We start from the raw sequence: 52,097 nt of genomic DNA, 5'->3' as shown, positions 1-52,097 counted from the left end.
GCATTGGCCACGTCCACCGCACCGGGCAGCTCCACGCCCTGCGCCTGCAGTTCGTCGCGGATGCCGGCGTAGTCCATGCGCAGATCGTGCAGCAGCGGCAGCTTCAGTTCGATGGCGGTGATCAGGTAGCGGTCCATCTGCTGCTTGAACACGCTGTCGCGGTAGGCGAAGCCACACTGTTCGTTGTCCAGCCGCACCCAGGCCTGCTCCTGGCAGTCCCAGGCTTCGACCGCCTGGATGAACTCACCGACCTGCGCGCCATAGGCGCCGATGTTCTGGATCGGCGCGGCACCGGCCGTACCGGGAATAAGGGCCAGGTTTTCCAGGCCGGACAGGCCTTCCTGCAGCGACCACATCACCAGGCCGTGCCACGGCACACCGGCACCGGCGCGGACCACCGCGTGGTCGGCGCGGTGTTCAAGGAAACTGATGTCACGGTTGCCGAACACCAGCACAGTGCCCGGCAGGTCCTCGGCGATCAGCACGTTGCTGCCGGCACCCAGCACCAGCAGCGAGCCGTTGGCCACCTCGGGCAGTGCCAGCACCTCCGGCAGCAGCGCGGCATCGTGCAGTTCCAGCAGCTGCGCGGCGCTGGCCTGCACGTGGAAGGTATTCAGTGCCTGCAGCGGCGCGTTACGGGTGAGCGTCCAGCGCAGGGGGGCGTTGCCGTCGACGGTGTCCATGGGCGCGCTCACAGCGGCGCCACCGCGCCGCGGCTGGGCGCTTCGCGGCGGCGACGGATCGCCTCCACGCATTCGGAAACCAGTGCCGGGCCACGGAAGATCAGGCCGCTGTAGCACTGCACCAGTGCCGCGCCTGCGGCCATCTTGGCCACGGCATCGGCGCCGGACAGGATGCCGCCGACGCCGATCAGCGGCACCGATTCGGGCAGGCGCGAACGCAGGCGGCGCAGCACCAGCGTGGACTGCTCCAGCACCGGCGCACCGGACAGGCCACCGGCCTCGTTGGCCAACGGGTCGCCGGCCACCTTGCTGTGGTCGATGGTGGTGTTGGTGGCGATCACGCCGTCCACCTGCAGTTCGCCCAGCACGCGGGCGGCGGCATCGATGTCGCGTTCGCTGAGGTCCGGCGCCACCTTCACCAGCATCGGCACGCGGCGGCCATGCTGGGCCGCGAGGTCTTCCTGGCGGTCGCGCAGCTGGCTGACCAGCTGGCGCAGCGCGGTTTCTTCCTGCAGTTCACGCAGGCCTGCGGTGTTGGGCGAGGAAATGTTGACAGTGATGTAGTCGGCCAGCGGGTACACCTTGTCCAGGCAGGCGATGTAATCGTCCACGGCCTGTTCGTTCGGGGTGTCCTTGTTCTTGCCGATGTTGATGCCGAGCAGGCCGCGGCGATTGCGCGCGCGCTCCACGTTGCGCACCAGTGCGTCCACGCCCGCATTGTTGAAGCCCATGCGGTTGATGATCGCGTTGTGTTCCGGCAGGCGGAACAGGCGCGGCTGCGGATTGCCGGCCTGCGGGCGCGGGGTGATGGTGCCGATTTCGACGAAGCCGAAGCCGAGCGCGAACAATGCATCGATGTGCTCGCCGTTCTTGTCCAGGCCGGCGGCCAGGCCGACCGGGTTGGGGAACGTCAGCCCGAACACCGTGCTGGGCATCGGCGCGATGCGTGCGGCCAGCAGCGGCGTGGTGCCGGTGCGATAGGCCAGGTCCAGTGCGGACAGGCCGAGGCCGTGGGCGCGCTCGGCGTCGAGCGAGAACAGGAAGGGGCGGGCAAGCGAATACATGCGTCGGTTCAGTCCAGCGTGCCGAGGAAGGCTCGGGTTCGATATTCAAAAGCAACCTGGTCGTCGACCGCGTGGGCGGCGAACAGGTGCTGCAGAGCGTCGATCATCGGCGCGTGGCGCGGATGACCGGATTGGGGCGCGTAGGAGGAGGACAGCAGGCGCCCGCGCAGGGCATCGAAGTCCAGGTGCTGCACGTTGGGCAACTCCACCATGCCGCGCAGGCCTGCGCCGAACCAGGCCTGCATGGTGGCGTCGTCCTGGTAGCGCTCGGCCACGGCGGAATAGTCGGTGCCGTAGTCCAGCAGCAGCTGTTCGTAGCCGATCAGGAACGGACTGGCATCGAGCAGGCGCGAGTTCCAGTAGATCAGGGCCTGGCCGCCGGGACGCAGGATGCGCTCCCACTCGGCGCGCACCGCCACGGTGTCGAACCAGTGGAAGGCCTGCGCGACGCTGACCAGATCGACGCTGGCATCGTCCAGTGTGGTGGCCTCGGCGCGGCCGTCCACCGCACGGAACTGCGGGTACTGCGGTGCCAGCCATTCTTCGGCCGCGCCCCGCATGGCCGCATTGGGCTCAACCGCGACGACGGGATGGCCGCTGGCCAGGAACAGGCGGCTGGAAATACCGGTACCGGCGCCGATGTCGGCGACAGGCGCCTGCTGGCTGACACCCATCGGGCCATGCAGCCACTCCAGCAGCGCGGGTGGGTAGTCGGGCCGGTAGCGGACGTAGTCGGCGACGCGGCTGCTGAAGCGTTCGGTGCTGTCGGAAGTGGTCATGGCGTCAGTTCGACACCGCCGCCAGCCAGGCCAGGCCGCCGAAGAACAGGATGAAGACCAGGATGGCGGCGATCACGGCGCCGACCATCACCCAGCCGAGTACCAGGCCGGTAACGGCCAGGCCATCGCCTTCCAGTTCGTGCGGGCGGCGGCGGATTTCGGCGCGGGCCATGTGGCCGGTGATGATGGCGACGATGCTGGCCACGAAGGGCAGGACGGTCCAGCTGGCGATGCCCATGACCAGGCTGACCACGGCCAGGGCGCTTGTCTGTCGGGGTGCCACGCTCATCGGGGTCCTCCTTGGCAGTGTGCACATGATAGTGTGTCTGCCCCGGCAATCCCATGCCCGGCGGACATGATGGCAGGCGTCGACCTGGGTCGACGAAAGGCATGCCAACCAAGGTTGGCAGCTACCGGGTGCCGGTGTCAGCCCATCAACACCTGGCCGCCATCCACGTTGAGCACGCTGCCGGTGACCCAGCGCGCCAGCGGCGAGCACAGGAACAGGGCGGCGTCGGCGATCTCGCGCGGGTGGCCGAAGCGGCCGAACGGAATCTTCGCCAGGGTGCCGTGGTACAGCGCGGGGTCATCGGTGCGGCGGCGGTCCCAGAGGCCGTCATCGAACTCGATCGAGCCCGGCGCGATCGCATTCACCCGGATCCGGTCCTTGGCCAGCGCCAGCGCCTGCGAGGTGGTGTAGTGCGAAAGCGCGGCCTTGGCGGCGGCATAGGGCGCGCCACCGGGACGCGGCTGCTGCGCGGCAATCGAAGACAGGTTGAGGATGCAGGCGTCGCTGGAGGCACGCAGCCACGGCAGTGCCAGGCGCGAGGCGCGCACGGCGGCCATCAGGTCGATCTGCAGGCTGGCGGCCCAGCCGTCCTCGTCGTCGGCCATGCCATAGCCGGTGGCGTTGTTGACCAGCACGTCGATGCCACCGAGCGCGTCGGCAGCGGCATGCAGCCAGGCCTGGATCTGGCCGGGGTCGGCCAGATCGGCGGAGAACGCGTGCAGTTCGAAGCCCTGCGTCCGTGCATCGGCGCGCAGGGCATCCAGACCGGCCTGGCCGCGCGCGCAGACCGAGACCTGCGCACCGGCGCCGGCAAACGCCAGCGCCATTTCACGGCCAATGCCCTTGCTGCCGCCGGCGATCAGCACGCGGCGGCCGGTGAAATCGAGGGTCGGAGCCCCGGAGGGGCTCTGACCCATGGACGTGTCCGCGTCGTTTGCCATCACAGGTCGAACTTGATGCCCTGGGCCAGCGGCAGCGAATCCGAATAGTTGATGGTGTTGGTCTGGCGGCGCATGTAGACCTTCCATGCATCCGAGCCGGACTCGCGGCCACCGCCGGTGTCCTTCTCGCCACCGAAGGCACCACCGATCTCCGCACCGGACGTGCCGATGTTGATGTTGGCGATGCCGCAGTCGCTGCCGGCGGCCGACAGGAACTTCTCGGCAGTCTTGAGGTTCTGGGTGAAGATCGAGGACGACAGGCCCTGCGGCACGCCGTTCTGCATGTCGATGGCTTCGTCGATGCTGTCGTACGGCATCACGTACAGGATCGGCGCGAAGGTTTCGTGCTGGACCACGGCGTCGCTGTTCTTCAGGCCGGAGACGATCGCCGGCAGCACGAAGTTGCCGGCGCGGTCGATGCGGGTGCCGCCGGTTTCGATGGTGCCGCCGGCGGCCTTGGCCTGGGCGATCGCATCGAGGAACTGCTGCACGGCGCCGTCGCTGTTGAGCGGGCCCATCAGGTTGGCGGCATCGGTCGGGTCGCCGATCTTGCCTTCCACCTGCTTGTAGGCCTTGACCAGGGTGGCCAGCACGTCGGCGTAGATCGAGCGGTGCACGATCAGGCGGCGGGTGGTGGTGCAGCGCTGGCCGGCGGTGCCGACGGCGCCGAACACGATGCCCGGCACGGCCAGCTTCAGGTCGGCGGTTTCGTCCAGGATGATGGCGTTGTTGCCGCCCAGTTCCAGCAGGCAGCGGCCGAGGCGGCGCGCGACCTTCTCGTTGACGGTGCGGCCGACCTGGGTCGAGCCGGTGAAGCTGATCAGCGGCACGCGACGGTCATCGACCATCTTTTCCGACAGCGCGGTGCCGGCATCGTTGATCAGGAAGAAGATGTCCGGGAAGCCGGCTTCGCGCAGGGCGTCGTTGCAGATCTTCAGCGAGGCGATGGCGGTCAGCGGCGTCTTGTTGGAGGGCTTCCAGATGCACACGTCGCCGCAGATGGCGGCCAGGAACGAGTTCCAGCTCCACACCGCAACCGGGAAGTTGAAGGCCGAGATGATGCCGACCAGGCCCAGCGGGTGGTACTGCTCGTACATGCGGTGGCCGGGGCGCTCGGAATGCATGGTGTAGCCGTACAGCATGCGGCTCTGGCCGACGGCGAAATCGGCGATGTCGATCATCTCCTGCACTTCGCCATCGCCTTCCGGCTTGCTCTTGCCCATTTCCAGGGCAACCAGCGAACCCAGGGCGTCCTTGTGCCTGCGCAGCGCTTCGCCGCACAGGCGGACGGCTTCACCGCGGCGCGGGGCCGGCGTGGTGCGCCAGACCTTGAAGGCTTCCTGGGCGCGGGCGACGACGGTCTCGTACTCGGCCTCGGTGGTCGCGCGGACCTGCGCGATCGGCTCGCCGGTGGTCGGGTTGACCGGGGTGATCAGCTCACCGCTGGTCGCGCTCGACCACTCCCCGTTGCCCAGGTACGTGCCAGCGTTGATCGCGTCCAGGCCAAGGGACTTGAGCAGCTCGGAAGACATGCAGACTCCTGTGTTTCGTTACGTTGTTTGGCGCCATCGCGGGCAGGTGGGGGACGCGATGAACTGAATCGCCGATGGTAGCAGAGCGCCCTGTCCGGCCATGGTGCAACGCGCCAGCGGAGCCGGGCCGGACATGCCAGTGGAGCCGGGCCGGACATGAATGCTTGGAGGGCAGGGCACGTTGCCTGTAAACTTCCCGGCTGCATGGCCCCGTAGCTCAGCTGGATAGAGCGTCCCCCTCCTAAGGGGAAGGTCGCCCGTTCGAATCGGGCCGGGGTCACCATAAATCAATGACTTAGATTGATGGTGACTTGGTGTGGCTGCCATAACTCGCCGCACTTTGACGGTCTTTTGGCACAGTTGGCACACCCCCTCAACGGACTAAGGGATCCTTCAAAGTGCACAACATTGCCGCTTATGTCCCCACCGAAGGCGGGCTGCTGTATCACTACTGCTCGCCTGCGACTCTCCTTGCGGTTCTTAAGACTAGTTCACTTCGATTGGGCGATGTGAGTCAGATGAACGATTCCATGGAGCGCCATTGGGGTCACGAAGCACTGGCTCAGGAGTTGGAGCGGCAGCGGGAATACGCGCCAGAAGAGTTTATGGACTTCATGGACGCCGCTGTGTTGCGTTCCATGAACAGTGCTGTCTGCCTAGCCTCCTGCTTTTCGACGCAAAGCGATGTGCTCAGCCAGTGGCGCGCGTATGCTGAGAACGGTGCTGGATTCGCAATTGGCCTCGATCCGTACGTGCTACAGACGATGCCGGTAACCCTGTTAGAGGTTTGCTACGACCGACAGCTCCAGGCGGAACGCATCGCTGATGGCGTGGACTATCTCCGCGAATTGCATCAGCTGATTGGGGAGCCTGAGCCGGCTCTGGAAGAGTCATTGACCGAAGAGCAGCTTCAAGATGACGGGAGTGGCTGGGAGCCCCTTCTGCGTGCGCAGATCGATCGCTTTTCGTTAGCGGTTAGGTTCCTCACTCTTGATCTGGTGGCTTTCAAGAATCCGGCGTTTTCAGAGGAGTCAGAAGTCCGGTTGGTTCACTACGCAGTGGTGAATGACAACCATCGAGTTGAACTGGTTCCGGTCAAGGGGCCAAGTAGTTGGCCGGATGGGCGTGAACCCAAGCTGGATTTTACAATGCGAGGGTCTGTTCCGATCTGCTATTTGGATGTTCCGATTTCTCGGAATGCTGTTAAGGAAGTTGTTATTGGTCCTAGAGCAATCGTCGGGGAGGACGCGTTGACGCGCCTTCTCGCTACTCTTGGCTACTCTGGCGTGGAACTCAGTCGGTCTGTTGCGTCATACCGATAGCTTCAGAATTTTAGTTTTGATACAGCGCGATCATCGCCTTCCGGTGTGAGGTGGGCATAGTACTTCTCGGTAGTTGCGTAGTCTGCGTGTCCAGCTAGGACTTGGACACGTCGCAAAGGCACACCGCTCATCACCATGTGCGCGCAGAACGTGTGGCGCAACCTGTGCAGATGACCGCCCACACCAGCAGTTTCCGAATCTTTCTTGAACCAGTCCGACACGGTGTCCTTGTGCACCGTGACAATGGGGTCCGGCAGGTGGCGCAACGCCCACCTGGCATAGCGGTTGAGGGGGACCTCCCGCCATTTCCCTGACTTCGTCCGACCTTGACCGCTCTCGTCCGGGTCGCTCTCAACTAGGAGGCGGCCGGCCACGACTGAGCTTTTCTCCAGGCCGATGATCTCGCCCCGGCGCAGCCCAGTGTGGGCCATGAAGAGCCACAGGGGCGCCCGCCCAAGGTTCGCCCGATACAGCCGGCGCATCGCCGTCCGGTCATAGAACTTGACTGCCACGCTTCGCACGCCGCGAGGTGCTTTCACTGAGGCTAGCGGGTTCATGTCCAGCTCTTTCCATTCGACGCCGCGGTTGAACGCCGCCTTCAGCCGTCGAATCTCCTTCCCCACAGTTTCCTTCGCCGCCTTGTCGTCCAGCAGCCTAGCGCGCTTGTACTGCTCCACCTCGACCGCTCGGATGCTGTCGATCGGCCGGTGGCCGAAGCGCTCGATGAATCGCTTCACCTCGCTCCTAGCCTTCGAAATCGTGGTCGGGTGCTCGGCCTCGTACCAGTCCAGATACCACTCCAGGTAGTCGCGGACCTTGGGCAGGCGCGCCAAGATCCGGACCCCATGAGTCAGTTCTGTTTCTTTCGCGGCACGTATTCTCTCCGCCTCACGGGCGTCAGGTTGCCCAATGGACCTGCGAAAGCGCTCGCCGCCTTCCGCCCAGTCGAGGTAGGCCTTGCTGCCGCGCCAGTAGAGTCGAACCTTTGCCATTCCTCTGCACCTTCGATCGCGGCATAGAGAGCCGCCTTTTCATACAACTGCTTTCCCATGAAGCGGCGGGGCGTCAGCCCGTAGCCCATGGCGTTCTTCCTGAACTGGCTGTTTGAGACGCCGCAGTAATGGGCGGCCTCCTCAACGGTTAGCCAATCCTTCCCTGATAGATCGAGCCTTTCAGCGGCGCCCATTGGCCCCTCCCGCGGCTTTCCTCCTGGCCGGCGCCTGCTCGGCGAGGCTGAGGTTGAACTGCACGACGTTGTCGGCGACGGCCGGCAGGGCTGGCGCCCGCGCGATACGCGGCGGGCGGTTGAGCCGGCGCCATGCAGCAATGGCTGCATCGGGGTCGGCATGCTTGCTGGTCGACCTGCAGGCGCACTCGACCAGGTGGCCGCCGCCGGCGGACGCACAGCGCTTGTCGTGGATGTGCCGCGCGCGGTGGCCGGCGGCGCAGTTCGGCAACCCTTCCGGGTGGCTGATATGTTCCTGGGTCATGGCTTGTTGCACTCCTCGATGTGGGCGTCCAGCTTTCCCAGCAGGAAGGCGGCTTGTTCCGCCCTCCTGCGGCGTTCGTACGGGTTGAGGTTCGCGCGGGCATCCCTGAGCCATTCCAGCGGCTCGACCAACCATTTCGGATCGAACGGGAGCAGGGTGCGCGGGTCGACTTTCTTGACCAGCGGGGAGCAATCGGGACCGGCCCAGTCCTCACTGTCGCCGCAGCGAACGCAGACCCTGCCCTGGAAGTCGTGGACCTTCTCGGGCTGGATTACGCGCGGGGTCTCGAACAGGGCGCGGACGACAAGGCCGCGCTGGTGCCCGCCGTAGACGTGGCCGGCGTCTGCCTGCATCCAGCAGCCCGGCGCGTGATCGTCCTTGTGGCGGTACTCCCAGCGCACTGGATGCGCGGTATAGAGCGCCGTCATCAGGGTGTCGGCCCAAGCACGCACCTGGTCGGCGGCAACAGCTCCGCCGGCAGGATCGACGCGCCGCATGGCAGCGATGACCGCGGCGACAGGCGACGATGCCTTGGTGGCCTCGACAACGGTGGTGGGGGAAACGGGCAGTGGTGCGGTCATGCGAACAGGTCCAGTTGGGCCGGCAGTGCCGGTGCGCGCGGCGGTGCCGGCAGCAGGACGGAGGCAGTGGCGCGGATGCGGGCGCGCTGTGCAGCGTGGAAGGCGAACCAGAAGCCGTGGCCATGCCGGCGTGCCCGGCACTCGGTCATCAGCACGCGCGCTGTGTGCTTGGCCTGTGCAGCGGTGAGAAGCTGGTCAGCCATGGGCAAACTCAATACGCACGTGCAACGTGGCAGAATGCCCACCGATATTTAGGGGCGGTGTGATATGGGCTTGATCATTTTCTATCTCGTAGATTGGCGCTTTCTGACGACGCTCTGGAGCGGATTTAGCCCTTGCATGACGCCCGGGCAGGGCGACTGCGTCGTTTGGTGGGATGCCTGGGCCGCGGGCGGAACTTGGGCAGCAGTAGTTGTGGCGTCGGTCGGGATCGCGGTGGCTTGGATTGGAATCGGAGTCACAACGGGGTCTGCGTACTTTGTTTGGCGCTTGGGCGCAGAAGCGAATCGTGCAAGCAACCTCGCCGTATCGATTGCGAAGAGTGAAGCAGATCGACAGGGAAGTAGGGACCGGAAAGAAAGGGTTCTTGTGCTTTTGCAGCTGAACGGTGAAGTGAGCCGAAATCAGAATATTGCCCGCGATCTTAGACAGACCATTGGAGATCCGGTTGGATCGAAAAAGTTCGTGGACGACTACATTTTCCGTTCGGATGTGATCAAAGGTCTGGCTACCATCGAATTTCCGACGGCTGACCGCTTGGTCGACCGACTTCACTACTTGGGTGACGCCGAAGGTCCAGCATTGGCTAGGTCCGTAGGCATGATCGAGTCGTTGAACAAGGAGTACGAGAACGGAATTGGCCAGCCGAATGAACAGAATCTGATTCTTCATCGTGCTGCTATTTGCTTGGTGCTGGACGCAATGATCATTGATCTTGGACTGATAAGCGCTGCTTGCCGCGATGAGATCATTGAGTCGGGGATTGATAACGAGCTGAGTTCCAAACACGGCGGTGCCGCAGCCAGCAAGGATGACTCCCCTTGATCGCGATGGGCGTAGCAACCTATCCATTGCCCACCGCCTGGCTGTCGAGGACGCGACGCGCAGCCTGTAGATCTACGTCGTTGGTTTCCATCACATCGACCGGATCGCAGGTGCCGCCAAGATCCCGGATGCGATCCCGGCCAGACTCCAGCAGGCGCACGTAGGCTCGATACAGGGCCTTGAAGTCCCCCAGGTCCACGGCCTGCGCGGGCACGGGTGCATCGGAGCTGCCCGGCAGCGGCGTGTCGAAGTGCAGGGCGTTCTTTGCCTCCTGCTTGGCCCGGATCTTCGCCATTACCTTGGGCTGGCTGATACGGGCCAGCTCGGTATCGCCAGCAGCATGCATGTCCAGCCCAGCCACCCAGCAGTAGCCGGCCAGGGTGACCATGACTCCGCCGACTTCCTGCGAGGGATCGCCGACCGGGCGACCGAACACGTAGTCGACCAGGGTGGGCACGCGCGCCTTGTCGTAGCCGTGAGCCTGCAGCAGCTCCAGCACCTCCTCCAGAAGTCGGTCGCCGCGCTCGGTCATGTTGCTGTAGAGCGACGGCAGGAAGCACTGGCCCATCCATTCGGCCACGCCAGCCTGGAAGCTGCGTCCCACCTACTGGCGGGCGCTTGCGGAAGCCGCCGCCACCAGGTCTGCGTAAGCACCCTGCCGGTCGAACGTGCGGTCGATCATCTCACCGCAAGGCCAACCAGCATCGAGCATGGGTTCGGTGGCGATCTGTGGCAGCAGGCAGGCATCGGATTCCCCCACCGGCTGGCGGGCGGCGAGGTGCCGCATGTTCGGGCATTCAGCGGTGTGCAGTTCACCTTCCGGCTGGGCGCAGCAGCCGTAGATGCGAACCTGATGGCGGGCCGCACTGCGGATGCCACGGGCGGCGAACCGCAATGCCTTGATGGCACGCTCATCGGTCAGCTCCGCCGCGACGTTCTCGGCGTTCTGTGCCCACACTTCGTAATTCTCGTCCACCGGCTGGCGGGCGGCGAGGTCGTCACGAATCACGGCTACATGGCGGTCCACCGTTTCTGTGTCGTCGCTACAGAATGCAGCCAGATCATCCAGAGCCTTCAGCGCATCCCCCTGACCACCCGGGGTGGGCTGGGCGGAGAGGGCGGCCCGTGCGTAGTCCCGCATCTGCTCGGCGTTGAACAGCGGCTCGGATCCGTCGCTATACGCGCTGTAGTCCGTGCACGGCAGCGGCGGCAGCTGATCCCCCAGCCTCACCCTCCCACCGGGCTGCACGTCCGCCAGGGTCTTGTTGTCGTTGCTCATGCCTGCATGTCCTTGCTGTTGGTGGAGCGCGCGCTGTGCGCGGCGAGGTGTTCCCAGCGTTCGGCTTCGCCCAGGTAGTACTCGTGGCGTTCCTGCCGAACGGTGGCGGTGAACTGCACGTCAGTGAGGGCGCGCTCGGCGGCGGCGCGGTTGGCCGCTGCCATGCGGGCTGGGTCGTGATCGAAGATGTCTAGCTGGTTACGCACGCTGGACTCCTGGAATGGGTTGCCGGCTGTTGGAACCCGGCCGGCGCGGGTTCCCTGCGCTACAGGGGGCGAGCGCAGGGCAGGGGATCAGGGGCGAGGGCGTGAGCGGTGGGATCCGCGCGCTGCGCGGCGAGCGGCGGCGACAGCACCCGCTGCACTCTGGCCATGTCGTAGAACGGCGTTCGCTGCGGTGCTGGCGGCGACGACGACCTGGTCGGGGAGAAGACCCCAACGGCGGGCAGCTCGGGCGACGATGCCTGCGGCGGCGGCCGCGCGCTGTGCATCGGAGTGGTGGGCATGGGAGGCGTTCATGCGGCGGCGCCCTGCTGCGCTGCGCGCAGCTGCTTGGCCGCTGCCAGTAGCTGGCACGCGTGTTGCTCCGCCTCGTCGGCGGTGAGGTGCAGGCGGGCAGCGCCCATGTCTGCGACGACGCGCTCGCTGACGGGGTCAGCGGTGACTTTCATCTCTGCCGATCGGCAGCCCAAGGAAAGGGTGGCCATGCGTGATCTCCTTCGCCCGGCCCCGGGATGGGGTGATGTTGGGCGACTGGAGAATACGTTAGTCATGAACTAATCGTTAGTCAACAGCTATTAGCTAACGTTTTTTATGAATGCGGTGTTGTGTGACATCCCGCATGCTACGGTTCCGCATCAACTTGGGAGGGGCGCACGGCTATGGAGTGGGCTTTTACAGGGGTTACGCTCTTTTTCGGGGTTCTGGGCCTAGTACTGGCTGTGCTGTGGATATTGGTTCCATTCGCGATCTTCGGGATGAAGCCCTTGCTGCAGAGCATTCTCACCGAGCTTCGCAGGGCCAATGCGCTCGCGGAGGCGCGCGCTCCTAGTGGTGTAGCGGTGCCGCCCGTAGCAACTACCGAGGCGGCCCCGGAGCCCAAGGGCGCCTTGGCGACCATTCGCGCCGCCATTCGACAAGCTGATCGCGCCTGATCCCAGATAAAAAGAAGGCCCCGCTAAAACGGGGCCTTTACTGTTGCGGCGAGCTGGGTTTGCCCTAGAACTTCCGCAGTCCTGCGTGGATCAGTGCCTTCCCCAGGATGCTCACGTCGCCCGGATCCGGACGGTAGGCGGGGAAGTCGGTGTTGACGCTTACGACGTAGAGACCGTCGCCGCGCTTCTGCAGCATCTTGATCTGCGTCTCGCCACCGATGTTGATCAGGTAGTAGTCGTCACCGTCGAAGTAGTCACAGCTGGTGTCGATCCAGACAATGTCGCCGTCCTCAAGCTTGGGCCGCATCGACGGCCCGCGGCCGGTGATAATCTGGATGCGACCAGGCTTGGGTAGGTAACCGAGCTTCCTGCGGACTTCCCATTCTGCGACCTCGATGGTCTTCACCACCTCTGGGTAGTCCTGGTTGACCATCCCTGCGCCCATTCCCGCACCCCCTTCAAACAAGTCGAAGCGAACATAGCCGGGTGGCGTCTCATTCTCCGGGATTGGTGAGACGGACGCCTGTCCGTCTTCACTCCACTGGGGCCGGTCCATCCAACCATGGTCCTTCCCCAGGGCGCTGCTGATCTTCTTGGCCACGTCGTCGCCGATGTACTTCCCGCCGAGTAGCTGGGACACGTACGACGCGGACAAGAAGCCCCCCAACTGGGCGCCTTGATCCCGGCGCCCCTTGATGCCCTTCATTTCAAGGGCGTCGATCAGGTGGCGAAAGTTGCGGCTGCGGATCTCTCGAATGTCCATCACGGCAGGTTAGCTAGTAACTAATCGAATTCGTGCAGCTGTCAGCTTGCAATAAGCTGTTAGCTGTGGACTAATGGACGACATGGACATGTCAGCCCTCGATAGAGCAGTTCAGTCGGCAGGTAGCCAGCAGGCTCTTGCTCAGCTTCTTGGCATCAGGCCGCCGTCGGTATCCGGTTGGTACGACCGCTGTCGCGTTCCAGCAGAACGTTGCATCGCAATCGAGCTGGCGACTGGGGTCTCCCGTCACCAGCTCCGCCCAGACGTGTTTGGGCCAGACCCGGCGGGATCCCAAGAGGAGGAAGTCGTGCAGTTGCGCGCAGAGATCGACAGCCGCATCACCAAGCGCGCGCTGCGCGCCAAGCTCGGTATGGACAGCGATAAGCACCTGGCCACTTTGCTGCAGCTCCCGGTCGAGCAGGTCGAGGCATGGGCGGATGAGGACGTGGTCCCGGCGCTGCCGCAGGTGATGAAGCTGCTTGGGCACCCCGAGCAGCAGGAGCCGGCGCAGCCGGCGAACGAAGACCCCGATGCCGAGCGCATCGCCCCTATGGAGGTGGCCTGATATGCGATGGCTTCGTGAAGCGCTGCGCAAATGGCTAGTGCCGGAGATTGGTGAAATCCGTACGACGCAGGAACGCCTGTTGGCGAATGAGCGAAAGAGGGCGATCCGCGAGTACTTGCGTACCGCCCCGGATGGCTCGCTTATCCGGCGGAGAACTCCGCAATGAGTCGCTTCGCCTCCTGCAGCTCCTTGAGTGCCAACCGTAGCGCAGCTGGTTTTGTCAGCACTTCGACAAGCTTCCCCTCGAACTCGATTTCCTCCACGTCCTCCGGAAACTCGGCCCTGCTGGTGTTGATGCGGATTTCTCTCGCACGCTGGCTCAGCAGCAACGTCTGGATGTTCTCCAGCAGCTCGTCCTTCATGTCGCCCTCCTTGCGGGCTGTGTTGTTGGCACATCCAGCGTAGCGCAAGGAGGGCGACGCCCGTCGTCCGTGAGTTGTTGATCTCCATGGCGCCGATCGTGCGCCACCCGGGCTCAGCCCGAAACCTTGAAACGCAGTCCACCCCAAGGTGACCCATGACCTGCCGTACCTCCGCAATTAACTGGCTCGACGTTCTCTACAACTCCGTGCGCAAAACGCCCGGCGGTGTTGCGGATGCGGCCGCATTCTTGGCCGACCGCCGCGGCAAGTCCATGCACCCGGAGACGCTGCGCGCGAAGTTGCGCGGGCTGGAGGGTGAGTCCGTGACGATGGAGATTGCCGAACTGCTGACCGAGTGGATGCAGGAGAAGGCTGGCGGCAGCGAGTACGCCTTGGACTGGATGCAGGCCCTGGCCGGGCAGTTCGGAATGGCGGTCGCCACCATTCCGCCGCCGCCGGAGGGCGGCTGGTCGGACGAGGTCGGCGCCATCCAGACGAAGCTGCTGGAGATCACCACGAGGGTGGGCCGCTTGTCCGGCACCGCCGTGGAGGCGATGGCGGATCGCCAGATCGACAGCGACGAGGCGAAGTTGATGGTGGAGGAGGCCAACTCGCTGATCACCATGGCGCATCGGCTGATCCGCAACGTGTCGCGCGCTGCAGCGAAGGGGAGGGCACGCCGATGAACCACCCGGCTCGCGCAACTGATCTCAGCACCAGCCACGAGGCTGCCCGCTACGTCGTTGAATCAGGCATGCAAGGCGATCAGCAGGCCGCTGCCGCCGTCGCTGTGAAGCGCCATCCCGGCCTGACCAGCAACGAGCTGGCCCAAGAAACCGGCATGTGTCGTTACGTGCTGGCTCGCCGTCTTCCTGAGCTGGCGGAAACCGGCCGCGTATGGCGCGGCCCGAAGAAGACCTGCGCGGTGTCGGGCCGTAGCGCCTGCACCTGGTGGCCGGTTGCGCCGGGCCAGAACATGACGCTGGGGCTCTGACATGTCGACCATCATCATGTCGCAGTGCTGGCCGCTGCAGGGCCTGAGCGTCACGCAGAAGGCTGTGCTGATCTCGTTGGCTGACCAGGCGAACGACGACGGCGTGTGCTGGCCAGCGGTCGGCACCATCGCCGCGCGCTGCTGCATGTCGGCGCGCGCTGTACGTAGCGCCATGGACCATCTGGAGGCCGTTGGCCTGCTGGCGCGTGATCGCCGGTTCAACAGCAGTACGGTCTATTCGGTTACGCCGGCCAAATTCAACGCTGCCGCTGCGCCGTCCAAGGGCACCCGCAAGACGGGGAAAAACGGTACTGCACCGGGCGCAGGGGGTGCGCCCCGTGCAGGGGGTGCGCCCGGTGCAGGTGGGGATGCGCCCGCTGCAGGAGGGGATGCACCGGGCGCAGGTCTGGAGGTGCGCCCCGTGCCGCCTAACCGTCATATAACCCTCAATGAACCGTCAGAAGAACCATCATCTCCGGCGGGCCTCCCGGCCGCGCCGCTGGCGGTGGTTTCCGAGACAGACCTACAGGCTGCGTGCCGTGCTACCTGGGCGGCCTACGCCAGTGCCTACCGTGACCGCCACGGTGTGGCACCGGTGCGCAACGCCAAGGTGAACAGCAACGTCCGGCAGATCGTGCAGCGCCTCGGCCACGCCGAGGCCCCGCTGGTGGCCGCGTGGTTCCTGGCCGTCAACGAGCGCTACGTGGTGCAGAACATGCACGACCTGGGCGCGTTGCTGGCGAAGTGCGAGGCATACCGCACGCAGTGGGCCACCGGCCGTCAGGTCACCGAAGAGGCCGCGCGGCAGACCGACAAGACGCAGACCAACCTCGGCGCCGCCGACGCGGCCAAGGCTCTGCTGGCACAGCGGAGGGCGGCACATGCTCGGTAATCAGGAGCAGGATCGGCTGGTCGATCTACTGGTGGCCACCGCCGAGGTGATTGGCGACCAGCTCAGCCCGAACGCCGCCGCCTACATGGTTTCGGATCTGGCGCAGTACCCGCTTCCGATGTTGGAGCGCGCGCTGGCGTCGTGCCGCCGGGAGCTGAAGGCGCGGTTGTCGTTGGCCGCGATCCTCGAACGCATCGAGGATGGCCACCCGGCGCCGAATGAGGCATGGGCCAACGCGATCCGCGCCGCCGACGAAGGCGCGACCGTGGTGTGGACGGAGCAGACCCGCGACGCGTGGGCGGCGGCGCTGCCGCTGGTGCAGGCGGGCGACAAGATCGCTGCCCGCCCGGCATTCCTGGAGGTCTACACCCGGCTGGTGAAGGAAGCGCGCGCTGCACACCGGATGGCCAGCTACCAGCTGTCCCTTGGCGGCGACGTGTCCGGTCGGGATGGCGTCCTGCGAGAGGCAGTGGCTGCGGGCCAGCTGTTGGAGGAGCAGGTGGCTGATTATCTGGCACTGCCGCCAGCCACTCCCGCCTTCAACCCGGTGGCGCTGATGGTCGGAACGGTTGAGGCGTCGCCGACAGCGGACGACCGAACCCGTAGGCGCCTGGCCGAGATTGTGGCGCTGCTGGAGGGCAAAGCCGCATGAGCCCGGATCACTTCAACGTCGAAGTGCGCCCGGTGAGCGAGCCGGTCGCCGACGCGGGCTGGTATGTGGTCTATGGCTACGGGGTGAAGCCGATGGTGATGTACGCCTCGCGCGGGATGACGGTGTGGCGCGATGGCATGCGCCAGATCCCGATCACCCGCTATGCCGGGCCGATCCCGGAGCTGCGCTGATGTGGTCGAACGCACCGCCGCCGACCAGGGAAGAGGCGGCCCGCATCGAGCTGGCCAAGACCGGCCCGTGCATGGCCTGCCTGGCGCTGCAGATGCAGAAGCTGCTGGAGCCGGAGCTGGTGGTCTATGGCTGCGACTACAACCACGCCAAGAGCGGGAACCTGCGGCGCGGCCACATGTTCGGCTTCGCGCTCTGCAAGTGGCACCACATGCGGCATCCGATGGAGGGGAACACCTTCGCGACGATGCGCCAGATCTTCGGTCCGAGCCTGATGGATGGCTCGCGGACCTTCCACGAGACGTACGGCTCCGACGACGAGCTGATTGCAAACCAGACCTACATCAACGAACTGAGGGCGGCAGCATGAAGAAGACGAAGGCCATGGCGCCGAGGATCAACCCCCAGCGTGCGCCTCGCGAGCGGCGCATGGACCACAACACGGTTTCCCGACCTAAGCGGGTGAAGTCAGGAACCGCCTTCCGTGGCCCAGCCGAGACGGTGGAGGAGTTCAAGGCACGTGGAGGCCAGGTGCAGCACCTCACGGCCAGCTGGGACCGCGCGGCGTGACCGGTGCCGCACCGAACGACCACCAGGCGCGATCGCGCGCTGCACGGGCAAACCACCAAGGGGTAGGCGCATGGAAATGAATAAGGCACGCGAACTGCTGGCAAGTCGCATGGGGCCGGCCACGCAGAGGTTCGACGCATGCGGCGGCGGACGCCCCGAGCTGACGACGCAGGACATTGCCGCTGCCATGGCGTACGTGCAGGACGGTCTTGGCCGGGAGCTGATGGAGGCGCTGTGGTGGCCAGAGAGCGCTTCTCGCCGCCGCGAGCACCTGCGCAAAGCGGTAATCGGGCTGGTGGCCCCGGAGTTCATCCGGCAGATGCACGGTCTCGCTACCGCACGAACTGAGTTCGGCATCGCCAAGGCGTGCATGGGGTGGGGTGGCGGCCAGGTGACGGATGCGCAGCGGCGCGAACTACTGAGGACCGAGAGCGCGCTGGATGAGGCGCGCGCTGCGGCCTGGCCGAACAACACCATGGAGCAGCTTGGGGTGCTGGCCGGCGCAGTCATTGCGGAGATGGCCAGCTGTGGCCGCTGCAAGTCCTGCGATGGCACGCGGGTCCAAGCTGCACCGACGGGCAGCGGCGTCGTTGAATGTGAGGCATGTGGAGGTATGGGCTTGGAGCAGCTCAGCGGGCGCAAGCGCGGGGTGGCGATTGGTGCGGACGATGCGGCGTACCGCCGGTTCTGGCGCCCGGTCTATGAGTGGATGCTGGAGCGCATGCGTAGTGCGGAGCATGTTGCTGCGGAGCAGTTTTCGCGGGCGCTGAATCGCGCCGCTTAGTGAGGACTTGCAGGGTCCGCAGATTGACGGGCAAATTGACCACCATCCAAACGCAAGCCCCGGCCCAGCCGGGGCTTTTTCGTTGCAGAGAGCTTTAGCAGATCTCCAGCGCGTCAAAGATCTCAGAACGAGCTTGCAGGGCGGTTTTCTCAGAAGGATAGGCCTCCGACAGCGTGACGCCGGCGACAATGATGTTGACCTGATAGCGACTGCTGCCAGCTTGCGGTCCGCTATCAACCACGTCGCTGATTGCACTGATGTGAGCAAGGCGGATGGTGTAAGTGGCGAAGTAGGTGAAATCGTCGGCGGTCATGCCCAATGGTCCGTTCTGAATGAGTGCCCATCGTGCGCCATGGGCAGCACAAGCACAAAGAAAAGCTGCAGAGATTCCATGAATTCCACGCCCCACTTTGACCGGGGCGTTCTCTTTTTCGGAGGCGCCATGGCGCAGATCGCACCCCAACAGGCAGGCGGCGTGAACGCCGTGGCCTTCCTCGACATGCTGGCCTGGTCCGAAGGTACGGACAACGGCAAGCAGGCCACCAAGGACCGCGGCTATGACGTGATCGTCGGCGGTCAGTTGTTCAAGAGCTATGCCGACCATCCGCGCGTGCTGGTGGATCTGCCGAAGCTGAAGATTCAGTCCACGGCAGCCGGCCGCTACCAACTGCTGCGCCGCTACTACGACGCCTACAAGAAGACGCTGGGCCTGAAGGACTTCGCGCCCCTGAGCCAGGACCTGATCGCGCTGCAGCAGATCAGGGAGCGCAGCGCGCTGCCGCTGATCCAGGCGGGCAAGGTCCCCGAGGCCATCAAGGCGGTCAGCAACATCTGGGCGAGCCTGCCGGGTGCTGGTTACGGCCAGCACGAACATGCGCTTGCCGACCTGTTGGCCGTGTACCGCAATGCCGGCGGGACGGTGGCGCCGTGATCGGGGTCGACGTGGACTGGCAGGCGATTGGCACGGCCGTTGGCGGCCTGATGGTCGGCGCTGGTGGTGTCGCGCTGTGGTGGCGCAAGCAGTTCGTAGAGACAGCCAGGGAAGGGGCCGAGGTCAACGTGATCCAGCTGATGCGCGAGGAAGTTACCCGGCTGGGCGAACGGGTTGGCCGCATGGAGGCCAGGGAGTTGCGGCTCATCCGCCACATCTACCGGCTTGAAGGGCTGATGCGCGCGGCCAGCTTGGAGCCGCCGCCGTTTGACCCTGACAGCGACACGATCAGGGCGGGGGGTTCGGAGTGAACCGCATCGCCATCGCAGTTGCCGCCTTCGCCCTGTGGTCCGGTGCCATGTTTGGGGCCGGATGGGCCTGGCGTGGTGATCGGGCAGAGGGCACGGAAGCCACCCGGCGCGCCGCCGGCGCCGAGGCAGTGGCAGACCAGATGAACCAGACCCGCGCCGTCGAACACCGCCAGGCCGACAGCCTGGCCACCATCGGATCCAAGCATGAAGAAGACCGCACTGCGGCCGCGACGGTCCCTGCTGCTGTTGTGGCTGACCTGCGCGCTGGTCGTCTCCAGCTGCGCGACGACCTCGCAACCTGCAATACCGCTCGCCTGTCCGAAGCCGTCGCCGGCGCCGTCGAACGTGATGCGCATGCCCAACTACGAGCAGCGGTCGCGGGAGATCTTGTTCAGATCGGGCGCGATGCCGACGACCAGGTCCGAGCCTGCCAAGCAGTGATTGCCGCTGACCGCATGCAGGCCGGGCGATGAACCGTCGGTTGCTGGCGCTTGGCCGGCTGAAGACCGGCGAGATGAACAAGACTGAGGCCGCGTATGCCGAGCGGCTGCGCGCGCTGCAGGCCGCAGGCGGGATCCAGTGGCACCGGTTCGAGGGCATGAAGCTGCGCCTGGCCGACAACACGTTCTACACGCCGGACTTTGCGGTCATGGCCGCCGACGGCGTCATGGAGTGCCACGAGGTGAAGGGTCACTGGCAGGACGATGCCAGGGCCAAGATCAAGATTGCCGCTGCCATGTACCCGTTTCGCTTCATTGCGGTGAAGGTGCGGCGCAAGCGTGACGGCGGTGGCTGGGAAGTGGAGGAGTTCTGATGGACGAGCGTATTGAACGGCTGGTCACCGCAATTGAACAGCAGGGCAAGCAGATCGCAGAACTGGCCATGCACGTGGGGCTGCTGGTGCAATCGGTGGCGCAGCTGCTGGGTGAGGAAGCCGGCGCACCGGTGCAGGAAGAAGGTGCCGAGCCTGCGCGCCTTGACCTGGACGGGAAGCCCTACTGATGGCGGCGGGCCCGACCCAGCGCCGGGGCAGGACGCGGCAGACAGGCGGCAGCGCCTTCGCACACCTGTATTGCACCGCGCGCTGGCAACGCACGCGCAAGGCGCAGTTGGAGCGTGAGCCGCTGTGCAGGAGGTGCAAGGCCAGAGGCCACGTCACGGTCGCCACGGTGTGCAACCACACCAACGGCCACCCTGCCGGAGAGACGGAGGAGATGTTCTGGACAGGCCCATTCGACAGCCAATGTGCCAACTGCCATAGCAGCGACCAGGCCCGACTCGAGCGAGGCGCCGCGCAGGTCCGTGGGTGTGACACCGACGGTTGGCCGATCGGTCACTGAAGGTTCCACGGTTCATGGTTCCACACCAACGGGGTAGGGGGGAGCGAATTTATGGCGTTTGCCGGCTCCTAGACCGAGCGCCCCCCCAAACACGCGTATCCACAATTCACGGGACGACCCTCGAACGGGCCATTCCAGCCAAGAAAACCCGCATTTTCTCGAGGAATTCATGCCAAGGCCCCGACTGCCCGTCGCAAAGGCTGCGACAAGCGGCGCCGCCATCAAGAATCCAGGCCGGCATGCCGGTAGGAAGACGCCAAAAGGTACGCGCGCCTTGGGCGAGCCGTTCAAAACCATGACAGCGGCCGAAAAGCGTGCGTGGAAGGAATTCGCATCGGAAATGCCATGGCTCAATTCCAGCCACCGGGTGCTTCTCCGCCTGGCGTGCCTCTGGACGGCGCGGATGGAAGACCCAAAAGCCGAATTCGGCGTTTCAGCAACCCAGGCGCTCAGCTCGATCCTATCGAAGCTGGGTGCCACACCTGTGGATGAATCGAAGGTCTCGCATGGCGGTGACGAAGACGACCAGGGCGAAGAATTCTTCGGTGGCCCCAGCTCAGGCCGACCGCACTAAGGCGTATGCGCTGGATGTGGTGGCTGGCCGGATCGTGGCCGGACCCCATGTCCGCAACGCCTGCCGGCGCCACCTGCAGGATCTGATCGAAGGCCCCGAACGGGGCCTTTACTTTGACCACGAGGCTGCCGAGTACGCGTTCCGCTACTTCGAGAACGTCCTGATGCTCTCCGAGGGTCAGTTCGAGGGCCGCAAGTTCGAGCTGCACCCCTCGCAGGCGTTCATCATCGGCTCGCTCTTCGGCTGGAAGGGCGCCGACGGGCTTCGCAGGTTCCGTCGCGCGTACATCGAGCAGGGAAAGGGCAACGGAAAGAGCCCGCTGGCCGGTGGGCTGGGCCTGCTGGGGATGACGGCCGCAGGCGAGGCTGGCGCACAGATCTACTCGGCGGCGGCGAAGAAGGACCAGGCCGGCATCCTGTTCGCCGACGCGGTGAAGATGGTCAAGAAGTCGCCGCTCCTGGCCAAGCGCATCGAGTTCGCTGGCGGTGAGGGTCGGGAGTTCAGCATGGCGCACCACGCCAGCGCGAGCTTCTTCCGCCCGGTTTCGCGCGATACGGGACGCACCGGCTCCGGTCCTCGACCGTTCTTCGTGCTGGTCGATGAGGTGCACGAGCTTCCCGACCGACGAATCATCGAAATGCTGGAGCGCGGCTTCAAGTTCCGCCGCGAGCCGCTGCTCTTCATGATCACCAACTCCGGCAGCGACCGAACTTCGGTGTGCTGGGAGGAACACGAGCATGCGGTCAAAGTCGCCGCCGGCCACACCGAGGCGGTGAACGATCCGACCTTCGTCGGCGACGTGATTGATGACCGCACCTTCAGCTACGTGTGCAGCTTGGACGACGGGGACGACCCGCTTGAGGACCCGAGCTGCTGGGCAAAGGCCAATCCCCTGTTGGGGGTAACTATTACCGAGCAGTACCTGGCGGACGTGGTGGCGCAAGCCAAAGCCATCCCCGGGTCGCTGAACGGCATTCTTCGTCTGCACTTCTGCGTGTGGACCGACGCGGAGACCGCCTGGATGACGCGCCCAACGCTGGAACCGGCGCTGGCCGACTTCGACCCGCGCGTGCATGAGGGACGCAAGGTTTACCTCGGCCTCGACCTGTCGCAGGTTCGCGATATCACCGCGATGGCGGCGGTGCTGGAGACCGGCACTGTCCAGGTTGAGGTGGAAGTCGAGGGCGAGAAGTTGGTCATCGAAAAGCCGACATTCGACGCTTGGATCGAGGCTTGGACACCTGGAGACACGCTGGACGCGCGGCAGCTGCAGGACAAGCTGCCCTATCGGACCTGGGTCAACGGCGGCTTCCTGCATGCGCCGCAAGGGCAGGCCATCAACTTCCGGCATGTGGCCCAGGTCATGGCCGAGTACGACAACCGCTATGACGTGCAGCTGGTCGCATACGACCGCTACGCGTTCCGCAGGTTCGAAGAAGAGGTCAACGACATTGGCTTGTCGGTGACCTTCGCCGAGCACCCGCAGGGCGGCTGTAAGAAAGGCAAACCGCTGGATGCGGCGGTCGAAGCTGCGGAGCAGTCGGGGCAGCCGGTGCCGGAGGGAATGTGGATGCCCGGATCGCTACGCCTGCTGGAGGAGGCGCTGCTGGAGGGGCGCCTGCGCCTGCGCCGGAACCCCGTTCTGGTGTCCGCAATCATGTCCGCCGTCATCGAATCGGACCGGTGGGGCAACAGCTGGCTGTCGAAGGCCAGGTCGGCAAACAAGATCGACGCCGCGGTGGCCCTTTGCATGGCCATCGGCGCGGCACACGCCATGCCACCGGACACCGGCGGCATAGACGACTACCTGGAAAACGGCTTCTTTGGACTGATCGGATGACTACCTTTCGCTGGTACAACCCGCTGAGCTGGCGGTTCTTCGGGTACGACGACCCTGCCACGGGCAACTACGTTGAGGTCGACCTATCCACTGGTGGCCGAGGCACCAAGGCGGGCGTCCGGGTGACGCTCAAGAAGGCGCTGACAGTCAGCATCGTCTGGTCGTGCGTGAAGGTGCTGTCCGAGTCCGCTGCGGGGCTGCCTTGGAAACTGTATGAGGACAAGAGCGGCGTGCGAGCGCTGGTCAAGGGAACCAGTCCGCAGCGCCGGCGGCTGCTGCGCCTGCTGAGCAAGCCCAACCCCTTCATCAAGTGGCTGGACCTGATCAAGGCGGTCGTGGTGAACATGGCCTTGCGGGGCAACGCCTTCATCATCATTCGACGCGATGAAAGCGGGGAGTGGATCGGCCTGATCCCGGTGGCGGTGGACAACGTCAGAATCGACACCGATGACGGCTTGGTCTACTGGGCGAACATCAACGGCAGCGAAACCCCGGTGTCCCCGGAGAACATGCTGCACTTCAAGCTGTTCAGTTCCGACGGTATCGCTGGCCTGTCACCGGTGGAGTACCAGGCTGAGACCATCGGTCTGGCGCGCGCTGCGCAGGACTGGTCTGCCCGGTTCATGCGAAAGGGTGGCTTCACCGGTGGATACATCATCTATCCGGGCTTCCTGACCAAGGAGCAGCAGGCGCAGATCAAGGCGAAGTTGCCGGATATCCGGCAGGGCGACGTGGACGATCTGGGCAAGATGGCCATCCTTCAGGGCGGTCCGACGATCACGCCGGCTGGCCTGACGCAGAAGGACAGCCAGTTCATCGAATCGCAGCAGTTCCATGAGGAGGCGCTGGCCGGCATCTGGGGCGTACCGCTGTACCTGACCAACCGCGCTCGCTCCACGTCTGTGCTGGGCTCCAATCTGGAGCAGCAAACCAGCGGCTTCGTCACCTTCGGCCTCAAGCCTTACCTCGATGCGATCGAGAGCGAGATCAACGACAAGCTGTTCGCTGATGGCGACATGTTCGTTGAGGCGGTCGTAGAGGGGCTGCTGCGCGCCGACAGCGGTGCCCGGGCCAACTACTACAAGACCGCCTTGGGCGGCTCTGGTGGCTCTGGCTGGATGGCGATCAACGAGGTCCGGGTGAAAGAGAACCTTCACGTACTGGAGGGCGAGCAATACAACCAGGTCACCCGGTGGACCAGCAACAAGCCAGATTCCAGTAGCGACGACCCAACGGGAGATCCCGCCAATGCTTAGCAAGTATTCCTGCCCGTTCGAGGTTAAGGCGGCAGACGATTCCGGCAACTTCGAGGGCTATGCCTCGGTGTTCAACAACGTGGATCTCGGCGAGGACCTGATCGTCCCGGGCGCCTTCGTCAAGGTGAAGACGACCCGCACTGGCCGACTACGCCTGGCGCTGTACCACAACCTGACACGGTTGATAGGCGATGCCGAGTTCAAGCAGGACGACAACGGCCTGCACCTGAAAGGGAAGGTCAACCTCAACGTCAGCTACGCCAAGGACGCCTACGAGCTGATGAAGGCCGGCACCTTGGACGAAATGTCAGTCGGCTTCAACACGTTGGAGGACTCGATTGAAACCCGCGAGGGACGGCGGGTACGCGTCATCAAGAAGGCCGAATTGTGGGAGGCGTCGGTCGTCCCCTTTGGCATGAACCCGGAAGCACAGGTGATGAGCGTCAAGTCCGACGTTCGCGCCTTCGAATCAGCCCTGCGCGAACGCATGGGGCTGTCCCAGAAAGAGGCGGCGGCCGTCGCCTCGCTCGGCTTTCCCGCGATCCACCGTGACGGTGGCATCGGGGACACGGAGACCGTGAAGCAGCTGCAGAAACTCGGCAACTCCATCCAATCCATCTTTGAAGGAATGAACTAATGCCGGACAATATCATTGAGGTCCGCGAAGGCCTGGAAAAGCAGCTGAAGGACGGCTTCGCCGGCCTGCAGAAGAAGTACGACAGCGCCTCGGCCGAGATCGAAAAGGGCAATCAGGTCACCACCGACCTGAAGAAGCAGATCCAGACCGCCACCGATGAAATTCAGAAGGTGGTCGACAAGGTCCTGAAGCTGGAAGAAAAGGGTATCGGTCTCGGCACCCAGCCCGGCACGAAGAAGGGCTTCATCGACTTCATCAAGGGCAACGACGAGTACAAGTCGCTGATCGGCCGCGAGAAGTCGGCCGCGGAGATCGAGATCAAGAAGGACGAACTGGCGTCCATGCAGGAAACCAAGGCGGTCACCAGCGCCGGCATCGTCGTGCCGAACTATGACCCGACCATCCAGCCGGGCATCCGCCAGGAACTGCGTATCCGCGACCTGATCCCGTCGATCTCCGTCACCGGCCAGAGCTACACCTACTTCCGCGAGAAGCTGCACACCCGCGGCGCCGGCCCGGTCGGCGAAGGCGGGGCCAAGCCGCAGAGCAACGTTACCTTCGAGCAGAAGACCGACCTGGTGAAGAAGCTGGCGGTCTGGATCCCGGTCACCGACGAAGCTCTGGACGACGTGCCGCAGATGTACGGCTACCTGCAGCAGTTGCTGCGTTACGACCTGAAGCTGGAAGAAGAAGTCCAGATTCTGAAGGGCGACGGTCTGGGCAACAACTTGCCCGGCCTGATGACTGACGCCACGGTGTTCGATGACGCCCTTTCGAAGGGAAGCGACACCTCGATCGACACTGTCCGCCGCGCGATCTACCAGGTGCGCAAGCAGTCGAAGCTGTCGGCCGACGCCACGGTGATGACCGAGCTGGACTGGATGAACATCGAGCTGGAGAAGGACAGCCAGAACCGCTACCTGTTTGCAAACCTGCAGGGCTTCGTGACCCCGATCCTGTGGGGCCGCCCGGTGGTTGCCTCGGACAGCATGGACGAAGGCGACGGCACCACCACCGGTGGTGAGTTCCTGGTCGCCAACTTCCAGCGCGGCGCCACGATCTACGACCGCATGAGCTTCTTGTTCAAGGTCGGCCTGATCAACGACGACTTCGTGAAGAACCAGCGCGTGTTGCTGGTGGAAGAGCGCCTGGGCCTGGCCAAGCGCCGCGTCCAGGCATTCGTGAAGGGCCGCTTCAAGCCGCAGGCGTGATAGCGAGCTGATCCCGAACGAGGCCGGCCGCGCGCCGGCCTCTCTCTTTCTATACGGAGCAGGAAGATGAAGATCAAAGCTAAATGGGGCTTCCGGGGCGACGCCCTGAAGCTCAATGCAGAATCTGCCGATGTGAAGGCAGGTCAGGTGTTCGAAGACGTGGATCCGGAATATGGGCACGTGCTGGTCGGCAAGGGCCTGGTGGTGCAGTTGCATGAAGGCGCAGCGCCCGAGGAGACGAAGCCGGCCCAGCCGAGTGAATTCAAGGCCGGCGATGGCGACACCTCCGCGGCGGCAGCTCCGGATACCCAGGCGAATGCGGTGGCCGACGCCGGTGGCGCGCAGACGGCCAGTGGCGATGCCATCGCCGCTACCCAGCCGACCGCTGCTGCCGACGCGGGCACCGATGGTGTCGCTGATGCGGGCGGCGCAGATGAAAAGCAGCAGCTGATCCAGCAGCTGGAGGCGGCAGGCGTCACCTTCGATCGTCGCTGGGGCGCGCAGCGCCTGGCAGAGGTACTGGCGGACGCCCAGAAGAGCGGGAAGTCGGAGTAATGGCTATCACCCTCGATCTTCCACTGGTGCGCGAGCAGTGCCGGATCGTTGACGAGATCAGCGACGCGTTGCTGCAGTCATACGTTGACGCTGCCCTGGCCCATGTGCAGATGCACTGCGATCGCACCTTGGTCGAGGGTGACCCTTCCAGCGAGGGCGAAATGGCACTGACCGCCGATGTGCGTCAGGCCGTGCTGCTGATGGTCGGCAATTGGGCGGAAAACCGCAGCGCGGTCGGTGAGTTGACCTCGGAAATCGCGCTCGGCGTGTCCAGGCTTCTTTGGTACAGGAAACGATTCTGATGGCCACTTCAGCAGGGCAGCGCCGCCACCTGATCCGCTTCGAGCGGCCGGTCGACGTACGGGATCCGTTGGGTGGACCGGCCAAGAAGGGGTGGGAGCTCGTTGCCGAAGCCTGGGCGAAGAAGACGAACCAGCTCAGTGCCACGGCAGAGGCGATCGCGGCTGGCGCTGAGCGCTATCGAGAGCAAGTCCGCTGGGACCTGATCCCGCGCCATGTCGAGCCCACCTGGCGCATTGTGGAGCGGGGCAAGCCGTATGCGATCAAGAGCATCGCCCCAAGCAACGACGGTAGCGAGATGGCGATCATCGCCGTAGCGGGGTTAAGCAATGGCTGAGCAGGTGACAGTTGAAGGGCTGGATGGCCTTTTGCGCTCGCTACGAGAGGTCCCCAAGGCGATCCAGGGGCGAGCCGTGCAAGCCGGTATGCGCAAGGGTGGCAACGTCATCCGCGATGACGCTCGGCGCCGGGCCCCGAGAGCATCGGGGTTCATGGCCTCACAGATCGTCACCCGCCGGGCCAACACCAAAAGCCGGCAGCGCGCAGGTGTAGGCCAAGGCGGCGAGTACTTCACGGTCGGGGTTAAGACCGGTCGCCGCCGCAAGTACGCCAATACCAAGCGCAACCGCCGCCGCGGCCGCGTCGGGAAGGTCTACGAGGAGTCTGGGTGGGCCTATTACTGGCGGTTCGTGGAGTTCGGGACCAAGAACATGCGGGCCTCTCCCTTCCTCACACCCGCCGGTGAGACGAAAGGACCGGAAGCGGCACAGGTGATCATCAATGAAACCTGGGCGGCGCTCGACAAGCAGCTGAAAAAGGATGGCTGGCGATGATGGTTCCTTTGATCCAATCCCTGCTGGAAAGCGATGCGACCGTCCGGCAGGTGCTCGGCGACCCTGTCCGTCTGTTCCTGGGTAGTGCGCCTCAGAACACGCCACTCCCCTACGCGACATGGGAGGTAGTCAACGGCTCGCCAACAGCGATGCTGTCCGATCCGCCGCCGGCTGACGGCTGGCGAGTCCGCATGACCGTATGGGGCGAGGTCCTGACACAGGCCAACGGTGCGGCCGTCGCCATCCGCGACGCGATCGAACGCGTTGGCAGTATCGAGTCCTACAACCCCACGCCTGACAGCGACGGCACGGATGCAATAGGCATTTCTTTCGACGCGCGGCTACTAGTCATTAGGTAGCGCTAAGTTCAGCCTCATACAAGCGATACGAGGGGGAAGCGAACTCGCTATACAAAACCGTTCCGACGAGAACTGCAACAAGAGTTGGCTTTTCGGCGTTCCCGAGAACCGGTGCAAGAATCAGCGCAAAGCCAACGGCCACTGCAGTTAGTCCGATCACTATCCCGAAGAAGCGCCCCCAGAAATCGGTGCCGAAAATTCTAATGATCCAAGCAACAGCCGACGGCTGACCCTTAGCCAGATCGCAGAATCCTTGTAGAAACAGGGCGCCAAAAAATCCTACTGGGTAGCCCACAAGCAAGTTTGCCCAAAGTGATTCTTTCGGGAGCAATTCGCTCGCGTGAAGCGCGACACCTAGTACATAGAAAAGCAAGGCCAGTACTGCGCTGGTGCCTGCAATGTAATCAATCCACTTACGGCTCATTCGTAGATTCCTAGCTCTTCGGGGGGCTCGCCCTCATCCAATACCACCTAGCGACCGTTAAGGAGATTTCTTTATGGGTAATGTAATCAAGTCCAAGCACTCGCAGCTGTTCGTCGCCATCGCCGCGGCCGAGGTCATCAAGGTGACCCGCCTGCGTTCGGTCGGCTTCCCCGATGGCCAGGCGTCGGAGATCGATATCTCCGACTACGACGATGACTGGGATCAGTTCGTTGCCGGCCGCAAGCAGACCGGCAGCACCAGCATCGAGATCATCTACGACAGCGTCGACCACGAGAAGCTCGAAGAGCTGCACGAGACGGGTGCTGTCGTGAACTGGCTGGTGACCGCGCCGCTGTCGGAAACCGAGGGCGTGGCGAAGCCGACCGCCGCTGCCGGCAAGATCACCCCGCCGGACACCGTGCTGTCCAAGCAGTTCGACGGCTTCGTGCAGAACTTCGCGGTGACCAGCCAAGACAACGATGTCTGGAAGGCGACGATCACCATTCGCGGCTCAGGCGCAGTCACCACGCACCGCCCGACGCCGTAAGACTGCGGCAACGGCGCACACCCAGGCCCGCTCCGGCGGGGCATCTCTTTGACGGGGCGCGCGGATCCTCCGCGTGTTAGCCGTGCGCGGCCCGCGCGCCCTGTCGCCATTCAAGGAAACGGCCAATGAGCAAGACTAACGAAACCAACGACGCCCAGCCGCAGCAACCGGTGAGCCTCCTGCAGTCGTTCACCAACCTGGGCATGTTCGCCTCGAAGGACGTGCATGCGGACACGATTACGCTGCCCAACGGTGCCAAGGCGCAGTTCCACGTGCGTGAGCTGCCCGATGCGGAGTTCCGCAAGCTTTGGGGCGAAGGCGACCGCGCCAAGCTGATCGCAGCGACCATCTGCGACGAGGACGGCAAGCCCGTCATGGACGTGGCGCAGGCCGCCCAGCTCAAGCCGTTGGTGGCTGCGGAGCTGCAGCGCGTGGCCATGAAGCACTCCGGCTTCGGCGAGGATGCTGCCCAAGCCCAGGCCGACGCGGGAAACGTCTAAGGCAGCGTGGCGAGGACTGGTTCTGGAAGGTCCTCGCCGGCCACCTGCATCGCACGGTGTCGGAGCTGCAGGCGAGCATGTCGCGCCGGGAGTTCCTGGAATGGTGGGAGTTCCATAAGCGGAACCCCATCGACCCCGTAAGCCTGCACATCAAGCCCGCTGCCTTCGCCGCGTACATCACCGCCTCACACAGCCAGGGCGGCACCAAGCGCTCCTTTCAGGAGTACCTGGACACCCTCGTTCCGCGTTCCGAGGAGGACGAGGCGCAGGACTGGTTCGACCGACTGGGATGACCATGACCGACACCTTTGGGCGCTTCGCCGCCCTACCGATCGGCCCGCTGCTCGCTGCACGCGACGGTGGGCTCACCCTTGCTACAACGGCCGCCGCCGACCTCAACCGCTGCGCCCTGTCCGACTTTGCCCTAGGCACCGGCGTTGTCGGCGTCGAGTTTGCGCTGTGGGGCGATGACGACCTGTCTGCTGTCGTGGGCTTTGTCACCGCGGCAGCACCCCTCAACCAGGCCCCGGGCGCGAACGGGGAGGGTATCGGTTGGGAACTGGCCACCGGCCGCCTGATCCAAGGCATTGGCGCGATCGCCACTGGCCTGCCCGTCGTCGCGTTGGGCGATATCGTCGGGATGCGGGTCTCCTTCGGCAGCCCCTCCCGACTCCACCTGTACCTCAACGGCGCGCTGGTCCACCAGCGTGACCTGCTGCTGGCCGGCCCGCTGCACTTCGCCGCCGCACTGGCTGCGACGAAGGCCGGCGGGCTGTGCCTGGCCGTGAACGCTGGGCAGTGGGGCGCCCGCAGCGATGCGGCGGGCGCCGGTTGGAAGCTGGACGAGGCCCAAGCGCCGACGACGCGACTGGCTGACGATGACTGGCTTTCCGCCCCGGGCGACAGCCCGGCCAATGCCCGGTACGAAGGACTTGTCGCCGAGGGCGTCAACCTCGTCCAGGAGCTAAGTTTCTGGCCATGGGGTGGCGATCCGGTGTCGCAGACTGCAGCGGCGGAATGCATGGTCGCCGATGCCGATGGACTGCTTGATGGCCTCGCATTGTCCGGTGCCTCGGGCGCTGCGGTGCGCATCCTTCAGGTGGACGACGGCGGCATGCTGGCCGACGCCGCCCCGGTATTCCGCTGCGTCATCGATCAGATCGAGGTGAACGACGACGGCAGGAAGACCCTGCACCTGCGCGATGCGCACGACTACCTTGGCCAGACCATCAACCGGGGCGTGTTCCTGCCCAACATCACGTCACTGGCCTGGAAGCCGCAGCCGGTGGTGATCGGTGCGGTTGCCAGTGTCCCGGCAGCAGGCGCGAACTCGGATGCGACAGCGATGTTCCTGGCCGATAGCCCAATGCACGTCGACGCAGTGATGGACCGCGGCGACCTGATGGAAGACGGCACCTTCAGCACGGCGCCGGATGGGCAGCAGCTGCTGCTGAAGTCTCCTCCCGTCACCCCTGTGGTGGTGGACGGATCGAGCATCGGCCCCAGCATGGCCCCAGCGCGCCTGGAGCAGGCCGTGGGCGACGTGATGGCCCGTCTCAGGGCTGGGGCGTGGTCGGCAGCAGACTGCGCAGCCGTGGACGCTGCAACTGGCTATGCCGGTATCGGCTACTACGCCGGAGCGGCCATCACGGGCAGGGATGCCTTGAACGCGATGCTGCCCAGCTACGGTGTCGGGTGCTACCAGGATCCTACCGGTGTGCTGCGCTTCGTCCAGGTGGTCGCGCCAGAGAGCTATCAGGGGCAGCTGGCGTTTGAGATCTTGGAAGCGGACATGACCAGCGACCTGGTCGGCGTCCCGGACGACGCCCCCAACCTGACCCGGCGCATGGCCTACCGGCCCAATGCACAGGCTCTCGGTGCCTCCGACCTGGTCACGGACGTGATCGATCTACCGCAGAGCCGCCGCGACGAACTGACGGGCCTCTACCGAGGCCAGGTGTACGCTGCGGGGGCACTGGATGCGCACTATCGCCGCGCCGATGCCGCCGATCCGGTCCTCTCGCTGTTCTGGCACGCCGCCGACGCGCAGGCCGAGATCAACCGCGTCGTGGCGATGTATCAGCGGCAGCGGTTCTTCTACCAGGTCGCCATCCGCGGCGATCAGCAGCTGGCCCCGCTTCCTGGACAGATTGGCCGGCTGACTTACAGCCGTTATGGCCTGGCCGACGGCAAGCCGGTGTTGGTGCGGCGCGTGGAGCGCAACCCTGCCACGGCGAACGTGGTGCTTACCCTGTGGGGATGATGACATGTTGATTGGATATGGCATGCCGGCGGTGGAAACGGTCACCCTGACCGGTGGAACGTGGTTGTCTGCGGACCAGGGCTCGGCGCTCTTCGATGGTAAGCCGGGGCGAGCGTCCCGGATGCGGCGCACCAGTTCGCTGGCGATCACGATCACCCTGGCCGAGGCTGTTGTGCCGGGAATCATCGCGATTCTCGGCCTCAACATCCCATCCGGCGTGCAGGTGAGCGCTGCCGGCGCCAGCGGCACCACGGTGCGACTGCCCGACGGCAGTGTCTGCGCATGGCTGTTTCCGCAGACCAGCGCCCTGGTCTCGACAGTGTCCGTTGAGATCGCCACAACTGCCACAAATGTGGACGTGGGCGAGATCGCGGTTTTCCGGGCAGTCGAGGTTGGCATCAGCGACGGCTGGGCGGTGGCCACGATCGACACCAGCGTCCACACTCGAACCAAGGGCGCCCAGGTAAACACGGTTCCCGGGGGTCTGTACCGTAGGCTGACCTGCACCTTGTCTGGCCGAGCGACTGCTGCAGTGCGCGGTGGTGGACTGGGCGGGACTGATTGGGAGACGGTTGCGGCAGCGATCGCGGGTCGCCGGCGCTCCTGCGTTGTTCCCCAGTACAGGGACATGGCCAGCAAGGCATTCGATCCTGCACTCGCAGCGCGGTCGGCGCTCTACGGCTATCCGACGCAGCTGCCGTCGGCGGAGAACATCAGCCGGCAGTACTTCACCGGATACCTGGAGTTCGAGGAGATTCCGGCCTGATCGATAGGCCCATCCGTCCGTCGGGAACCCAGATTCGCCACCACCCATAACATTGAGCCCAGGGCCCGCCAAGTGCGGGCCTTTTCTTTGGATTACGCGATGAGCCTCTACACACTTACCGTTGATCTTCTGCTTAAGACGGGATCATTTGAGCGCGACGGTGGCAAGGCTGCGCGCCAATTTGATCAGCGAATGCAGAGCATGCAGGCATCCGCGCGGCGCGCCGGTACAGCGATCGGCCTGGCAATCTCCGCGGGCGTGACGGCGGGTGGCGCCGCCATGGTTCAGTGGACGCGCCAGGTCGCCGATCTTGGCGTGGAGTACGACAAGCTCGGCAAGCTTTCTGGGACGACCTCGGAGCAGTTTCAGCGCATGGCGGCAGGCGCGAACACTGTTGGCATGAGCCACGAGAAACTAGCGGATATCTTCAAGGACGTTCAGGACAAGATAGGCGATTACGTCCAGACTGGGAGTGGAGCCCTTGCAGATTTCTTCGACAATATCGCCAAGCGAACGGGTGTCACCGCCGAGCAAATGCGCAAGCTGTCGGGGCCTGATGCGTTGGGGCTCTATTTCAAGAGTCTTGAACGGGCGAACCTGTCGCAGACGGAATTGACCTTCTACATGGAGGCTATTGCCAGCGACGCATCGGCGCTTATCCCGCTGCTACGCAACAATAGCGCTGGGTTCCAGCAGTGGGGTAATGCAGCTCAAGCGGCAGGGGCCATCATCGATGGAAAGACCAACAAGGCGACCGAACGCCTCCGCAAGGTCACGCTTGAAGCCGATCTGGCGTTCAAGGGGCTAAAGGTAAGCGTGGCAGAGGAGATCATTCCGGCACTGTCGGACTTCTCTGAGCTTCTGAACGACCCTGATTTTCGACAAGGGTTCGGGGTAATCGTCCAAGGCTTGGCCACAGTAACGACCAAGGCCGCGGAAGCTGCGTCGATGATTGGGAATCTGTCATCGTTGATAGCACAAGGATTCAAGTCTGTTCCCGATAAAAGCTATGCCGGTCTGATCCAGGAGCGCATGCGGATCGAGGAACAGATCGCTGGAGCAAAGGACGTTGCCGCCAGGGCCCGATCCGGGAACGCATTATGGTGGGAGGGAGGGCTATTCCAGAACACCAACAGCGAAGCGAACGCGAAGTCATGGGACAAGTACGTCCGTGACCGGGAGGCCGAGCTTGAACGTGTGGACGCTGCCCTAAAACGACGTCGCATGAAGGACTTGGCTGACAGCGTCGTTGTGATCGACAACGGGCAGCCATTGCCGGAATCAGCGCTGAAGCCAGATTCTGTGGGCTATCGGTCAACCGGAAACATTGGCAAGGCGGAACGCGAAAGAGCGGATCGTGATGCCAAGCAGCGAGCTGAGGAGATTGCCCGATACCATCGCCAGGCGCAGGAAGCGGCCGGGGCTATGGATGGCCCATTGGCTGAGGCCATGGGTAAGCACCTCGGCAACATGTCCGAGTACAACAGCTTGCTCGCGAAGGGGAACATTGCCCAAGCCGACGCCAATGTGCTGATGGCTCAGAGCGCCCTTGAGTACTCAAAGGTTGCGGCTGATGTGGAAAAGGCCATGGCCGGCCCCGAGGCGCTCCTTGCGACCATGGATGCCGAGGTCTCGATGCTCGGCAAGGTTGGGCGTGCACGTGAACTGTCGCGACGCGAGATGATGAACGAGCGCGACATGCGGCAGGAGCTGCAGAAGGCGGTGGAGGCCGCTGGCGGCAAGGAAGCGCTGGCACTGTCCAAAGGGGCGGCGAGCTACGAGCAATACGAGCAGTCCATGCTCGCCGCAGCTCGGGCGTCGGCCGATCTGTCGCTGCGCGTGGAGGAGGCTGCCGCCAACGTTGAGGCGTGGGCGGGCGTGGTCATCAACGGTGTGGGCGATGCCGCCGACGCCATGGCCGACTTCGTTGCCGGCGGCATGCGCGACTTCGACAACCTGTGGGACGACTTGAAAGATGCCGCCAAGCGCGGGCTGCGCGACCTGGCCCGCGAGTTCCTGGAGCAGAAGATCGTGATCCCCATCCAGACGCAGATCCTCAACGGGCTCAACGGGCAGGGCGGCGGTCTGAGTCTGCAGAGCATCATGGGCGTGTTCGGTGGCAACGGCTCGGCGGCGGGCGGCCAGAACCTTAGCTCGGTGGCCGGTCTGCTCTCCAAGGGGCAGGGCCTGTTCGGCTTCGGTCGCTCGGCGGGCGCCGCGGCTGGCACCATGACCGGCTTCGGCGACGTGACAAGCATGGCCGGAATGACCGGCTCCAGCTTCTCAGGCTTGGTTGGCGGCGGTAGCGCCGGCGCTGGTGCTGGCGCAGCTGGTGCTGCAGGCTCTGCCGCGGCGGCAGTGCCGATCATCGGCTGGATCGTGGCGGGCATGATGAAGAACGCTCAGCTGTTCGATCAGGGCTGGAACATCGCCAATGGGGAGAGCTGGGCCGGCAAGATCGCCACCGCCGGCGCGGTGGGCCTGGCCGACAAGACGTTCCGAGGGCTCGGCTTCAACGACAAGGTTGCATCGATCCTGTCGGGGTCGAGCATCCACGCCAAGCTGTTCGGCCGCGGCGCGCCGAAGGTGACCGGACAGGGCCTGACCGGCTCGTATGGGTTCGGCGGCTTCGACGGCCAGACCTACGCCGATATCAAGCAGAAGGGAGGGTTGTTCCGCTCCGACAAGAAGTGGACGCAGTACGGCGCCGTTGACCCGGGCATCGATCGCACGTTCGACATGGCCGCTCGCCAGGTTCGGGGTGCAGCAACGGGCCTTGCCAAGCAGCTCGGTGTCGACCTGACCCAACAGCTGGGTGGTGTACGGGTGAGCCTGGGTAAGCTGCAGTTGTCGGCCGATTCTGCTGAGGCGAAGTCGCAGCTGGAGGCATACCTTGGTGACATGACCGACCGGCTGTTCACCGAGGCGGTGAAGGCTGCCGGCTTCGGCGGCCAGCTGGATGGCTACTTCGAGGCGTCAGACGTGTTCAACGCGCTGAGCGCGTCGATTGCATTGGCGGTGGGTAATGCCGACGAGCTGGGCCGCGCCCTCAACGGGATGGAGGTCGACAAGGTCAACAAGGCGGTGGACTACTTCCAGGACCTGGCCAGCGTCGCCGGCACGGACCTGGCCACCCAGATCGAGAAGGTGACCGGGTTGCTAGGGAACTACGCCACGCTGATGGCTGACGTTTCCACGCAGCTGATGACCGGAGACCTGTCGAGCTACCAGCAGCAGGCGCTGAGCATCGAGCGGACCTACCGGCAGCAGGTGAAGTCGGCCAACGACTACGCCAAGGCCCTGGGCCTGTCCGGTGCTCGCGCGGAGGATCTGGCCAAGATCGAAGCGCTGCGCGCGATGAACATGGGCAAGCTGCAGGCGCAGATCGACAAGGACAAGAAGGCCATGCAGTACGGCCTTTCGATCAGTGACCTGTCGCCGCTGACGGACCAGCAGAAGCTCGGCGAGGCCATGAAGGAGCTGGAGCGGGCGGTGGCCGGTGGAGACACCAGCGCGGCACAGGCGGCAGCACAGGCCGCGCTTGGCTTCGGCCGGAACCTGTACGCCAGCGGCAAGGACTACAACGGACTCTACGACCAGGTGACCGGCCTCATCGACGGCATGAAGGTTGGCGACCTCAACACCGAGGACGGCACCAGCATGGGACAGCTGGCTGACGCGATCGAGGCGCTGCCGGATAACTTCAGCCGGGCGGTGTTCGACCTGGTGGTGAACAACGAGTCGCAGTCCAAGACCACGGCAGCGGTGCAGGAAGGCAATGCGCTGCTCACCGAGCAGAACCAGCTGCTGCGCGAGCTGCTGTCCACCACTACCCAGGGCGTCCGCGCCTCCAGCAGCAACGCGCTGCGCCAGGCACTCAACGCGAGGTAATCCGCAATGCAAGCAAGGAAACTCACGCTCGTGGAAATCGGCGTGGGCGGGCTGCCGTCCGCGTCTCCGGCGGCGCCGCGCTACTCGAACTGGTTCCCGGTCGTGCACCGGCCACCCGAGGTGCTACCGGTGGATGGGGTGACCCCCAACCCGGTGGCCGACGGTGTGCTCCTGGAATGGCCGGCGGTCGATCTGGCCGGCGTCGTGTACGTGGTGGAGCGTGGCCCCTCTCCGGAGGGGCCGTGGACCGAGATCTACCGGACCACGGACACGCGCTACTTCTACAGCGACAACACCGGCACCAAATGGTGGTTCAAGATCACGCCGACCGTGCGCGGCCGGCCTGGCTCGGGTTCGGTCGTGGAGGCTACCCCTCCGCCGACCACGGCCGAGCTGATCAAGCAGACGGAGCGGATCACCAAGGAGATCGCCGACCGCATCGAGGCAGACGCGGCAGAAGCCTCCGCGCGGGCGGATGGCCTGGCGGCCGCTGCCCGGGATCTTCTGGCCGAAGCGGATCTGCGGCAGCGCGGCGTGGCCGGCGCAATGGAAGCGATCACTCAGGAGGCGCAGGCGCGCGCCGATGGGCTGCTGAACGAACGCCTCGAGCGCGAGGCTGCCATCACGTTGGAGACCCAAACCCGGCAGAGCGATGTGGAATCGCTGTCGCGCGCACTGTCCGAGGTGTCGGCCGGCAGCGGGACCCAGTTCGACAGCCGGCAGATCTGGTACTTCGACACCACCGTGGAGGAGTGGACCGGGAACGGATCACTGCCGACGGTGGTCGATGGCTGGCTGCGGCCGGCCAACGGCACCGAGAACCCGTATGTCCAATCGCCCGCAGGGCTGGGCGTCGACGGCAGCGCCTACCGCTTCGTGAAGCTGAGGGTGAAGCGCGTTGGTGATGCCACCTGGGACGGATCCCTGCAGTGGATCACGCTGGCCGACCAGGCTTGGGACGTGGACAAGCGGGCTACGGTCCCGGAGCCGCGGTGGGACGACAATGGCATCGGCACGGTTGATGTGGCCGATATCCCCTGGTGGCCGGGTGAAGTCGACGCCATCCGGCTGCAGTTCGGCGCGGTCCAGGCCGTCTCCAGCTACTTCATGACCGACTGGGTGGCGATCGGGCGTCCCACGCCCGGCGCCGGCGTGGCACTGGTCCAGGAGGAGGCCCGCGCCCGGGTGGCGGCGGACGTGGCCGAGGCGAGCAAGCGCGAGACGCTGGCCGTGCAGTTGCGGGGCGATTACGAGGGTAGCGACCTGTCCCAAGTCCCCAGCGGCCTGTTCGCGGCCGAGCGCGATGCGCGGGTAACGGCCGACGAGGCCAATGCCAGCGCCATCGAGGTGATCCAGGCAAGGATGCCCACGGGCGACGGCAAGGTGGCCACGGAGGCCAGCGTCACCGAGGAGCGCCAGGCGCGCGCAGACGGCGACAGCGCCAACGCTGAGGCGATCGAGCGGGTGTCCGCGAGGATGCCCGCGGGCGGTGGCAAGGTGGCCTCTGCGGAAGCGCTGGATGCCGTCTCCACCCGTTTGGAAGAAACGGAGGAGGGCGTCCGGGCAGTCGGCGACAGAACGTCGTCGCTGGAAGCGCAGGTGACGTACAAGCACGCAGGCGACCGGGACTGGAACGCCGGGGACCGCGACGTGCGCGCCGGCGTGAAGACCTGGCAGTCCGTGATCGCCCAAGGCGACCGCGCTGTCGCCAAACAGGTGGAATCGGTTCGCGCCGAGCTGGGGGAGTTCGAGGCCACGGCTACGCGGTCCATCGAGGTTATCGCCACGGAGCAGGGCGCCCAGGCGGTGCAGATCCAGCACCTGGGCGTCGAGCTGGACGGGAAAGCGTCATCCGACTACGTCGAGGAGATCAGCGCCCGGGTCAATGTGACCGAGCAGGGCATCGAGGCGTTCACGGGCCAATTGGCATCGGTGAAAGCCGAGGTTGACGGCAAGGCCAGTGCGCAGGTGGTCCAGGGCATGGAGGCCCGCGTGGTCCAGAACGAGAACGGCCTTACTCAGGTACTGGCGCGGGCGTTCCTCAACGTCATTGCGAACAGTGGTGGTGGACCGCTGATCGGTGGCATGGTCATCGAGAACAACGGTCAGGTCATCAACACCCGCTTCTCCAGCAACACGTTCGAGGTCATCTCGCCCGGGGCCAGTGAGGGGATGGAATGGCGCGGTGGCTTCCTCCGCGTCTGGAAAGGATCTGCTCAGCGCATCATTGGCACGAACTTTGGCAGTGCCGGCGACAACCTGGTCGACTACTTCGGCCCCAACGTCGGGGCCGGTGCAGCATCGAAGGCCAACGCCGTAATGTGGATGGACGCCAACGGCAGCGCCTACTTCGGCGGGCAACTGTCGGCGGGCATTTTGCGCAACGCTGTCCAGACCACGACCACGCAAACCGTGGGTGTCGAGCTGGTCAACGGCCCGTTCGCCACCAACGGTCGCGTGCGGAGCGTGACTGTCAGCTTCTCCCGCAGGCATATCCGGACCAAAACCACCTATGGCAGCGACGGCTTCGTCGCAGGAGCTGGGCAGAACACGGCGCGCGTGGAGATCTACCGACGGGTGGGCGAGGGCGCTGAATCGCTGTGGCAGGTCCTGAATGTCAGCGGTTCGGTAATGATCTTCAATGAGCCGGATGGCCCTGACAGCGCGACCTCGACGTGGGGTGGATCATTCACCGTGAATGACACCAGCACCAGCGCGCAGACGATGACCTACCGCGGGGTGATCACCAGCTTCACCGAACAGGACGTTAGACACGAGTCCGGCTCGTTCCAACAGCAGTCCATCACGCAGAGCCTGTCGATCATCTCGGTCGAGAACTGAAACAGCTCCCAGCACGGGCCGGCATGTCCGGCCCGCTTTGCCGTGGGCAATCCAAATGCAAGGAACACACATGGCGCAGAAATTCATCGATCAGACGACCATCCAGCCGAATGGCAAGCCAGGCGACGACGCGTTCACCGCGTTCGCTACCTGCAACGACAACTTTCACGATGCCGAGCAGCGCCTTGCAACGCTGGAAGCCGTTGGCCAGGACGTGGAAAACCTGAAGACTGGACTGCAGCAGGAAGGGGACGCCCGGCTGCTGGGAGACGACACATTGGGACAGCGGATCGAGGCGGAGCAGGCCGCGCGTCAGGCACAAGCCGATGCACTGGGATGGCGCATTGTCGGGGACAACGCTTTCCTCAACGGAGACTTCCGATTCTGGGAGCGCGGCACATCCTTCGTCGCACCGGCCTATACCGCTGATCGATGGTATTTCAACGCCGGCGGGGTCGCGTCACCCAACGTAATCCGCAACCCGATCTCTCCTGGCCAGTTCGCCAGCATCCGCGCCCCAGCATTCGCGCGAGTGAGCTATGGCGCGGTTACCGATCCAGCCGGCCACTTCGTTGTGTATGAGCAGCTGATTGAGGACGCGGGGACTTATGCCGGAGAAGCGGTGACGATCAGCTTCAAGGTCTACAACAGTGGTCAGGCCGGTAGGGAAATCGCATTGGAGCTGCGCCAGAACTTCGGTTCGGGTGGGAGCGCTAGCCTAAATGGAATAGGGTCGAAGAAGTTCGCACTTGCCGCAGGTCTGAACACCATCACGCATACGGTCCAGCTTCCATCGGTTGCTGGAAAGACCTTCGGTGCCAACAACTCCCTCGGATTCGCATTTTGGGCATCAGCAGGCAGCAACTGGAACGCTCGTAACGATGGCCTGGGCGCGCAGGCGGGCGACGTCCATTTCACTGAGGTGAAGATCGAGCGTGGGTCTACGGCTACGTCGTTCCAGCAGCGCCCGGAAGCACTCGAAAGGCTGCTGTGCCAGCGTTACTGCTACGCCTACGAGGTGACCACGGGCAACGCATTCGTGCTTTGCCACGGCCTCGGAAATTCCCAGGTGCTGGCGTTCCTCGAAGCCCCGACTGACATGCGCACCATCCCGACAGCGAGGAGTGTTGGGGCGCCGCCGACGCTGACCGGCGTGGGAATGTCGGGTGGTGCATCCATTGTCGGCCAAAGCTATATCCCCGTCTCGAAGCGTACGGTGGCCCTGGTCGCTACCGCCAACCAAGCCACGACCGGGAGCGCGTCTGGCTACCTGGGCTCGGGAGCACAACCCTATCGCGTTCTCTTTGAGGCCGAACTGTGAGCATTTATCAACTTACCATCAGCCCGTCTGTCGTTCGGCATTGCCAATCGGACACATTTATCAACGTCACGGCGACCAGCTCCGAAGCACAGGAATACAGAGAATGGCTGGCTGCAGGCGGCGTACCCGATCCGGCAAACCCGCCCTATGCGTTGTACTCCCCGCAACACTTTCGCGCGATCCGGGATGCCGCCTTCGCGTGGATGGATGCCGAAGTCAGGGCGCGTGGCTACGACGACATTCCGAACTGCGCCAGCTACTACAACAGCAGCGTTACTCGATACCGACTGGAGGCGCGCGCGCTGGTCGCCTGGCGCGATGCAGTGAATCAGAGGCTGGAACAGCTGGTGCTGGCACTGCCGGCGGGGATCGAGAACTGGGAGCAGGTGCGCGCGCTGTTGCCGCAACCGGAGGCGTTCGCCTGGCCGGAGAAGGCGGAGCTGCCGCTGGATACGGGCAGCCCATCCGTTGCCCTCTAAGTGACCTGCTGCGGCAGGTCTTCGCAGTTTCTCCGCGGCGTGTTCACAGCGCGGCTGACTTGGTAGGCCTCCATCGCCGGCGGCTTGCTACGCTGTTCGTTCATTTTTCTCATGCCGTATCGCAGGGTAGTAACGGGAAAGCGTGCACCATCTTCAGGCGGTGAATTCATCGCGATGGAGTGATTTATGTATGAGCGACGTCGAGGGCTACAGGTACGCATCCAGCACCAACTTGAAGGGCTGCGAGCGATATGGATACGGGTCAAGTATCGGAGTGAAAGGCTTCAAGCGATACGGGTACATGCTCGGCGCAGAAGCGACCGTTCCATTGAGGCTGCTTTCCTGCGAGCAGCAAATCCAGCTCAGGATGTTCAGTGAGGCCCGTGCGCGAGTCTAGTGGGACATGATCTAGATTGCTGAAGTTTCATAAATGCAAGCGGGAGCAATTAGCGTAAAACTTGAATGGGCGGCGTAGAAATACGCCGTCCATCATCATTATATTTGCTCGCAGGCGGCTTGGCGCGCTCTTGCTTGAGAGATGCCGTGTGAGCGAAATCGGGGCCTTCATCAGTGAAGCAGGTGGTCCCAGCAACGAGAAGCAAATTCTCTGGCGGCGATCTCATTGCTCATGCCGCCTGATCGCATCTCGAGCCTCTTCACTAGATCGTCAAGCCAGGCTTCACGGCTTCCATGTGGATCTCTTGTGTAGATGTCACATGCGATTTTGATGATGGGTTGGATATCTAGGCCGAAGCTGGCTCCAGGAAATGCGCCGGAGCCGAAGTGCATGCGCCAATAGATGATCTCTCGTTCGACATCAACGAAACTTGTATCCTTGCTCATGGCAATTTCCTCGAATGCACCAAGGTCAGTGTACGCCTGTTGTTGGAATGGGCTCATTCATGTACTTGGTTCAGTCTTCTCTTGGAAAGCGACCAGCAGCTAACGGGGGGGCGCGCATGCTTCCGGTGCGGTGAATCCACCGCGATGGAGTAAAGCTATGAATGACTTCAAACGTGATGCATCCAATACCAACAAGCCCGCTGTGGCGGAACCGGATGCAGGGAAGCAGAAGCAGCAGCAACAGGAGCAAGAGCGCCAGGACAAGGAGTCCAAAGAGCGTAATGCCAATGAAGGCGGAGCTCATAAGTCGAACAAGTAAGTAAGATCGACTGTGAGTAGTTGAAAGAGGGTGGCGCAGGTGTGCGCTGCCCCTTTCTGTAGAAGGAGCGAAGTGCGTGAACAGGTTGAGAGACAGGAGCACAGACGCAGAGGCTTTGATGGTGCGGGTGGCATATCAGCTTCGGAGCCCGTCTGAGACCACGTTGCTGCCATGTAAGAGGTGCCGAAGGCCAAGTCCTGGCGGCTATCTATGTGCCAATTGTCTATGCGACGACCTCGCTGTTCTGATTGAGAACTCGGGGGCTGCAATTAGATGGCTTTCCTCAGTAAAGATCGCTATCCAGGATGAAGAGACTGTCCTTCGATATGCGAGGAAGGCTGCATCCAAATAGCTTTTTTCTCCTCCGCCTGCAAGTCGGCAGCGTGACTGAAATGGCTTTGAAATTTGAGATTGAACCAATTAGGGAGAAGTGCCATGGGCCTTCAAACCATGCAGTCTAGAATTGAGAGTCGCCTCAATGACTTGATAGAGATATCGCGAGACGGGAAGGCGTTCTATGAGGAAGCCTCGGATCGAATAGAGAGCTCGGAGCTTTCCGATCTCTTCATGGGCATTGCAGGGGTTAAAGGCGAGCTGGTCGAAGAGATCAGTAAAATTGTTTACACAAGTGGTGGTCGCCCCGCAGAGCGGGGCACATTCGTGGGTGCAATGCATCAGTACTATGGGAAGATGCTCGCGGCGTTTGGCGAGACCCAGTACCAATATGTGAAACAGTTGGAGAAGTCTGAAGAGCGTCTCGTTCAGACATTCAACGAAGTTCTCAATGATCCGGACCTATCTCAGGACGTGAAGAGGGAGGTTGCGCGGATGATCCCCAAGGTCAGTGAATGCCATTCCGTGATGGTGAATCGGCTGCAATCGATGCATCCGCACTGAAGTCGAACTTTTCGCAGCAAACTGATACGCCGTAGATGCCCTGCGCGTAGGTCTGATTGCAGGGTCGCTGCCCTGGCTTGTCTGGCTAACTTGTTGACCAAGTTCAGTCAATTGCTTGGCACCATCGCTAAGCAGCGCAGTGCCGAGACGGGTTCCGAACGATTCCCAGGCAGACAGCACGGTGTTGGAGCGCACCTTTCTGGGCGTCCTCCCCACAACGATCAGTGACCTGTTGGCAAAAACCTACGTCATTACCAACCCGGTGACCGGCGAAGAGAGTTTCGTTGATGGCGATGATCAAGGCGGCGACAGACACCGTCTATCTTGCGAACCTGCAGCCAGCAGCAGGCGTGGCCTCGCAGCCTAAGGTGGAGCCCGATTTGGCCGGCTAAGGGACTGGCCTTGGTCAGTTGGAATCCGCTGTCAGATTGCGGGGACGATTCGGTGCTTCAGAGAGCTGCGATCTTCATCGTGGACCTGACCGAGGTGCCACTGGGGTTTGGGGAGTCCCAGCCCGTTACATCGCCCCAACAGCCGCTGCGGCCAGATGGCATCCATGTGCTATCCCGCCCGGATCACCGCCGCCTCCCTTAGGACGGCATGGGCCATCTTAGATATGGCCGGCTATTGAGACACGGGAGCGGGTTTGGCGTAAGGCTGTGGGGCTTTGCCAGATGGTGGATCCGAGTATCGTGGAGGACAATCAAACCGACTATAAGCAAGAGGATCAACCGTTGAGCGCTTCCATGCTTCCGAGAATTGTCGGTTTCGATGTGCCGCAGCTACATGAGCGCGTCGATTCCTCTACTGATGAGGCCATCATTGCGTTGTTGGATCTTGCGCCGGGTGCCCGCTGGACTGAACTCTTCGTGAGGAAGTGCGAGGCCCTGGCGTCTCAGCTCTCCTTGGCAGAAGTCCGGGTTGAAGGCTGCAAGATCTACTTTTACGGGTCAATCAGCGACTCAAGAGCGCTCGCCGATGCGGTCATGTCCATCGTTCACGTGCTGAATGATCAGCTCATGCGAGAAGGGAACAACGCAGCCTCGCGCGAAGAAAACTCCTAGGAGCAAGAGAGGCGCGACCAGCATTGACCTGCGATCTCCGCTGCGCCAGGGTGACCGCGCAGACTGGATCGGGCCGCAAGTCTGCCCTCGAGGTCACCCAGCCATTCTGCGCGCGTTCCGTGCGGGTCTCTGATGTAGATGTCACATGCGAGCCGGATGACCGGGTCAACTTCATGGCGGAAGCTAATGGCCGGTAGCGCACCAGAGTTGAATGCCAATCCCCAATGCGTGAGTTCACGTTCGACGTCAACGAAATCCTTGTTCCTCTTGCGTTCCATGTTCTTCTCCTGTTAGAGCTGCACTGTACACCCTTAGAATCGGCGGCCTGTTCATGGCGCTTGTTCATACTGGCGCCAATCGGGCACGGCTGCGTAACACGCTGGGGGCCATTGTGGGGTGGCAGCAGATGGCTGCATCGGAGTAAGACATGAACAACACTTCCCAGAACCAGAACGACAGTCGCAACTCGGATGCCGATAAGAAGCAGCCGGGTCAGCAAGGCCAAACAGACGGGAAGGATCTCGGTGGTGAGGACTTGGCCGGAAAGCAAGGGCAGCAACAGCAGCAGCCGAACGGCACTGAGCCTGGCCAGCCAAGCCCCGGCCAGGCCCAAAAGGTCGGTATCGATCGCGACAATCGTCGTTGATGCATAAGGGGTGGCCGCGCCGAGCGCGGCTCCTTCCGTATCAACAGGATCGCTGAAATGTCGTCCCACGCTCAAGCTGTGAACTTGATGACGAAGATCATGTATCAATCTCGCCCGGCGACCACGACGACGATGGCTCAGTGCAGGACGTGCCAAGGGCAAAGCCCTGGTGGAATGGAGTGTGCGCGGTGTTTGACTGAAAAGTTGGGAAGGGTGATTGCGAATAGAGGCGCTGCTCTTTGCTGGCTTGAGTCGTTCCTGAAAGTTCAGCGAGACGAAGCACACGTGTTCATATGTGCAAAGAGAGTTGATGCGTCAGCCTTGTAGCAGTCGCATTCCGGCCTGACATTGCGCAAGCGTATGCTCGGTACATCTAGGAGCAACGCTATGAATTTCCCGATATGCATCTACGATCGAACGGGTACTGGGCTCCGGCTTCCTTCCGAGTGGTGGATTGATCTGCAGTCAGATCTCCCCGCTCTAGTCAACGGTAGTGAGCGCATAGATCTGCCAAGTTCCTCGAAAGATGAGCGCCCTCGCCTGGATCCTGAAGTTCTCAGTGATCTATCCAGACGAATCCGGGGCTCGCAATGGCTAGAGTAGATCCAGCCCAACCGCCAGGCGTGCGTTGGCTTTTCTTCCGACTTCGCAATGGGCAGTCGATCAGCCCGGCTAGGCTAATGTCTGTCTGGTGCGAAGCTACGGAATCAACCGAGTGCGCAGTCCGCCGCGAAATTATTGACGGCGCTGGATACGTATATGCTCTCTATGCACCAAATGGACTGCGCTCCCCCCGTCGTGTGGAGCTGCGCATGAGAGCACTTCTGGAAGAAGCCGGGTATGCCTTTACGATGGGGAGTTTGGCTGGAAGGCACCCAGCCGATGGCTGAGCGGCGCCGCTTCCAAGGCTGAAGGACCATCGTCTTGTGGATTCCCTGCAGCCCCGAATGCTCCCTTGTGCCTATCCAGGCTGTTGAGGAGCGCTGCCTAAGCGGCAAGCCACCATCTCCGAGAGTGTGGTCGCAGCTTATGAAGGGCTAGCTGGTTCGCCTATTTGCTCCGTTAGAACTGTAAGGGCCTGCTCAAAGGCGGCGACGAAGAGCTCGCCGCCATCGTCTCGGTGCTTTGCCGCGATCTTTGGCAGCAACTGGAGCCACACATCGGACAGGTGCTCGCGCGCGGGATGGGTCGCGACGGCCATGCGCAGCCCATACTCCATTGCTTTCAGATAACCGCGATGGACTTCGATCGCGACTTCGCAGGAATGAAGCCGGTCCAGCAGTTCGGAGATGCCATCGTTCATTTAGGGGCCTCGGTATCGAACGGATCGTCGGGCTTTGGGTCGAATAGCGCAAGCAGACGCTCACGACGGCACTGCTCGAGCCAGTGATGCCAGATCTCCATTTCGTCCATCAAACCTGTGGCTGCGCAAGCTGGGCAGGTGAGGGTGGTTCCCTTCGAATCGGTTTGAAAGCCTGCGTCTTTAGTCATTGACGACCTGAGTCCACAGCTCTTGCAGGTTGAGCGTACCTGCTTTAGGTGGATGATCGCGCCATTGAGCGCAAGCTGGGGCAGGATCGAATGAATCCTGAAGGCATTGGGAGGGTGCATAGCCGTGCCGTTGTGGGGCTGGACACGGGAGCAAAGGATTTTGCACCGGAGAAGAGCCACTAGATTGCAGTGTCTACTCCATGATGTGAGCATCACATCACACCAAGCTCAAGTGGACGCTTGCGCTCACTCGCGTAAGCCTCACGGCGATTGGACTCGAAGCACTCAAGCTGCCATATTTCCCGGAACTTCCCCGTGCTTTCTAAATGAGCATCCTCAACGTTCTGCTGCGTCCTGACCAGCTCCTTGTTGCGGTTGATACTCTCGCGGAGGACGCCCGAACCGGAGCCCATTCGTCCGGTGCAAAGGTGTTGCTGATCCCGCAGCACAATTTGGTGTTGGCGGCACGCGGGTCCACTCAGTTCTTTCTTCGCATCTACGAGCTCGTACTCCAGGCAAGCTTCCGTGCCGACTTCACGATGGAGCAGCTATCCGCAGAGCTGGGGCTGGTAGTGGATCAACTGTGGCCGGATTACGTGAGGGCGGCTGCGGAGGCCAACTTGCCGGTTAAGGGGCTTGGGATCGAGCTGGTGCTAGGCGGGTGGTCTCCGAAGCGTAATCGAATGATGGCCACGGCCTATGCCAAGAGCGAAAACTCGAAGGAAGCGACAGTGCAAACGTTGGAGGGGGGCTTAGCTTCGCCTGGCGAGCCCTTGGCCGGCAGGCCAGACAGCTTTGCCCCAGCCGATGTACTCGCAGCTGGCAAGATCCAGGCGGCATGGCTCAACAAGCGGGTGGGGCGCCAGGTGGCCGGAGGCCGGCTTTTGGCTACAGTGCTCCGGGAGGGACAGGCGGTGACACAGGACTTAGGACCTATCTAAGTCTTCCGGCGTCAGCCCAGCAAGAGCCAGGATTCGATCCTTCCTCATCTGCTCACCCCATAGAATCCACGCTTGCTCAGTGGTCAAGATCCCTGTCACCTTGCAACTGCGACAGGTGAGCTCGACACCGCTTTCTACGTTGGCAAGTCCGGCTCCCAGGGCCATACGCGACTCGTCTCCACAGGCCCCGCACTTGGCTTGCAACGATTGAACTTGTTCGATCGTTCCATTGAGGTGCAGCAAAGGACGGATCCGAAGGATCCGGAAAGCGTTGGGGGGTGTCATGTGTCGTGCCTGTAAGGGGCTAGACACGGGGGCGAAGGATTTCGCGCCTGAGAGGAGCCAGATGCGTCAACCATACATCATGAATAGTTAAGAACGTGGAGCTTGACAAGATATTTGTGCCAGTTTGCTCGCCTGCGTCGCAAGCGTAGGCACCATTGAGGTGCCTACGACCTGCGCTGGGTTACTTCGGCATCAAGACCGTGTCGATCACATGGATGACGCCATTCGATTGGCCAACGTCGGCGATGCTGATCGCAGCCTTGCCTCCCTTGGCGTCGACTACCCACAGCTTCCCATCACGAAGCGCGACGATGAGGGGTTCGCCCTGAACAGTCTTCAACGTGGCTTTGCCGCCATGCTTCTTGGCGTCCGCCATAAGCTGGGCGGAGCTGTAGCTGCCTGGGACCACATGGTAGGTCAGGATCTTGGTCAGCTGAGCTTTGTTCTCAGGCTTTGCCAGCATATCCACAGTGCCTGCCGGTAGCTTGTTGAACGCCGCGTTGGTCGGGGCGAAAACGGTGAAGGGGCCGGCTCCGTTGAGGGTGTCAACCAGGCCTGCTGCCTTGACCGCAGCGACCAGTGTGGTGTGGTCCTTGGAGTTGATGGCGTTCTCGACGATCGTCTTGGTCGGGTACATCTCCGCCCCACCGACCATGACTGTGCTAGCGGCGAAGCTGGACGAAGCTGCTGAAACGAGTACGGCGAGACTCACTGCGGTGGCAATGCGCTTAAGAGTGTTCACTGTGCGTTCCTTGATAGGTTGCCTGCGGTGCGCAGACATCCCACATACGTTCTGGCAGTGAGTCTGGATGCATCGCGGAAGTACCAAGGCGGAACGGTTCAGGGAGGTCGCTGCCGCGTTCGCAGCCTGTGCGACAGCCAGCCGTATCCTTCCGGCCATGCTTCCCTCCCACGGCTACCAAGGCTTCCGCGCCGCCCCGATCCCTACTGGCTGGGTCCAGCTGGGCGATACCTGGGTGCTGTGGTGGAACGGCTCGCAGATAGTCAACGTCTCGCCAGCCAAAGATGGGGGCGTCCGCGTCCGCCTCAATGCTCGGAAGATGTGGGATACCAAGGACGTGCGCGCCGCCAGCATTGCCCAGGGCAAGCGCTACGCCGAGCGCTGGTGCGCGGCCAGATTCTACCCGGAGATGCGCCTGCGCGCGGCTGTGGCCCGGCTACTGGATGCGACACCAGCGGAGCCGCTCGAACCGCTGCCCGGCCTGCGACCGACCCGCGAGCAGCAGGATCAGGCCCGGCGCCTGGCCGAGGCAACGGCCATCGCCACAGCGCGGGTCAAGGAAGCGTTGGAGCCGACCAAGCCGCCGGCGACCAAGCCCCGCCCGAAGGACGCCCGTAAGTCGTGGGTGAGGGCAGGGCTTCAGCAGCTGCAGCGCGGCGTCTGAGAGGCCCGAGCGCGCTCCGCAATTGCTGCGGATACTGCGTTTCTCTAGGTAAAAATGAACCCGCAACGCGGCACATTGCGGAGCGGAAAGCAGGGGTAAGTCATTGAAACATATGTATTCCTGACGAGCTTCCCAAGCTACTGCTTGGAGTGGCTGCAGCCGTCAGGCTCGCCCCGTTTGGCACAGCTTTGGCACAAGTTGCCCCTTGACCGTTGGTACGTATAAGGAGATCGCCCCCCTCCTAAGGGGAAGGTCGCCCGTTCGAATCGGGCCGGGGTCACCATAAATCAGATACTTACGCCGAATCGCGACACACTGGTTTTCTGTATTTCTCAGCATTTCTCAATGCTTTGGTCACAGTGGTCACAATGGCGAATCAATAAGTTAGCCCGCCCCCTGGGCGCCGTCGTCGCGCTTGGGCGTCAGATGGACGTAGAACTTCTCTGCGGTGGCGTAAATCGCGTGCCCGGCCAGGATCTGTACTTGACGCAACAGCACTCCGGCCATGACATGGATGGGCGCAGAACATGCGCCCCAGGCGGTGAAGACTTCCACCCAGCCCTGCCGACGTTGCATCGTCCTTGAACCAGTCGCCTGCACCAACAGGTCGGGCAGGGTCGCCGGCTCGCTACTCGGTCTTCGTGCGCGTCGTGGCGTTCCGGATACGGGATCGCAGGCAGCTCAACCCTGGGCGCGTGAGCAGCGACGCGCCGGTTCTGCAAAGTGGTCTGGCGTCCCTGGACTTCGCCGATCTGCTCGGTCAGAACTGATGGAAATTGCTGAAAGGCAGCGGCGAAGAGATCGCCGCCGCCATGGCTACGGCTCCAGGCCCGCTACCTCAATGAGCAGAAAGAATCCGGGGGCGACATGAAGTAGTGTCCCCGCTCGCGCGGGGACGTTCGTGCTCGTCATGAGGTGCGGATCAAAAGCGCTTCAAGTCCAGCGCATGAGAACTTGGTATTCGGTTGCCGATTACTGGCAAACGTACTCAGCAGAGCTTTCGTAGAATCGGTCGTAGAAGTCATCGGGCATGTGGCCGGAGCCGAAGTACACCAGCTCTCTACGGTAGAGGTGGCTGACGCCATACACGCCTGGTGAGCTGCAGGTCGCCGGCATTGGGCCCTGGTAGGTCTGACCGCTGAAAGTGTGGTGGTTCTCCTCGCAGGAATAGCCGCCACCAACGCCTTGGGGATCCGGTCTGCAGTTACCGCCAGAGCCCTTCATCTCTTGAAAACCGGTGTATGCGTCGGTGGGGCACGAGCCCAGCCCTTCCGAACCCCAGTCGCCGTACAGGTAGACACCGCTTGGCCCATCCACGCCGCCCTGGCAGAAGTTGGTATAGGCCACTGGGTAAGGCTGGATGGTTTCCGAATCCACCCAAAGCACGCGGCCCGTCGGCACCCATTGGCCGGCGAAGGCGCTCTGGGCGAAGCCGGCTGACAACAGAGCAAGTGACATGCCCAACATCAGGCGACGAGGGGTTGAGCGGGCAGTCCTGCAGTCGTTTTGCATTGAGTTCACTTCCGTCTCTCCATGAGTAGGGTAGTGCTGCACTGCCCGCGCACGGTCGCAACAGTCCTGCAGTGATGCAATCGGAAAACCACCACGATGGCTGTAGGAGAAGCCCTATGGCGCGACGCAAGGTGCGTCACGTGGCTGATTCTGAGCAGCTAAGGCCGGTATTCGGGAGGTTTGCAGTTATTGAGACGCCTGGGCGTCCTCTTCCGGCCATGATCTCCGCCACCTACCGCTGTCCGCACATTGAGGACGCACCGCAGGAAAGTAGTTGCGTCGCCGAGAGGGCGACCTGCGGGGGCCCCGCACAGGCAAGCGCAGTGTCCATCTTCCGGACACAAATGCCTGTACAACTGGAGATGGCCTGCGCCTGGAGGCACGATCAGCTCAGGCTCCGGGCTGCCGGCGCGCAATCTTCCATAGCAATCCGCCCGATATCCAAGCCACCAGCGCAAGCACAAGCATGCCGATCACGAACGCGTCCCTGTGCTCGGGCGGCACTGGATTGAGGTAGCGCAACGACAGGAATGGCTCGACGTCCAGGATTTCAGTCGCAGCGAGTGAGCTGAAAAGCATCGCCAGCACGAGGCCGGTAAAGCGCGGCCGCTTGCCGCGTTCTTTCTTCTCGCCCGTCAGGAACCAGACGAGGCGGAACAGCTGTATCGCCGTCGCGGCGAAGGGGAGGCAGATGCATAGCACCATCACGCCAAGCGCAAGAACACCCAGGATTGACATCATGCGTCCTCCTTTGGACCAGTGATCAAGGGCCGTGTTCAAATGCGCCGCAAAGTGGGGACATTCCGGGTCACACTTTGCTTGGCAAGCCTGCGCTCATCCAGACCTGAGCGCGGTTGGCCGGGGTCCACTCTACTGAACTGGAGAGCGACGCAGAACCAGAAGGGTTCAGACCCGGTGGGTTCCAGAAGGCACCGGGACATTCTCGGGTTTCTCGCGTGAAAGGCTGTTCGCTCCAGGACGACTACAGCAGCTCCAGGCCGCGCAGCACCTCCGCCACACGCGCCCGCTCTTCACCGTGCAGCCCAAGCAGCGGCCGTGGCAGGCAGTCCTCGGCACACAGGCCCATCAGCGCCGCCGCGCATGCCATCACGCGGATGCCGCCGAAGCGGTCGTACAGCGCCCAGAGCGGCGCCAGCCTCGCCGACATGGCCTGGGCCGTCGCCATGTCGCCGTTGCCGGCCGCGCAGGTGATCTGCTGCACCGCCTCCGGGAACAGCCCGCCGGTTACCGAATACCAGCCATCGCAGCCGGCGGCCAGTCCATGTACGGCGGCCGCGTCGCCGCTGATGCCCAGCGTGACATGCGCAGGAAGATGGGCACGCAGTGCCGCGACGCGCGCTGCGGCTTCGGCAGGATGGTCGGACAGGCGTGGAAGCTTGATCGAGGCGATGTTGGGCAGGGCGGCGATCCGCCCATGCAGTTCATCGCTGAACCGGAAGTGGGTGGTGCCGGGATTGTCGTAGACGCAGATCGGGGTGTGCACTGCCATGCACACCGATTCGAAGAGCGTGAAGACCTCATGGTCCTTCAATGGCTGGTAGGACACGGGTGCCAGCAGCAGGCCG

At 63.4% G+C, this 52,097-nt stretch carries 67 protein-coding genes, 1 tRNA gene and 1 pseudogene (2 of these 69 cut by a window edge); 44 read left to right on the top strand and 25 right to left on the bottom strand.

Translation table 11 applies throughout. The annotated features are described in order from the left end of the window. The 6 genes from murB to amaB all read right to left on the bottom strand — a co-directional run. On the bottom strand, nt 1-683 hold the 5' portion of the coding sequence (gene murB / locus ACXI0D_RS20245) for a UDP-N-acetylmuramate dehydrogenase (protein WP_119007885.1). It extends 379 nt beyond the left edge of the window; only the first 683 of its 1,062 coding nucleotides appear in the window; its start codon is at nt 681-683; the stop codon falls past the left edge of the window. Between the two features lie 8 nt (nt 684-691). Beyond that, on the bottom strand, nt 692-1,747 hold the full coding sequence (locus tag ACXI0D_RS20240; RefSeq protein ID WP_014036956.1) for a quinone-dependent dihydroorotate dehydrogenase: 1,056 nt from the start codon (nt 1,745-1,747) through the stop codon (nt 692-694). A gap of 8 nt (nt 1,748-1,755) precedes the next feature. Next, nucleotides 1,756-2,526 (bottom strand): class I SAM-dependent methyltransferase, encoded by a 771-nt coding sequence (locus tag ACXI0D_RS20235; protein ID WP_479643058.1) that lies wholly within the window; start codon nt 2,524-2,526, stop codon nt 1,756-1,758. Nucleotides 2,527-2,530: 4 nt separating this feature from the next. Further along, nucleotides 2,531-2,815, bottom strand: a complete 285-nt coding sequence (locus ACXI0D_RS20230; protein WP_049445846.1) for a DUF4190 domain-containing protein — start codon at nt 2,813-2,815, stop codon at nt 2,531-2,533. 137 nt (nt 2,816-2,952) lie between these two features. Beyond that, on the bottom strand, nt 2,953-3,756 hold the full coding sequence (locus tag ACXI0D_RS20225; RefSeq protein ID WP_479643057.1) for an SDR family NAD(P)-dependent oxidoreductase: 804 nt from the start codon (nt 3,754-3,756) through the stop codon (nt 2,953-2,955). Then, complete coding sequence (amaB, locus tag ACXI0D_RS20220) at nt 3,756-5,288, bottom strand: L-piperidine-6-carboxylate dehydrogenase (protein WP_049445849.1); 1,533 nt, start codon at nt 5,286-5,288, stop codon at nt 3,756-3,758. The genes ACXI0D_RS20225 and amaB overlap by 1 nt, the downstream gene beginning before the upstream one ends. Nucleotides 5,289-5,494: 206 nt before the next feature. Between amaB and ACXI0D_RS20215 the strand changes: the two genes are divergently transcribed. Both ACXI0D_RS20215 and ACXI0D_RS20210 read left to right on the top strand, forming a co-directional pair. Next, nucleotides 5,495-5,571: transfer RNA gene (locus ACXI0D_RS20215), tRNA-Arg, on the top strand. Nucleotides 5,572-5,686: 115 nt separating this feature from the next. Then, entirely contained in the window at nt 5,687-6,610 is a 924-nt protein-coding gene (locus tag ACXI0D_RS20210; RefSeq protein ID WP_479643056.1) for a DUF2971 domain-containing protein, read from the top strand. Nucleotides 6,611-6,612: 2 nt separating this feature from the next. On the opposite strand, the gene ACXI0D_RS20205 is transcribed toward ACXI0D_RS20210, so the two are convergent. The 4 genes from ACXI0D_RS20205 to ACXI0D_RS20190 all read right to left on the bottom strand — a co-directional run bounded on the left by ACXI0D_RS20205 (nt 6,613) and on the right by ACXI0D_RS20190 (nt 8,884). Beyond that, nucleotides 6,613-7,602 carry a tyrosine-type recombinase/integrase gene (locus ACXI0D_RS20205; RefSeq protein WP_479643055.1) on the bottom strand — a complete coding sequence of 330 codons (990 nt, stop codon included), beginning with the start codon at nt 7,600-7,602 and terminating at the stop codon, nt 6,613-6,615. A 180-nt stretch (nt 7,603-7,782) separates the two neighbouring features. Continuing rightward, complete coding sequence (locus ACXI0D_RS20200) at nt 7,783-8,100, bottom strand: hypothetical protein (protein WP_479643054.1); 318 nt, start codon at nt 8,098-8,100, stop codon at nt 7,783-7,785. Next, complete coding sequence (locus tag ACXI0D_RS20195) at nt 8,097-8,681, bottom strand: hypothetical protein (RefSeq protein WP_479643053.1); 585 nt, start codon at nt 8,679-8,681, stop codon at nt 8,097-8,099. The genes ACXI0D_RS20200 and ACXI0D_RS20195 overlap by 4 nt, the downstream gene beginning before the upstream one ends. Next, entirely contained in the window at nt 8,678-8,884 is a 207-nt protein-coding gene (locus ACXI0D_RS20190; protein ID WP_479643052.1) for a hypothetical protein, read from the bottom strand. Before ACXI0D_RS20190 ends, ACXI0D_RS20195 begins: the two co-directional genes overlap by 4 nt. Nucleotides 8,885-8,948: 64 nt before the next feature. Between ACXI0D_RS20190 and ACXI0D_RS20185 the strand changes: the two genes are divergently transcribed. Beyond that, nucleotides 8,949-9,725, top strand: coding sequence for a hypothetical protein (locus ACXI0D_RS20185; protein ID WP_479643051.1), 777 nt, complete (start codon nt 8,949-8,951; stop codon nt 9,723-9,725). A 19-nt stretch (nt 9,726-9,744) separates the two neighbouring features. Here the strand turns inward: ACXI0D_RS20185 and ACXI0D_RS20180 are convergent, their stop codons facing one another. From ACXI0D_RS20180 to ACXI0D_RS20160, 5 genes are all read right to left on the bottom strand, one after another. After that, nucleotides 9,745-10,329 (bottom strand): hypothetical protein, encoded by a 585-nt coding sequence (locus ACXI0D_RS20180; RefSeq protein ID WP_479643050.1) that lies wholly within the window; start codon nt 10,327-10,329, stop codon nt 9,745-9,747. Next, nucleotides 10,330-11,004: a hypothetical protein gene (locus tag ACXI0D_RS20175; protein WP_479643049.1), complete on the bottom strand. Its 675-nt coding sequence runs from the start codon at nt 11,002-11,004 to the stop codon at nt 10,330-10,332. It lies immediately after the preceding gene. Next, complete coding sequence (locus ACXI0D_RS20170) at nt 11,001-11,210, bottom strand: hypothetical protein (protein ID WP_253086122.1); 210 nt, start codon at nt 11,208-11,210, stop codon at nt 11,001-11,003. The genes ACXI0D_RS20175 and ACXI0D_RS20170 overlap by 4 nt, the downstream gene beginning before the upstream one ends. A gap of 308 nt (nt 11,211-11,518) precedes the next feature. After that, nucleotides 11,519-11,710, bottom strand: coding sequence for a hypothetical protein (locus ACXI0D_RS20165; RefSeq protein WP_479643048.1), 192 nt, complete (start codon nt 11,708-11,710; stop codon nt 11,519-11,521). 511 nt (nt 11,711-12,221) lie between these two features. Continuing rightward, a complete protein-coding gene (locus ACXI0D_RS20160; protein WP_168759671.1) occupies nt 12,222-12,920 on the bottom strand; it encodes a S24 family peptidase in 699 nt (232 codons plus the stop codon). Nucleotides 12,921-12,993: 73 nt separating this feature from the next. Here ACXI0D_RS20160 and ACXI0D_RS20155 point away from each other — a divergent pair. Beyond that, a pseudogene (locus tag ACXI0D_RS20155) lies at nt 12,994-13,185 on the top strand (Cro/CI family transcriptional regulator); the annotation flags it as partial. Nucleotides 13,186-13,227: 42 nt separating this feature from the next. After that, nucleotides 13,228-13,485 carry a hypothetical protein gene (locus tag ACXI0D_RS20150; protein WP_479643115.1) on the top strand — a complete coding sequence of 86 codons (258 nt, stop codon included), beginning with the start codon at nt 13,228-13,230 and terminating at the stop codon, nt 13,483-13,485. Nucleotides 13,486-13,625: 140 nt separating this feature from the next. Here ACXI0D_RS20150 and ACXI0D_RS20145 read toward each other — a convergent pair whose 3' ends face one another. Beyond that, nucleotides 13,626-13,847, bottom strand: a complete 222-nt coding sequence (locus tag ACXI0D_RS20145; RefSeq protein WP_121504535.1) for a hypothetical protein — start codon at nt 13,845-13,847, stop codon at nt 13,626-13,628. A 155-nt stretch (nt 13,848-14,002) separates the two neighbouring features. On the opposite strand from ACXI0D_RS20145, the gene ACXI0D_RS20140 reads away from it, so the two are divergent. The 8 genes from ACXI0D_RS20140 to ACXI0D_RS20105 all read left to right on the top strand — a co-directional run bounded on the left by ACXI0D_RS20140 (nt 14,003) and on the right by ACXI0D_RS20105 (nt 17,928). After that, nucleotides 14,003-14,533, top strand: coding sequence for a phage regulatory CII family protein (locus ACXI0D_RS20140; protein WP_479643047.1), 531 nt, complete (start codon nt 14,003-14,005; stop codon nt 14,531-14,533). After that, on the top strand, nt 14,530-14,841 hold the full coding sequence (locus tag ACXI0D_RS20135; RefSeq protein ID WP_479643046.1) for a winged helix-turn-helix domain-containing protein: 312 nt from the start codon (nt 14,530-14,532) through the stop codon (nt 14,839-14,841). Before ACXI0D_RS20140 ends, ACXI0D_RS20135 begins: the two co-directional genes overlap by 4 nt. A 1-nt stretch (nt 14,842) precedes the next feature. Beyond that, nucleotides 14,843-15,733, top strand: coding sequence for a helix-turn-helix domain-containing protein (locus ACXI0D_RS20130; RefSeq protein WP_479643045.1), 891 nt, complete (start codon nt 14,843-14,845; stop codon nt 15,731-15,733). Continuing rightward, nucleotides 15,723-16,385: a hypothetical protein gene (locus ACXI0D_RS20125; RefSeq protein WP_479643044.1), complete on the top strand. Its 663-nt coding sequence runs from the start codon at nt 15,723-15,725 to the stop codon at nt 16,383-16,385. The genes ACXI0D_RS20130 and ACXI0D_RS20125 overlap by 11 nt, the downstream gene beginning before the upstream one ends. Next, nucleotides 16,382-16,576, top strand: coding sequence for a hypothetical protein (locus ACXI0D_RS20120; RefSeq protein WP_479643043.1), 195 nt, complete (start codon nt 16,382-16,384; stop codon nt 16,574-16,576). Before ACXI0D_RS20125 ends, ACXI0D_RS20120 begins: the two co-directional genes overlap by 4 nt. Further along, entirely contained in the window at nt 16,576-16,944 is a 369-nt protein-coding gene (locus ACXI0D_RS20115) for a Ref family recombination enhancement nuclease (RefSeq protein ID WP_479643042.1), read from the top strand. The genes ACXI0D_RS20120 and ACXI0D_RS20115 overlap by 1 nt, the downstream gene beginning before the upstream one ends. Next, nucleotides 16,941-17,144 carry a hypothetical protein gene (locus ACXI0D_RS20110; protein ID WP_479643041.1) on the top strand — a complete coding sequence of 68 codons (204 nt, stop codon included), beginning with the start codon at nt 16,941-16,943 and terminating at the stop codon, nt 17,142-17,144. Before ACXI0D_RS20115 ends, ACXI0D_RS20110 begins: the two co-directional genes overlap by 4 nt. A 70-nt stretch (nt 17,145-17,214) precedes the next feature. Beyond that, a complete protein-coding gene (locus ACXI0D_RS20105; RefSeq protein WP_479643040.1) occupies nt 17,215-17,928 on the top strand; it encodes a hypothetical protein in 714 nt (237 codons plus the stop codon). Between the two features lie 94 nt (nt 17,929-18,022). On the opposite strand, the gene ACXI0D_RS20100 is transcribed toward ACXI0D_RS20105, so the two are convergent. Next, the gene (locus tag ACXI0D_RS20100) at nt 18,023-18,241 is read right to left on the bottom strand and encodes a hypothetical protein (protein WP_479643039.1); all 219 of its coding nucleotides are present in this window, start codon (nt 18,239-18,241) and stop codon (nt 18,023-18,025) included. Between the two features lie 129 nt (nt 18,242-18,370). Between ACXI0D_RS20100 and ACXI0D_RS20095 the strand changes: the two genes are divergently transcribed. The 15 genes from ACXI0D_RS20095 to gp17 all read left to right on the top strand — a co-directional run bounded on the left by ACXI0D_RS20095 (nt 18,371) and on the right by gp17 (nt 28,075). Beyond that, nucleotides 18,371-18,859 (top strand): glycoside hydrolase family 24 protein, encoded by a 489-nt coding sequence (locus ACXI0D_RS20095; RefSeq protein WP_479643110.1) that lies wholly within the window; start codon nt 18,371-18,373, stop codon nt 18,857-18,859. Beyond that, nucleotides 18,856-19,170 carry a hypothetical protein gene (locus ACXI0D_RS20090; RefSeq protein WP_111201994.1) on the top strand — a complete coding sequence of 105 codons (315 nt, stop codon included), beginning with the start codon at nt 18,856-18,858 and terminating at the stop codon, nt 19,168-19,170. The genes ACXI0D_RS20095 and ACXI0D_RS20090 overlap by 4 nt, the downstream gene beginning before the upstream one ends. Then, a complete protein-coding gene (locus ACXI0D_RS20085; RefSeq protein ID WP_479643038.1) occupies nt 19,167-19,643 on the top strand; it encodes a lysis system i-spanin subunit Rz in 477 nt (158 codons plus the stop codon). The genes ACXI0D_RS20090 and ACXI0D_RS20085 overlap by 4 nt, the downstream gene beginning before the upstream one ends. Beyond that, a complete protein-coding gene (locus ACXI0D_RS20080; protein ID WP_479643037.1) occupies nt 19,640-19,984 on the top strand; it encodes a DUF1064 domain-containing protein in 345 nt (114 codons plus the stop codon). The genes ACXI0D_RS20085 and ACXI0D_RS20080 overlap by 4 nt, the downstream gene beginning before the upstream one ends. Next, nucleotides 19,984-20,172, top strand: a complete 189-nt coding sequence (locus ACXI0D_RS20075; protein WP_479643036.1) for a hypothetical protein — start codon at nt 19,984-19,986, stop codon at nt 20,170-20,172. The genes ACXI0D_RS20080 and ACXI0D_RS20075 overlap by 1 nt, the downstream gene beginning before the upstream one ends. A gap of 612 nt (nt 20,173-20,784) precedes the next feature. Beyond that, complete coding sequence (locus tag ACXI0D_RS20070) at nt 20,785-21,084, top strand: hypothetical protein (protein ID WP_239503577.1); 300 nt, start codon at nt 20,785-20,787, stop codon at nt 21,082-21,084. Beyond that, nucleotides 21,017-22,924, top strand: coding sequence for a terminase large subunit (locus tag ACXI0D_RS20065; protein WP_479643035.1), 1,908 nt, complete (start codon nt 21,017-21,019; stop codon nt 22,922-22,924). Before ACXI0D_RS20070 ends, ACXI0D_RS20065 begins: the two co-directional genes overlap by 68 nt. Next, on the top strand, nt 22,921-24,180 hold the full coding sequence (locus ACXI0D_RS20060; RefSeq protein ID WP_479643034.1) for a phage portal protein: 1,260 nt from the start codon (nt 22,921-22,923) through the stop codon (nt 24,178-24,180). Before ACXI0D_RS20065 ends, ACXI0D_RS20060 begins: the two co-directional genes overlap by 4 nt. Then, complete coding sequence (locus tag ACXI0D_RS20055) at nt 24,173-24,817, top strand: HK97 family phage prohead protease (protein WP_479643033.1); 645 nt, start codon at nt 24,173-24,175, stop codon at nt 24,815-24,817. Before ACXI0D_RS20060 ends, ACXI0D_RS20055 begins: the two co-directional genes overlap by 8 nt. Then, nucleotides 24,817-26,028 (top strand): phage major capsid protein, encoded by a 1,212-nt coding sequence (locus ACXI0D_RS20050; RefSeq protein ID WP_479643032.1) that lies wholly within the window; start codon nt 24,817-24,819, stop codon nt 26,026-26,028. The genes ACXI0D_RS20055 and ACXI0D_RS20050 overlap by 1 nt, the downstream gene beginning before the upstream one ends. A 66-nt stretch (nt 26,029-26,094) precedes the next feature. Further along, complete coding sequence (locus ACXI0D_RS20045) at nt 26,095-26,583, top strand: hypothetical protein (protein ID WP_479643031.1); 489 nt, start codon at nt 26,095-26,097, stop codon at nt 26,581-26,583. Next, on the top strand, nt 26,583-26,885 hold the full coding sequence (locus tag ACXI0D_RS20040; protein WP_367785298.1) for a head-tail connector protein: 303 nt from the start codon (nt 26,583-26,585) through the stop codon (nt 26,883-26,885). Before ACXI0D_RS20045 ends, ACXI0D_RS20040 begins: the two co-directional genes overlap by 1 nt. Then, nucleotides 26,885-27,220 (top strand): head-tail adaptor protein, encoded by a 336-nt coding sequence (locus ACXI0D_RS20035; protein ID WP_312237793.1) that lies wholly within the window; start codon nt 26,885-26,887, stop codon nt 27,218-27,220. The genes ACXI0D_RS20040 and ACXI0D_RS20035 overlap by 1 nt, the downstream gene beginning before the upstream one ends. Further along, a complete protein-coding gene (locus ACXI0D_RS20030) occupies nt 27,213-27,716 on the top strand; it encodes an HK97-gp10 family putative phage morphogenesis protein (RefSeq protein ID WP_479643030.1) in 504 nt (167 codons plus the stop codon). Before ACXI0D_RS20035 ends, ACXI0D_RS20030 begins: the two co-directional genes overlap by 8 nt. Further along, nucleotides 27,713-28,075, top strand: coding sequence for a tail completion protein gp17 (gp17, locus tag ACXI0D_RS20025; protein WP_479643029.1), 363 nt, complete (start codon nt 27,713-27,715; stop codon nt 28,073-28,075). The genes ACXI0D_RS20030 and gp17 overlap by 4 nt, the downstream gene beginning before the upstream one ends. On the opposite strand, the gene ACXI0D_RS20020 is transcribed toward gp17, so the two are convergent. Continuing rightward, the gene (locus ACXI0D_RS20020) at nt 28,068-28,499 is read right to left on the bottom strand and encodes a hypothetical protein (RefSeq protein ID WP_479643028.1); all 432 of its coding nucleotides are present in this window, start codon (nt 28,497-28,499) and stop codon (nt 28,068-28,070) included. The genes gp17 and ACXI0D_RS20020 overlap by 8 nt on opposite strands. A 73-nt stretch (nt 28,500-28,572) precedes the next feature. On the opposite strand from ACXI0D_RS20020, the gene ACXI0D_RS20015 reads away from it, so the two are divergent. From ACXI0D_RS20015 to ACXI0D_RS19975, 9 genes are all read left to right on the top strand, one after another. Continuing rightward, on the top strand, nt 28,573-29,046 hold the full coding sequence (locus ACXI0D_RS20015; protein WP_479643027.1) for a phage tail tube protein: 474 nt from the start codon (nt 28,573-28,575) through the stop codon (nt 29,044-29,046). Between the two features lie 125 nt (nt 29,047-29,171). Next, the gene (locus tag ACXI0D_RS20010) at nt 29,172-29,546 is read left to right on the top strand and encodes a hypothetical protein (protein ID WP_479643026.1); all 375 of its coding nucleotides are present in this window, start codon (nt 29,172-29,174) and stop codon (nt 29,544-29,546) included. A 56-nt stretch (nt 29,547-29,602) separates the two neighbouring features. Next, nucleotides 29,603-29,839, top strand: a complete 237-nt coding sequence (locus ACXI0D_RS20005) for a hypothetical protein (RefSeq protein ID WP_227864015.1) — start codon at nt 29,603-29,605, stop codon at nt 29,837-29,839. Continuing rightward, complete coding sequence (locus ACXI0D_RS20000; RefSeq protein WP_479643025.1) at nt 29,836-31,809, top strand: hypothetical protein; 1,974 nt, start codon at nt 29,836-29,838, stop codon at nt 31,807-31,809. Before ACXI0D_RS20005 ends, ACXI0D_RS20000 begins: the two co-directional genes overlap by 4 nt. A 4-nt stretch (nt 31,810-31,813) precedes the next feature. Next, complete coding sequence (locus ACXI0D_RS19995) at nt 31,814-32,575, top strand: hypothetical protein (protein ID WP_479643024.1); 762 nt, start codon at nt 31,814-31,816, stop codon at nt 32,573-32,575. A 99-nt stretch (nt 32,576-32,674) separates the two neighbouring features. Further along, nucleotides 32,675-36,466, top strand: coding sequence for a phage tail protein (locus ACXI0D_RS19990; RefSeq protein ID WP_479643023.1), 3,792 nt, complete (start codon nt 32,675-32,677; stop codon nt 36,464-36,466). 30 nt (nt 36,467-36,496) lie between these two features. Next, nucleotides 36,497-39,307 (top strand): hypothetical protein, encoded by a 2,811-nt coding sequence (locus tag ACXI0D_RS19985; protein WP_479643022.1) that lies wholly within the window; start codon nt 36,497-36,499, stop codon nt 39,305-39,307. Nucleotides 39,308-39,377: 70 nt separating this feature from the next. Further along, the gene (locus tag ACXI0D_RS19980) at nt 39,378-40,628 is read left to right on the top strand and encodes a hypothetical protein (protein WP_479643021.1); all 1,251 of its coding nucleotides are present in this window, start codon (nt 39,378-39,380) and stop codon (nt 40,626-40,628) included. Next, nucleotides 40,625-41,107: a hypothetical protein gene (locus tag ACXI0D_RS19975; protein WP_479643020.1), complete on the top strand. Its 483-nt coding sequence runs from the start codon at nt 40,625-40,627 to the stop codon at nt 41,105-41,107. Before ACXI0D_RS19980 ends, ACXI0D_RS19975 begins: the two co-directional genes overlap by 4 nt. A 567-nt stretch (nt 41,108-41,674) precedes the next feature. Here ACXI0D_RS19975 and ACXI0D_RS19970 read toward each other — a convergent pair. Beyond that, complete coding sequence (locus ACXI0D_RS19970; RefSeq protein WP_260439401.1) at nt 41,675-41,950, bottom strand: hypothetical protein; 276 nt, start codon at nt 41,948-41,950, stop codon at nt 41,675-41,677. Nucleotides 41,951-42,107: 157 nt separating this feature from the next. Here ACXI0D_RS19970 and ACXI0D_RS19965 point away from each other — a divergent pair, with 157 nt between their 5' ends. The 5 genes from ACXI0D_RS19965 to ACXI0D_RS19945 all read left to right on the top strand — a co-directional run bounded on the left by ACXI0D_RS19965 (nt 42,108) and on the right by ACXI0D_RS19945 (nt 45,766). After that, on the top strand, nt 42,108-42,269 hold the full coding sequence (locus tag ACXI0D_RS19965; RefSeq protein WP_019658981.1) for a hypothetical protein: 162 nt from the start codon (nt 42,108-42,110) through the stop codon (nt 42,267-42,269). Nucleotides 42,270-42,704: 435 nt separating this feature from the next. Next, entirely contained in the window at nt 42,705-43,166 is a 462-nt protein-coding gene (locus ACXI0D_RS19960; protein ID WP_142234544.1) for a PA2169 family four-helix-bundle protein, read from the top strand. A gap of 692 nt (nt 43,167-43,858) precedes the next feature. After that, nucleotides 43,859-44,230, top strand: coding sequence for a hypothetical protein (locus ACXI0D_RS19955; RefSeq protein ID WP_259337325.1), 372 nt, complete (start codon nt 43,859-43,861; stop codon nt 44,228-44,230). Nucleotides 44,231-44,657: 427 nt separating this feature from the next. After that, complete coding sequence (locus ACXI0D_RS19950; RefSeq protein WP_479643019.1) at nt 44,658-44,876, top strand: hypothetical protein; 219 nt, start codon at nt 44,658-44,660, stop codon at nt 44,874-44,876. 590 nt (nt 44,877-45,466) lie between these two features. Further along, nucleotides 45,467-45,766, top strand: coding sequence for a hypothetical protein (locus ACXI0D_RS19945; RefSeq protein WP_142234548.1), 300 nt, complete (start codon nt 45,467-45,469; stop codon nt 45,764-45,766). Nucleotides 45,767-45,903: 137 nt separating this feature from the next. On the opposite strand, the gene ACXI0D_RS19940 is transcribed toward ACXI0D_RS19945, so the two are convergent. Beyond that, nucleotides 45,904-46,179 carry a hypothetical protein gene (locus ACXI0D_RS19940; RefSeq protein ID WP_099529571.1) on the bottom strand — a complete coding sequence of 92 codons (276 nt, stop codon included), beginning with the start codon at nt 46,177-46,179 and terminating at the stop codon, nt 45,904-45,906. A 514-nt stretch (nt 46,180-46,693) separates the two neighbouring features. Between ACXI0D_RS19940 and ACXI0D_RS19935 the strand changes: the two genes are divergently transcribed. Beyond that, complete coding sequence (locus ACXI0D_RS19935; protein ID WP_479643018.1) at nt 46,694-47,308, top strand: hypothetical protein; 615 nt, start codon at nt 46,694-46,696, stop codon at nt 47,306-47,308. Nucleotides 47,309-47,774: 466 nt separating this feature from the next. Here ACXI0D_RS19935 and ACXI0D_RS19930 read toward each other — a convergent pair whose 3' ends face one another. Beyond that, nucleotides 47,775-48,374, bottom strand: coding sequence for a fasciclin domain-containing protein (locus ACXI0D_RS19930; RefSeq protein ID WP_479643017.1), 600 nt, complete (start codon nt 48,372-48,374; stop codon nt 47,775-47,777). Nucleotides 48,375-48,492: 118 nt separating this feature from the next. Here ACXI0D_RS19930 and ACXI0D_RS19925 point away from each other — a divergent pair, with 118 nt between their 5' ends. After that, nucleotides 48,493-48,999, top strand: a complete 507-nt coding sequence (locus ACXI0D_RS19925) for a hypothetical protein (RefSeq protein WP_479643016.1) — start codon at nt 48,493-48,495, stop codon at nt 48,997-48,999. A gap of 384 nt (nt 49,000-49,383) precedes the next feature. Here the strand turns inward: ACXI0D_RS19925 and ACXI0D_RS19920 are convergent, their stop codons facing one another. The 4 genes from ACXI0D_RS19920 to ACXI0D_RS19905 all read right to left on the bottom strand — a co-directional run. Next, nucleotides 49,384-49,575, bottom strand: coding sequence for a hypothetical protein (locus ACXI0D_RS19920; RefSeq protein ID WP_479643015.1), 192 nt, complete (start codon nt 49,573-49,575; stop codon nt 49,384-49,386). 396 nt (nt 49,576-49,971) lie between these two features. Beyond that, complete coding sequence (locus ACXI0D_RS19915; protein WP_259337326.1) at nt 49,972-50,457, bottom strand: hypothetical protein; 486 nt, start codon at nt 50,455-50,457, stop codon at nt 49,972-49,974. 444 nt (nt 50,458-50,901) lie between these two features. Continuing rightward, the gene (locus ACXI0D_RS19910; protein WP_119006157.1) at nt 50,902-51,252 is read right to left on the bottom strand and encodes a hypothetical protein; all 351 of its coding nucleotides are present in this window, start codon (nt 51,250-51,252) and stop codon (nt 50,902-50,904) included. Between the two features lie 241 nt (nt 51,253-51,493). Next, nucleotides 51,494-52,097: the 3' portion of a dihydrodipicolinate synthase family protein gene (locus ACXI0D_RS19905; RefSeq protein ID WP_119006158.1), read on the bottom strand. 287 nt of this gene lie beyond the right edge of the window; 604 of the gene's 891 nt are visible here — the last part of the coding sequence; its start codon lies off the right edge, out of view; its stop codon occupies nt 51,494-51,496.

Source organism: Stenotrophomonas sp. C9D9, assembly GCF_056491205.1.
Note: the sequence above shows the minus strand (reverse complement) of the source record. Positions and strands in the feature narration are given on the sequence as shown.

Coding starts and splice junctions, on each gene's coding strand:
- ACXI0D_RS20040 (WP_367785298.1), top strand. CDS start 26,583: ATGGCTATCACCCTCGATCTTCCACTGGTGCGCGAGCAGTGCCGGATC.
- ACXI0D_RS19920 (WP_479643015.1), bottom strand. CDS start 49,575: ATGCAACGTCGGCAGGGCTGGGTGGAAGTCTTCACCGCCTGGGGCGCA.
- ACXI0D_RS20230 (WP_049445846.1), bottom strand. CDS start 2,815: ATGAGCGTGGCACCCCGACAGACAAGCGCCCTGGCCGTGGTCAGCCTG.
- ACXI0D_RS20175 (WP_479643049.1), bottom strand. CDS start 11,004: ATGAGCAACGACAACAAGACCCTGGCGGACGTGCAGCCCGGTGGGAGG.
- ACXI0D_RS19940 (WP_099529571.1), bottom strand. CDS start 46,179: ATGAACGATGGCATCTCCGAACTGCTGGACCGGCTTCATTCCTGCGAA.
- ACXI0D_RS20205 (WP_479643055.1), bottom strand. CDS start 7,602: ATGGCAAAGGTTCGACTCTACTGGCGCGGCAGCAAGGCCTACCTCGAC.
- ACXI0D_RS20100 (WP_479643039.1), bottom strand. CDS start 18,241: ATGACCGCCGACGATTTCACCTACTTCGCCACTTACACCATCCGCCTT.
- ACXI0D_RS20185 (WP_479643051.1), top strand. CDS start 8,949: ATGGGCTTGATCATTTTCTATCTCGTAGATTGGCGCTTTCTGACGACG.
- ACXI0D_RS20035 (WP_312237793.1), top strand. CDS start 26,885: ATGGCCACTTCAGCAGGGCAGCGCCGCCACCTGATCCGCTTCGAGCGG.
- ACXI0D_RS20010 (WP_479643026.1), top strand. CDS start 29,172: ATGAGCAAGACTAACGAAACCAACGACGCCCAGCCGCAGCAACCGGTG.
- ACXI0D_RS19960 (WP_142234544.1), top strand. CDS start 42,705: ATGGGCCTTCAAACCATGCAGTCTAGAATTGAGAGTCGCCTCAATGAC.
- ACXI0D_RS20075 (WP_479643036.1), top strand. CDS start 19,984: ATGGACGAGCGTATTGAACGGCTGGTCACCGCAATTGAACAGCAGGGC.
- ACXI0D_RS20045 (WP_479643031.1), top strand. CDS start 26,095: ATGAAGATCAAAGCTAAATGGGGCTTCCGGGGCGACGCCCTGAAGCTC.
- ACXI0D_RS20000 (WP_479643025.1), top strand. CDS start 29,836: ATGACCATGACCGACACCTTTGGGCGCTTCGCCGCCCTACCGATCGGC.
- ACXI0D_RS20095 (WP_479643110.1), top strand. CDS start 18,371: ATGGCGCAGATCGCACCCCAACAGGCAGGCGGCGTGAACGCCGTGGCC.
- ACXI0D_RS20165 (WP_479643048.1), bottom strand. CDS start 11,710: ATGGCCACCCTTTCCTTGGGCTGCCGATCGGCAGAGATGAAAGTCACC.
- ACXI0D_RS19950 (WP_479643019.1), top strand. CDS start 44,658: ATGAACAACACTTCCCAGAACCAGAACGACAGTCGCAACTCGGATGCC.
- ACXI0D_RS20110 (WP_479643041.1), top strand. CDS start 16,941: ATGAAGAAGACGAAGGCCATGGCGCCGAGGATCAACCCCCAGCGTGCG.
- ACXI0D_RS20020 (WP_479643028.1), bottom strand. CDS start 28,499: ATGAGCCGTAAGTGGATTGATTACATTGCAGGCACCAGCGCAGTACTG.
- ACXI0D_RS19970 (WP_260439401.1), bottom strand. CDS start 41,950: ATGAGCAAGGATACAAGTTTCGTTGATGTCGAACGAGAGATCATCTAT.
- ACXI0D_RS20140 (WP_479643047.1), top strand. CDS start 14,003: ATGACCTGCCGTACCTCCGCAATTAACTGGCTCGACGTTCTCTACAAC.
- ACXI0D_RS19925 (WP_479643016.1), top strand. CDS start 48,493: ATGCTTCCCTCCCACGGCTACCAAGGCTTCCGCGCCGCCCCGATCCCT.
- ACXI0D_RS20060 (WP_479643034.1), top strand. CDS start 22,921: ATGACTACCTTTCGCTGGTACAACCCGCTGAGCTGGCGGTTCTTCGGG.
- ACXI0D_RS19980 (WP_479643021.1), top strand. CDS start 39,378: ATGGCGCAGAAATTCATCGATCAGACGACCATCCAGCCGAATGGCAAG.
- ACXI0D_RS20200 (WP_479643054.1), bottom strand. CDS start 8,100: ATGACCCAGGAACATATCAGCCACCCGGAAGGGTTGCCGAACTGCGCC.
- amaB (WP_049445849.1), bottom strand. CDS start 5,288: ATGTCTTCCGAGCTGCTCAAGTCCCTTGGCCTGGACGCGATCAACGCT.
- ACXI0D_RS19945 (WP_142234548.1), top strand. CDS start 45,467: ATGGCTAGAGTAGATCCAGCCCAACCGCCAGGCGTGCGTTGGCTTTTC.
- ACXI0D_RS19935 (WP_479643018.1), top strand. CDS start 46,694: ATGAGCATCCTCAACGTTCTGCTGCGTCCTGACCAGCTCCTTGTTGCG.
- ACXI0D_RS20055 (WP_479643033.1), top strand. CDS start 24,173: ATGCTTAGCAAGTATTCCTGCCCGTTCGAGGTTAAGGCGGCAGACGAT.
- ACXI0D_RS20145 (WP_121504535.1), bottom strand. CDS start 13,847: ATGAAGGACGAGCTGCTGGAGAACATCCAGACGTTGCTGCTGAGCCAG.
- ACXI0D_RS20015 (WP_479643027.1), top strand. CDS start 28,573: ATGGGTAATGTAATCAAGTCCAAGCACTCGCAGCTGTTCGTCGCCATC.
- ACXI0D_RS20135 (WP_479643046.1), top strand. CDS start 14,530: ATGAACCACCCGGCTCGCGCAACTGATCTCAGCACCAGCCACGAGGCT.
- ACXI0D_RS19965 (WP_019658981.1), top strand. CDS start 42,108: ATGAATGACTTCAAACGTGATGCATCCAATACCAACAAGCCCGCTGTG.
- ACXI0D_RS19995 (WP_479643024.1), top strand. CDS start 31,814: ATGTTGATTGGATATGGCATGCCGGCGGTGGAAACGGTCACCCTGACC.
- ACXI0D_RS20160 (WP_168759671.1), bottom strand. CDS start 12,920: ATGGACATTCGAGAGATCCGCAGCCGCAACTTTCGCCACCTGATCGAC.
- ACXI0D_RS19990 (WP_479643023.1), top strand. CDS start 32,675: ATGAGCCTCTACACACTTACCGTTGATCTTCTGCTTAAGACGGGATCA.
- ACXI0D_RS20080 (WP_479643037.1), top strand. CDS start 19,640: ATGAACCGTCGGTTGCTGGCGCTTGGCCGGCTGAAGACCGGCGAGATG.
- ACXI0D_RS20120 (WP_479643043.1), top strand. CDS start 16,382: ATGAGCCCGGATCACTTCAACGTCGAAGTGCGCCCGGTGAGCGAGCCG.
- ACXI0D_RS19915 (WP_259337326.1), bottom strand. CDS start 50,457: ATGTCACTTGCTCTGTTGTCAGCCGGCTTCGCCCAGAGCGCCTTCGCC.
- ACXI0D_RS20225 (WP_479643057.1), bottom strand. CDS start 3,756: ATGGCAAACGACGCGGACACGTCCATGGGTCAGAGCCCCTCCGGGGCT.
- ACXI0D_RS20030 (WP_479643030.1), top strand. CDS start 27,213: ATGGCTGAGCAGGTGACAGTTGAAGGGCTGGATGGCCTTTTGCGCTCG.
- ACXI0D_RS19930 (WP_479643017.1), bottom strand. CDS start 48,374: ATGTCTGCGCACCGCAGGCAACCTATCAAGGAACGCACAGTGAACACT.
- ACXI0D_RS20190 (WP_479643052.1), bottom strand. CDS start 8,884: ATGGCTGACCAGCTTCTCACCGCTGCACAGGCCAAGCACACAGCGCGC.
- ACXI0D_RS19910 (WP_119006157.1), bottom strand. CDS start 51,252: ATGATGTCAATCCTGGGTGTTCTTGCGCTTGGCGTGATGGTGCTATGC.
- ACXI0D_RS20235 (WP_479643058.1), bottom strand. CDS start 2,526: ATGACCACTTCCGACAGCACCGAACGCTTCAGCAGCCGCGTCGCCGAC.
- ACXI0D_RS20130 (WP_479643045.1), top strand. CDS start 14,843: ATGTCGACCATCATCATGTCGCAGTGCTGGCCGCTGCAGGGCCTGAGC.
- ACXI0D_RS20125 (WP_479643044.1), top strand. CDS start 15,723: ATGCTCGGTAATCAGGAGCAGGATCGGCTGGTCGATCTACTGGTGGCC.
- ACXI0D_RS20105 (WP_479643040.1), top strand. CDS start 17,215: ATGGAAATGAATAAGGCACGCGAACTGCTGGCAAGTCGCATGGGGCCG.
- ACXI0D_RS20065 (WP_479643035.1), top strand. CDS start 21,017: ATGGCGGTGACGAAGACGACCAGGGCGAAGAATTCTTCGGTGGCCCCA.
- ACXI0D_RS20050 (WP_479643032.1), top strand. CDS start 24,817: ATGCCGGACAATATCATTGAGGTCCGCGAAGGCCTGGAAAAGCAGCTG.
- ACXI0D_RS20115 (WP_479643042.1), top strand. CDS start 16,576: ATGTGGTCGAACGCACCGCCGCCGACCAGGGAAGAGGCGGCCCGCATC.
- ACXI0D_RS20195 (WP_479643053.1), bottom strand. CDS start 8,681: ATGACCGCACCACTGCCCGTTTCCCCCACCACCGTTGTCGAGGCCACC.
- gp17 (WP_479643029.1), top strand. CDS start 27,713: ATGATGGTTCCTTTGATCCAATCCCTGCTGGAAAGCGATGCGACCGTC.
- ACXI0D_RS20240 (WP_014036956.1), bottom strand. CDS start 1,747: ATGTATTCGCTTGCCCGCCCCTTCCTGTTCTCGCTCGACGCCGAGCGC.